The 41,779-nt window shown below is 60.6% G+C and carries 34 protein-coding genes, 2 tRNA genes and 1 pseudogene; 14 read left to right on the forward strand and 23 right to left on the reverse strand.

Going from position 1 to position 41,779, the window contains the following annotated elements; translation table 11 throughout:
* Positions 1-196: 196 nt before the first annotated feature.
* The 3 genes from HMPREF2967_RS04755 to gltX form a co-directional block, all read right to left on the reverse strand.
* A tRNA-Glu gene (locus HMPREF2967_RS04755) sits at positions 197-272 on the reverse strand.
* A gap of 56 nt (positions 273-328) precedes the next feature.
* Positions 329-400, reverse strand: a tRNA-Gln gene (locus HMPREF2967_RS04760).
* Positions 401-573: 173 nt separating this feature from the next.
* Positions 574-2,073: a glutamate--tRNA ligase gene (gltX, locus tag HMPREF2967_RS04765; RefSeq protein WP_083312584.1), complete on the reverse strand. Its 1,500-nt coding sequence runs from the start codon at positions 2,071-2,073 to the stop codon at positions 574-576.
* Positions 2,074-2,235: 162 nt separating this feature from the next.
* Between gltX and HMPREF2967_RS04770 the strand changes: the two genes are divergently transcribed.
* From HMPREF2967_RS04770 to HMPREF2967_RS04805, 8 genes are all read left to right on the forward strand, one after another.
* Positions 2,236-4,578 (forward strand): choice-of-anchor M domain-containing protein, encoded by a 2,343-nt coding sequence (locus HMPREF2967_RS04770; RefSeq protein ID WP_070685212.1) that lies wholly within the window; start codon positions 2,236-2,238, stop codon positions 4,576-4,578.
* A 14-nt stretch (positions 4,579-4,592) separates the two neighbouring features.
* On the forward strand, positions 4,593-5,690 hold the full coding sequence (locus HMPREF2967_RS04775; protein WP_070685213.1) for a choice-of-anchor M domain-containing protein: 1,098 nt from the start codon (positions 4,593-4,595) through the stop codon (positions 5,688-5,690).
* A complete protein-coding gene (locus HMPREF2967_RS04780; protein WP_070685214.1) occupies positions 5,690-7,189 on the forward strand; it encodes an anchored repeat ABC transporter, substrate-binding protein in 1,500 nt (499 codons plus the stop codon). The genes HMPREF2967_RS04775 and HMPREF2967_RS04780 overlap by 1 nt, the downstream gene beginning before the upstream one ends.
* Entirely contained in the window at positions 7,182-8,081 is a 900-nt protein-coding gene (locus HMPREF2967_RS04785) for a choice-of-anchor M domain-containing protein (protein WP_070685215.1), read from the forward strand. Before HMPREF2967_RS04780 ends, HMPREF2967_RS04785 begins: the two co-directional genes overlap by 8 nt.
* On the forward strand, positions 8,074-8,802 hold the full coding sequence (locus HMPREF2967_RS04790; protein WP_070683074.1) for an anchored repeat-type ABC transporter ATP-binding subunit: 729 nt from the start codon (positions 8,074-8,076) through the stop codon (positions 8,800-8,802). Before HMPREF2967_RS04785 ends, HMPREF2967_RS04790 begins: the two co-directional genes overlap by 8 nt.
* Positions 8,799-9,695 (forward strand): anchored repeat-type ABC transporter permease subunit, encoded by an 897-nt coding sequence (locus HMPREF2967_RS04795; protein ID WP_070622866.1) that lies wholly within the window; start codon positions 8,799-8,801, stop codon positions 9,693-9,695. Before HMPREF2967_RS04790 ends, HMPREF2967_RS04795 begins: the two co-directional genes overlap by 4 nt.
* Positions 9,692-11,041, forward strand: coding sequence for a choice-of-anchor M domain-containing protein (locus HMPREF2967_RS04800; RefSeq protein WP_070685217.1), 1,350 nt, complete (start codon positions 9,692-9,694; stop codon positions 11,039-11,041). The genes HMPREF2967_RS04795 and HMPREF2967_RS04800 overlap by 4 nt, the downstream gene beginning before the upstream one ends.
* A 79-nt stretch (positions 11,042-11,120) precedes the next feature.
* The gene (locus HMPREF2967_RS04805) at positions 11,121-12,224 is read left to right on the forward strand and encodes an isochorismate synthase (RefSeq protein WP_070683071.1); all 1,104 of its coding nucleotides are present in this window, start codon (positions 11,121-11,123) and stop codon (positions 12,222-12,224) included.
* Here HMPREF2967_RS04805 and HMPREF2967_RS04810 read toward each other — a convergent pair.
* The 10 genes from HMPREF2967_RS04810 to HMPREF2967_RS04855 all read right to left on the reverse strand — a co-directional run bounded on the left by HMPREF2967_RS04810 (position 12,221) and on the right by HMPREF2967_RS04855 (position 24,721).
* Complete coding sequence (locus tag HMPREF2967_RS04810) at positions 12,221-13,030, reverse strand: fumarylacetoacetate hydrolase family protein (RefSeq protein WP_185963178.1); 810 nt, start codon at positions 13,028-13,030, stop codon at positions 12,221-12,223. The two genes, HMPREF2967_RS04805 and HMPREF2967_RS04810, sit on opposite strands and share 4 nt — an antisense overlap.
* Positions 13,031-13,148: 118 nt before the next feature.
* The gene (locus HMPREF2967_RS04815) at positions 13,149-13,766 is read right to left on the reverse strand and encodes an exonuclease domain-containing protein (RefSeq protein ID WP_070564331.1); all 618 of its coding nucleotides are present in this window, start codon (positions 13,764-13,766) and stop codon (positions 13,149-13,151) included.
* Positions 13,767-15,635: a DUF294 nucleotidyltransferase-like domain-containing protein gene (locus HMPREF2967_RS04820; RefSeq protein WP_070685219.1), complete on the reverse strand. Its 1,869-nt coding sequence runs from the start codon at positions 15,633-15,635 to the stop codon at positions 13,767-13,769.
* 17 nt (positions 15,636-15,652) lie between these two features.
* Positions 15,653-16,672 (reverse strand): 3-isopropylmalate dehydrogenase, encoded by a 1,020-nt coding sequence (locus HMPREF2967_RS04825; RefSeq protein WP_070685221.1) that lies wholly within the window; start codon positions 16,670-16,672, stop codon positions 15,653-15,655.
* Between the two features lie 135 nt (positions 16,673-16,807).
* The gene (gene serA / locus HMPREF2967_RS04830) at positions 16,808-18,394 is read right to left on the reverse strand and encodes a phosphoglycerate dehydrogenase (protein ID WP_070528608.1); all 1,587 of its coding nucleotides are present in this window, start codon (positions 18,392-18,394) and stop codon (positions 16,808-16,810) included.
* Positions 18,395-18,438: 44 nt separating this feature from the next.
* A complete protein-coding gene (locus HMPREF2967_RS04835; RefSeq protein WP_118854827.1) occupies positions 18,439-19,323 on the reverse strand; it encodes a hypothetical protein in 885 nt (294 codons plus the stop codon).
* 28 nt (positions 19,324-19,351) lie between these two features.
* Positions 19,352-21,145: a GmrSD restriction endonuclease domain-containing protein gene (locus HMPREF2967_RS04840; RefSeq protein WP_070685223.1), complete on the reverse strand. Its 1,794-nt coding sequence runs from the start codon at positions 21,143-21,145 to the stop codon at positions 19,352-19,354.
* Between the two features lie 112 nt (positions 21,146-21,257).
* On the reverse strand, positions 21,258-22,271 hold the full coding sequence (ilvC, locus tag HMPREF2967_RS04845) for a ketol-acid reductoisomerase (RefSeq protein ID WP_070685225.1): 1,014 nt from the start codon (positions 22,269-22,271) through the stop codon (positions 21,258-21,260).
* Positions 22,272-22,380: 109 nt separating this feature from the next.
* Positions 22,381-22,896 (reverse strand): acetolactate synthase small subunit, encoded by a 516-nt coding sequence (gene ilvN / locus HMPREF2967_RS04850; RefSeq protein ID WP_070528612.1) that lies wholly within the window; start codon positions 22,894-22,896, stop codon positions 22,381-22,383.
* On the reverse strand, positions 22,889-24,721 hold the full coding sequence (locus tag HMPREF2967_RS04855; RefSeq protein ID WP_070685227.1) for an acetolactate synthase large subunit: 1,833 nt from the start codon (positions 24,719-24,721) through the stop codon (positions 22,889-22,891). Before HMPREF2967_RS04855 ends, ilvN begins: the two co-directional genes overlap by 8 nt.
* 314 nt (positions 24,722-25,035) lie before the next feature.
* Here HMPREF2967_RS04855 and HMPREF2967_RS04860 point away from each other — a divergent pair, with 314 nt between their 5' ends.
* From HMPREF2967_RS04860 to HMPREF2967_RS04870, 3 genes are read left to right on the forward strand one after another with little or no spacing between them, the layout of a single operon-like run.
* The gene (locus tag HMPREF2967_RS04860; protein ID WP_070683065.1) at positions 25,036-25,569 is read left to right on the forward strand and encodes a PH domain-containing protein; all 534 of its coding nucleotides are present in this window, start codon (positions 25,036-25,038) and stop codon (positions 25,567-25,569) included.
* A 2-nt stretch (positions 25,570-25,571) separates the two neighbouring features.
* Entirely contained in the window at positions 25,572-27,425 is a 1,854-nt protein-coding gene (gene ilvD / locus HMPREF2967_RS04865; RefSeq protein ID WP_070685229.1) for a dihydroxy-acid dehydratase, read from the forward strand.
* A gap of 11 nt (positions 27,426-27,436) precedes the next feature.
* Positions 27,437-28,696 (forward strand): glycosyltransferase family 87 protein, encoded by a 1,260-nt coding sequence (locus HMPREF2967_RS04870; RefSeq protein ID WP_070685232.1) that lies wholly within the window; start codon positions 27,437-27,439, stop codon positions 28,694-28,696.
* Between the two features lie 111 nt (positions 28,697-28,807).
* Here HMPREF2967_RS04870 and HMPREF2967_RS04875 read toward each other — a convergent pair whose 3' ends face one another.
* From HMPREF2967_RS04875 to HMPREF2967_RS04890, 4 genes are all read right to left on the reverse strand, one after another.
* Positions 28,808-29,122 (reverse strand): transcriptional regulator, encoded by a 315-nt coding sequence (locus tag HMPREF2967_RS04875; protein ID WP_070683062.1) that lies wholly within the window; start codon positions 29,120-29,122, stop codon positions 28,808-28,810.
* Positions 29,119-29,556, reverse strand: a complete 438-nt coding sequence (locus HMPREF2967_RS04880; RefSeq protein WP_070564297.1) for a hypothetical protein — start codon at positions 29,554-29,556, stop codon at positions 29,119-29,121. The genes HMPREF2967_RS04875 and HMPREF2967_RS04880 overlap by 4 nt, the downstream gene beginning before the upstream one ends.
* A gap of 132 nt (positions 29,557-29,688) precedes the next feature.
* A complete protein-coding gene (locus tag HMPREF2967_RS04885) occupies positions 29,689-30,657 on the reverse strand; it encodes a DoxX family protein (protein ID WP_070685234.1) in 969 nt (322 codons plus the stop codon).
* Positions 30,658-30,685: 28 nt separating this feature from the next.
* Entirely contained in the window at positions 30,686-31,570 is an 885-nt protein-coding gene (locus HMPREF2967_RS04890) for a LysR family transcriptional regulator ArgP (RefSeq protein ID WP_070524444.1), read from the reverse strand.
* A 70-nt stretch (positions 31,571-31,640) separates the two neighbouring features.
* On the opposite strand from HMPREF2967_RS04890, the gene HMPREF2967_RS04895 reads away from it, so the two are divergent.
* A complete protein-coding gene (locus HMPREF2967_RS04895) occupies positions 31,641-32,330 on the forward strand; it encodes a LysE/ArgO family amino acid transporter (RefSeq protein ID WP_070685236.1) in 690 nt (229 codons plus the stop codon).
* Here the strand turns inward: HMPREF2967_RS04895 and HMPREF2967_RS04900 are convergent.
* The 6 genes from HMPREF2967_RS04900 to HMPREF2967_RS04925 form a co-directional block, all read right to left on the reverse strand.
* Entirely contained in the window at positions 32,327-33,751 is a 1,425-nt protein-coding gene (locus HMPREF2967_RS04900; RefSeq protein ID WP_070685238.1) for a YkvI family membrane protein, read from the reverse strand. The genes HMPREF2967_RS04895 and HMPREF2967_RS04900 overlap by 4 nt on opposite strands.
* Positions 33,752-33,936: 185 nt before the next feature.
* Complete coding sequence (locus tag HMPREF2967_RS04905; protein WP_070533057.1) at positions 33,937-34,992, reverse strand: NAD(P)-dependent alcohol dehydrogenase; 1,056 nt, start codon at positions 34,990-34,992, stop codon at positions 33,937-33,939.
* A 55-nt stretch (positions 34,993-35,047) separates the two neighbouring features.
* A complete protein-coding gene (gatB, locus tag HMPREF2967_RS04910) occupies positions 35,048-36,562 on the reverse strand; it encodes an Asp-tRNA(Asn)/Glu-tRNA(Gln) amidotransferase subunit GatB (RefSeq protein ID WP_196189557.1) in 1,515 nt (504 codons plus the stop codon).
* 34 nt (positions 36,563-36,596) lie between these two features.
* Positions 36,597-38,195, reverse strand: a complete 1,599-nt coding sequence (locus tag HMPREF2967_RS04915; RefSeq protein ID WP_070685240.1) for an aspartate:alanine exchanger family transporter — start codon at positions 38,193-38,195, stop codon at positions 36,597-36,599.
* Between the two features lie 39 nt (positions 38,196-38,234).
* A complete protein-coding gene (locus HMPREF2967_RS04920; RefSeq protein ID WP_070524457.1) occupies positions 38,235-39,266 on the reverse strand; it encodes an ATP-dependent 6-phosphofructokinase in 1,032 nt (343 codons plus the stop codon).
* Positions 39,267-39,288: 22 nt separating this feature from the next.
* Positions 39,289-40,665, reverse strand: coding sequence for an MFS transporter (locus HMPREF2967_RS04925; protein WP_070685242.1), 1,377 nt, complete (start codon positions 40,663-40,665; stop codon positions 39,289-39,291).
* A gap of 48 nt (positions 40,666-40,713) precedes the next feature.
* Here HMPREF2967_RS04925 and HMPREF2967_RS04930 point away from each other — a divergent pair, with 48 nt between their 5' ends.
* Both HMPREF2967_RS04930 and HMPREF2967_RS04935 read left to right on the forward strand, forming a co-directional pair.
* Positions 40,714-41,037, forward strand: coding sequence for a hypothetical protein (locus HMPREF2967_RS04930; protein WP_070524461.1), 324 nt, complete (start codon positions 40,714-40,716; stop codon positions 41,035-41,037).
* A gap of 228 nt (positions 41,038-41,265) precedes the next feature.
* Positions 41,266-41,779, forward strand: a pseudogene (locus HMPREF2967_RS04935) (HNH endonuclease); the annotation flags it as partial.

Raw genomic sequence — 41,779 nt, forward strand, 5'->3', positions numbered from 1 at the left:
CGACAACGAATGGAACCCCAGCTTAGGGCTTAAGAAAAGGCTGGGCCGGACGCTCCTAAATCCACACGAAATGTCCCTTAGTGCGACACGCCGCAAATCCACACGAAATGTCCCTTAAGCCCGAGAAACAGGAAAAGCCAGGTCCGAAGACCTGGCTTTCTCCAATAACTTACGTACTAGTATGTGTAAGCACGGATGGTACCCCGTACGGGATTTGAACCCGTGTTACCGGCGTGAGAGGCCGGCGTCCTAGGCCGCTAGACGAACGGGGCATAGAACTGTGACCGCTGACTGCAAAGTGCCGCTGCTCTTTGCGCAGTTATCACTGCTGGCCTACCAGGACTCGAACCTAGAATGACGGTACCAGAAACCGTTGTGTTGCCAATTACACCATAGGCCATTGTCGCTTTGAACTTGCTTGGGGCTTAACCCCTCGCTGCTCGCTGCAACGGTTTATTACTATATCCAGCACCACCGATACACACAAATCGCCAGGCCAGATAGCATTTTCGGGGCATTAAGAACGATTCTTAATGCCCCGAAATTACAAGCCTGTGAGACTAGCGCCTGAGACTACTCAGCGCTCCACGGAGTCACGGCCAGAGCTGCCTTAAGGCGAGCCAGCGTGGACCCCTTGCCCAGCAGCTCCATGGACTCGAACAGCGGCGGGGAAACCTGCTGTCCCGAGACCGCGACGCGCAGGGCGCCGTAGGCCTTGCGGGGCTTGAGACCGAGGTCGTCGATAAGCGCGCCAGAGAGAACCTTTTCAATCTCTTCGGTCTTCCACTCCCCGAGCTCCTCCAACTTCGCAATGGAGACCTCGAGAGACTGAACAGCCTCCTCCTTGAGGTTCTTCTTCGCCGCCTTGGCATCGAGCTCCAGCTCAGCGTCCGGCGTGGTCAGGAAGGACATAAGCCCGTAAGCGTCAGACAGCGTCTTAATGCGGGTCTGCACCAGGTCGGCGGCGAAGGCGAACTTGTCTTCCGGGTAATCCGCAGGGAAGTCGGTGTACTCGGTGAGGTAATCCCGCAGGCGCTGGGCAAAGTCAGCCGGCTCCAGCAAACGAATGTGGTCGGCGTTGATGGCCTCCAGCTTCTTCTGGTCGAAACGGGCGGGGTTGCCCAGGACGTCGTGCACATCGAAGTTGGCAATGAGCTCATCGACGGAGAAGATGTCCTTGTCCGCGGAAAGGGACCAGCCCAGCAGGGACAGGTAGTTGAGCATGCCCTCCGGGATGATGCCCGCATCGCGGTGGTTGAACAGGTTGGACTGCGGATCGCGCTTGGACAGCTTTTTGTTGCCCTCACCCATCACGAACGGCAGGTGGCCGAACTCCGGGGTCTGCTTGGCAATGCCCAACTCAATGAGCGCCTCATAGAGGGCGAGCTGGCGCGGAGTGGATGACAGCAGATCTTCGCCGCGCAACACGTGCGTAACCCCCATGAGCGCGTCATCGACGGGGTTAACCAACGTGTAGAGCGGTGCGCCATTGGAGCGGGCCACCACATAATCCGGCTGGGTCTCCGACTTAAAAGTCAGCTCTCCACGCACCAAGTCATTCCAAGTCCAATCCCTGTCCGGCATGCGGAGGCGCCACACCGGCTTTCGGCCTTCCGCCTCAAAGGCATCGATCTGCTCCTGAGTGAGGTCGCGGTCAAAGTTGTCGTAGCCAAGCTGGGGGTCGCGGCCGGCTGCCTTGTGGCGCGCCTGCACTTCTTCATTGGTGGAATAAGCCGGGTAGACATAGCCGCCATCCTTGAGCTTCTGCAGGACATCAGCATAAATATCCATGCGCTGCGACTGACGGTACGGCTCGTCCGGACCACCCACATTGACGCCTTCATCCCAGCCCAAGCCGAGCCAGTTCAGCGAATCAATGATGGCCTGGAAGGACTCCTCGGAGTCACGAGCGGCATCGGTGTCCTCGATGCGGAAGATGAGCTTGCCGCCGGTGTGGCGGGCATAGGCCCAGTTGAACAGCGCCGTGCGGACCATGCCCACGTGGGGCGTTCCTGTGGGCGACGGGCAAAAACGTACGCGGACGTCGGAAGTTGTTTCAGTCATGTCAACCATCGTAGTTCAGCGCCGAGTTGCTGCACCGCCCGCCCCACTTGGGGGTAATTGAACCCAGTTTCCACTAAGCGTGAACTGGGTTTTCGATCCAGACTAAACGGAATTGATTTCCATTCCCTATAGTGAAACTCTCTCGACAGAACTGAAGAAAGGTTCCACACTGTGGCTCGAACTCGCTCCGTGGCGCTGCTTACCTGCGCCACACTTCTCTTCTCCCCCGCTACCGCCGTAGCCGGCCCTGACGACGGCAAACACGTCGCCACCCAAACGCACATCGATTCCCCCAAAGCATTCTGGGAAGACGATTCTCTTAACCTCAAGAGCCATTCAGCCGAGTCTGACCACGACCTCGCCGACACCGTCACGTGGGTAGGCAAAGGCTGGGACCAAAACGGCACGAACCAATACCAGTTCACCGTGCCTGAAGACCCTGCGCTCTCCTTCCTGGGGAAGCCGGGCGAAACCTATTACATGGCCCCTGCCAGCGTGCAGGGCAGCCTGGACCCGGTATGGATGGGCTTTGGCGCCGACACTGAGCTGCCTGTCGACAGCTTCCGCGATAACATCGCCTCCCTCGACCTGTTAAGCGTCGATGGACCGGGCGAAGTAGAGATGTTTGGCTACTACCCCGGCCCTGGCGGGCTGCAACGATTCTTTGGCACGTCGGAGGGCGCACCTCACTCCGCGTGGCTGACTAGTGGCACGCATACCCACAACTTCACTGTCTTTTCCAAACCCGGGCGCTACCAGTTCACATACCAAACCACCGCGCGAAACAAAGACGGCGAGTTCATTTCCTCCAAGCCGACAACCACGTCCATTCAGGTCGGCGGGCAGCGCCCGTCAGACCACAGCACTCCCTCCCTCAAGGAGCGCTTCGAACAGGTATCCGCAGGGGATGCTAGCCAGAAGGACTATCGCTTGCGCATCGCCCCTGCCAAGTCCCGTGACAAAGATGGAGATGAGCGGCTTTCCTCCATCGACTTCACTGGGGGCAGTAACGGCACGCTCACGCTGCTTATCGACGGCTACTTCCTCACCGATCTAGCCGTGAAAGATGGCAAGGCACACTTTGACGAGTTCCTAGGCCCAGAATCCTCCGAGATTCAGGCGGTGTACACCCCAGAAGATGGCAGCCCGCGGTGGGTATCCGAGCAGCTCAAGTACTCCGAGGGTGCAGAAGTAGCCACCACATCGAAGACGTCCGCGGAGTCCTGGACCGAGACTACAAACCCCCGTCAACTCTTCTCCGGAGAAGAGGTTTCGCTATCTGACACGGGACTGTCCGCGCGCGCCGTTCCGGAGGGCGAAGACGCCACCCGCATCATCCTGGAGGCAGCCGATAAAAACCTGGAAGGCTACGTGCACGGTGGCTTCTTTAGTAAGAGAAGCTCGCTTCCGGACATCGATTTCGACGGCACTATCACCCGCGGCCGCGCGGAATTTGTCGTCGGTGCCGATGCAAACTTCAACGGCAATACCGTGCGCCTCGATATTCTTCCGCACCCAAGCATCACGCAAGACTCCGGCAGCATCACGCTGACCGACAATTTCGCTTTCGGAAAAACGTACGAGCGCGTGGGCAAACTCGGCGCTGGGGCTCAGGCTCCTGCGCCAGCCCCAGATAACACTCCTCAGCCCGAACCCGGCGACAACACCGGTGTCTGCGCCGACAAGGCAGTGCTCGACCACGGACACGTCGATATTTCGGTATCCCGTGACGGCGATAAGTTTCTCACCCGCCTCAAGGATGAAACGGCCATCGTGGATAAGAAGACCGTCGAGCGCCCGCTTGACGACGTCGTCCTCGCAGTACACGACAACGCCCTGCGCTCCCGCCCCGCCGCGCTCAACGGCAAGGAATTCGACTACCTGGGCAAGGAGAAATTCTTCCTCCTCCCCCAAACCCAAGAGCAGAGCATCATCTGGCCGGGATACAACACCCAAGCTCTCAACTATAAGGACTATAAAGACGGCAAGGTCATGCTCAATATTAAGCCCGTCGAGAAGCCTGAAGGCGCAGAAATTGGGCTCTTCACTACTGAAGGATTAGGCAAAGGTTTTACCCCGCTGATCAACTCAGCGGAGGGGGACTTGTCCATCGAGACCACTTTTGCCTCGCATACCCACAGCAATTGGGTCTTTACCAAGCCGGGTATCTACAAACTCGAAGTCAGCTACACGGCCACCACCGCCGATGGCAAAGAAATTTCCTCCGAACCCCAGGTGCTCACCGTCGCGGCCGGAGACGCCGCAATCAAGGACTGCGCAAGCTCCAAGGGAGGAAGCGAAGGCGAAGGCACCGACACACCCGGCGGCAAGAAGCCAGGAAACACGAAGCCCAGTGGAGATAAGGGGACGACGTCCTCTAAGCCCAAGCTCGACAGCCTGTGGGGATTAGTGCTTCCGGTCGTCGTGGCCCTCATTTTCCAACGCCTTTTCAATTTCTACAACGACCACAGAGCCCAGATCGAGGCCCGCTTCAACGGTCTACTTCACCGCTAGAAAGGACACTTCGATTGCATTCCGCACCGCTGAAAACATTCAATGCCGCCGTGTGCGCCATCGCCATGACACTTCTCGTGTCCGTCTTTGGCTTTCCAGCGACTGCCCGCGCCGAAAGCGAGGTTATAGATTCTGGGCACGTGGATGCCTTCTATGTCTCCGCGCCGGATGGTCAGCTGACGCTGTCGATGAAGGAAGACGTAACTGGTAGTGGCGTCATCAGGCCCGGTAACGATGTCACCCTCAAGGTGGCTGAGGAGGCATGGAGCGAGGCGACCGAGCGCATCGATGGCATCGGCACACCGACGTACTACCTCCCCCAGACCCAGGACAGCTCACTCCTGTGGCCGGGTTGGGATACGCAAGCGGCCCAATCTGCTGGATATAAGGACGTGAACTTCGAATTTGTTGAGGTCACCGGGCCCGGCGACATTTTCATCTTCGAAACCGCAGGCTTTGGTGATATTCAACCGGTCACGGACGCCGGCGAGCTCGACTTGGTGTCCGGTGACGTCATCAATCAGGCTTACCCGGCGCACCGCCACGTCAATTGGGCGTTTAGCGAACCTGGTACGTACACCATGACTGTTCAGGCTGAATCCAACGGCGACACGAGTAATCAGGTCACCTATACCTGGGACGTCGGCGACGGCGAAGCCGCTCCCCAGGATTCCGGGGACGAGGAATCCAGCGTCGATGATGGCACTGACGGTGCCGACGATGACCACGGGGCTGCGCAAGGCGCCGCCTCCCCTGAGCAATCTGCTTCCTCCAACTCCGGCTCACGCTCTCACGCTGGAAGCACCGGAGCCGGCAGCTCTGGAGGCGCTGCCCGCAGATCGGCCACCGCTGCCGGTGCCAAAGACACCAAACAACAGGCCCACAACAAGGAGCGTAAAGACCGCACAGCTCGCGGGGAAAGGAAGGAGCGCAAGCCTTCTCACCGATCCGCCGAAACCGCGGACGGGGAGAATGTGGACACGGTGGCTGCGGCCGGCTACTACGACAGCGGGCAAAACCTGTTGCCGTGGGGCATCGGCATCCTCGGCCTGGGAATGCTTGTGCTGGGCCTGGCGCTAGCGCGCCTCGCGCTGCTGAGGGGCCGCGACTGATGTCTCGGAAAGTACGCACTCGGATGGCGTGCACCGCGATTCTTTCCGCCATCTCTCTCGGCGCCTCAGCGCTGAGTGGCTGCGCGAACACTGCCAGCGGAGACGATGCAAAGGTGAAGGTGGTGGCGACGACACCGATACTGGGGGACGTCGCCAAGCATGTGGCCGGACATGACGCCACGGTGACGACCCTGATCCCCGCGGGAAAGGATCCCCATACCTTTGAACCGAGCCTGCGCTCGGTGCGGGACATCGCAAACGCAGACGTACTGTTGTCCAACGGGTTCCTTCTCGAGCCACAGAATCTGCTGAAGTCCATGAAGGAGTCCTCGGATGTGCCCGTCACGGAGGTGGCGGATCAGGCCTCCACGCGTGGAGCGAAGCTGGTCCCGCTGGTGGAGAACATCGCACTCGACGCCGTGTGGCTGGGGTTGCGCGTGCGCAACGCGCCCCTGGGGACCTCAAGCGTCGACCTGCGCCTGATCGACGCAGAAGGCCCGGGCGATGCCGCCGCCTACGTGGTCTCGACATTCGGTACGCCAGAGGTCCTTTTTAACACCGCCGATGGGATAGATCCGCACGAGGATTCCACGACGCTGCCAGCCAACGCCCACACGCACGTGTCCTGGGCTTTTAGCAGGCCCGGTATCTACAGGATGAGCTTTGGCGCTCACGATGGCTCCCCGCAGGAATTCACAGTGGCGGTGGGCGTAAGCGCACCTAAGGGGATGCGCGAAATCGATGCGGGCCACGTGGATATCACCGCTGACATGGCTACAGGAAAACTCGACTTAGAGGACCAAGGCGAGCGTTTTGATCCGAAAACCACGGTGTTGCGCGTCCCTAACTCCGCGCTGCAGGAGATCCCGTCGGATCCCTCCTACCGTTTCTTGGGCCGTCCAGGCGATGAAACCTATCTCCTGCCGCAGGCGGTGTTAGGGAAACACATTCACGGTGAGGTGGACCCGCACCTGTGGCATAACGCCGCCAACGTTGTCAGTTTTACCGAGGTCATCGCTGAACAGCTTGCCCAGGCAGACCCCTCGCACGGCGCGGATTACCGCGCCCGCGCACAGGACTACATCACGCAATTGCGGGAAGCCGATGCCGAAGTAAGACGGCTCATCTCCGCCATCCCGGAGCGCAACCGCCACCTGGTTACGCCGCATCACGGTTATGCCTACTTGGAGCAAGGCTACGGCATTGATATCGCGGGCTTCGTTACTCCGAACCCGGCCATCGAGCCCTCGCCGCGCGATGTCATCGCTCTGCGCCGCACCTTGGAGAACCTCGAGCTTCCCGCCGTATTCGTGGAACCGACGCAACAAGCCAGCGCGGATGTCATCCGGGAAGCCGCCGATTCCCTCGGGGTGGCTGTATGCCCGATTTACGGCGACACGCTTGATGACGCCGTTCCGACGTATATCGACCTCTTGCGCTTCAACGCGCACTCACTCAACCGCTGTCTCAGCAACACAACAAAGGAATCTCATGTCTAAACTCACCATCCGAAACGTCACTATGCCGCTTGCGGCAGCACTTACCGCCGCGGCCTTGGCTTTCGCACCGGCCGCTGCCTTCGCCGGAGATCTCGCCCAGGTGGTCAGCGCTAACGAAGAGGTAGCCGCGCCTGGAACGGCTGCCACCATCGATCACGGCCACGTCGACCTAGGGCTCCTGCTCTCCGAAGGCCAAGCTGAGTTCCTCGCTCGCGATGATTCGGCTGAAACACCCGTGTGGCGCCAGCCCGAGGATGTGGTCTTCCAGGTGGGTGACAACGCCCTGTTGACTCTGCCGGAGGACAAGGCATTCTCCTTCGTTGGCGCAGAACCTGGCTCGCAGGTGTGGGTCGTACCGCAAACGGAGCAGGCTGACGTTCCGTGGTTGGGCTGGAATACCCAAGCTCCCTCATTGGCAGACAATGTTGAGCGAGGAGTGACCATGGAGTTCCTCGGGCACCAAGGCCCGGGTGACTTCTCCCTCTTCCTGCAAAACGGCGGCTTCGAAGAACCTCAGCTGCTGTGGTCTACAGCAACCGGGGACTCAGAAGGCTTCTGGGTGGACTTGGGCACTCATACCCACGCCAATTGGGTGTTCACCGAGCCCGGCATTCACCAGATCCGGGTCCGCATGAGCGGCGAGGGCGCAGGAGAAAGCGCCGGAAAAGAGGTTGCTGCCGAAGCCACCTTGACCTTCGCCGTGGGCGATGACGCCGACGTTGCGCAAGCACAGGCCGTGGAATGGGACCCCAATGCCGAGTCCTCCGCCACATCCGGCTCTATGTCGGCATCGGTGCCGACGTGGATCTGGGTGCTCGCGGGCGTAGGCGTCCTAGTGCTCATCGGTGCCATCATCGCGGTCGTGCGCGCGAAGGGTGGGCGGCGTGGCTAATCCCTTCATTACGGTGAACGATCTGTCCGTATCGCTGTCCGGCCGCCGCGTCATCGACGGGGCAAGCTTTTCTGTTAACCCTGGCGAGTTTATCGGGCTCCTCGGCCCGAACGGCGCTGGCAAAACCACGCTCATGCGCGCTGTCTTAGGCCTCGTGCCCTTTACCGGGACCATCGACGTGACCACCTCGCTTGGCTATGTCCCGCAGCGCCACGACGTGGAGTGGGACTTTCCCATCAGCGTGGCCAAGGCGGTGCTGAGTGGGCGCACTGGACTAGTGGGGTGGTTCCGGCGCCCAGGGCGCCTCGATAAGGAGGCCGCACGGCGCGCCATCGAGCTGACCAACCTGGAAGAATTCGCACGGCGTCCTATAGCCCAACTTTCCGGCGGGCAACGCCAGCGCGTCCTCATCGCCCGCGCCTTAGCCTGCGAACCAGAGGTGCTGCTTCTCGACGAACCTTTCACCGGCCTCGACGCCCCCAATACCGAGGAGCTCTTGCTTCTTTTTGACAAGCTCACTACGGATGGCACCAGCGTTGTCATGTCCACGCACAACCTCTCAGAGGCCGTGCATTCCTGCTCACGGCTTGTGCTCTTCAACCGGGGCATCATCGCTGACGGCCCGGCGGAAACCTTGCGCTTAACCCCGCAGCCCTGGAGCACCACCTTCGGGGTCTCAGCCTCCTCACCCCTGCTCTCCGCGATTGGGGTGGCGGCATGATCGACATCTCGCTAGTTGAGTTCTTCCAAGACCTCACCAACCCGCACTTGGACTTCCTCGCCCGCGCAGTAGGGATCTCCCTTCTCGCCGCAATCGTGTGCGGCGTGGTGGGGTGCTACGTCGTGCTGCGTGGAATGGCCTTCATCGGCGATGCAGTGTCCCACGCTGTGTTCCCGGGTCTGGCCATCGCCTTCGCACTTCACGGGTCAGTACTGCTGGGCGGCGCCGTGGCGGGTTGCGCGGTGGCCGTGCTCATCGCGTGCTTCTCCCAGCGGCGAACTGTGCGCGAAGATTCCGTCATCGGCATCTTCTTTGCCGCTTCCTTTGCGCTCGGCATGGTGATCATCTCACGCGTGGAGGGTTACACTGCTTCGCTCACCAGCTTTCTTTTCGGCTCGCTGACGGGTGTCTCCCACGCTGATCTCTACACCGCGTTCACCGTCTCGGTGCTTATCGTGGCCACAGTATTGCTCCTCGGCCCCCAGCTCACAGCCACCTGCCTAGACAAAGAAACCGCCCGCGCCATGGGGCTTCCCGTCTTTGTTCTAGACATCGTGCTTTACCTCTGCGTCACGGGCGCGGTGGTTATCTCCGTGGGAACCATCGGCAATGTCCTCGTCCTGGCCCTCCTCATCACCCCAGCCGCGACCGCCAGGCTGCTCTGTGACTCGCTGGGGTCAATGATGATCGCCTCCGCGGTGATCGGTTCGCTGGGCAGCTTCTTCGGAATCTACCTTGCATGGGCCATCGATCTTCCCGCCGGCGCAACCATCGTGCTGCTGCTTACCGCCTGCTTCCTTGTGGCGTGGGCACTCTCCCCTCTACTGCATTCCCGCCGCGATGCGGCATCCACCTCGCAATCACACACCTCGAAGGAGACCTTGTCCGCATGAACTCTTTCCATATGACACGTATGAACTTCCGCCCGCTTACCCTGACCGCTGTCGCTGCACTAGCTCTCAGCACACCGCCGTTGGTGGCCGCTGCACCGCCAGCCCTCGCCGAAGAGCACGCGAGCGAGGCCTCCTGCGATGCCGACTCCCTGCACGCCTTTACCCGTGGACACCAAGACCTAGCATTGGTCGGAGATTCCGGAAACCCCTCCTTCTTGGCCCGCGATGACGAGTCAGGCAAGGACTACACCTCCGGCGAGTTTTACGTGGAGGTGGGCAGCAACGCCGCCTTCGAAGAATCCGCAGGCAACGACGTCCCATCGAAAGGCTGGCAGATTCCCCAAACCCAGAACCCGGATATCCCCTGGGTTGGATTCAACACCAGCTACCTCGACGAGGCTGCGGCAGCCGACGCCACCCTTTCCTTAACGCTGCACGCCGCGCCGGACGGCGGGCGCATGGTGGGTTTCCAGAACTCTGTGGGCGCTGAGCCCACCGTGCTCTTTGATTCAGATAACCCGGATATCACTTGGGACTACCCCGATCACTTCCACAGCCACACCGGGATAATCTTCACCGAACCGGGGGCTTACGCCGCTACCTTTACGTTTACGCTCAACGATGGCTCTGAGCACTCCATCGACGTACCGTTCCTGGTCGGCGACGCCGATGCCTCCGACCTCTGCGGATTGGAGTGGGGCTCCAGCGAAGGCGACGATGCTGGCTCGGGCAGCCCGAAGAACCGGCCGCAGCAACTGGCCAAAGACATCAATGACACTTCCAAGTCCGTCGCCCAGCTGGATAAGACTATGGACAAAACACTCAAGGAGGCAGATACCCTCCTCAACGGTGGAAAACCCTCCGAAACAAATCGGGCTCAGGATTCGCGGCACTCCACGCGTCCGAGTGCGCGCAGTAAAGCACAACCGGGAGCATCATCAACGTCTAAAGAGCCCAGTACTGAACGCCCAGCTGATGGCCAGCGCTCAGTGTCGCAGTCCCAGAACTCAGCACAGAACGGTGTAGCCCACACAGCGCAAGGACAGAGAGATTCGGCACACCGTGGGGCGTCGCCAAGCACTGCTTCCTCAGGAGAAAAAGGCTCCACGCGCAACACCGCTGCCAACCGGGAACGCGGCGCAAAGCAGGAAGCACAGCAACAGCGCTCTGCGTCCGACTCCAACGAAGACTATGCTGACGCCGAAAACATCCAGGCCATGAGCTATGGAGCCCCGATGGTCGGCTTCTGGGCAGGCTTTCTCGCAGGCATGGGCTCCCTGGCCCTGCTACTTGGTATCGGGCTGTTTGTTGCCGTGCAGTTCTTCCGCCCGCGCAATCGCGACTAGCACCTCGATACCGGTCATATCACAAAAGCAAGGGATCTGGTTTCGGCGCTAGCAGCGGAAGGAACTAGAGTTATTCCTTATGTGTGAAAACAGACCCTCTACCGCCCCCGACTTCCTCCTGTCCCGCGCGACGGGGTCTGTGCGTACCCAAGGTTCAACCACCACCTTTACTGATGTCGATGACGCAGTGTCCGCACTACACGACGGCAGCGCGCCCATGGTCGTCGGCGCACTTCCCTTTCACAAGGGCGACCCAGCTGCGCTCACCGTGCCGCGCAGCATCATTCGTGAGGACGGGCCTCTTGAGCCCCATGCTTACTACCGCTGCGGCAAGCTCAATGCGCGCGTGACCGGTTTTGATCCGGAGCCGGAAGAGCACCTGCGCCGCATTGAGGCCGCCATCGCTACGATCGAAGCCTCCAAGCTGGACAAGGTGGTTCTTGCTCGCGCCGTTGACATTGAGTTCAATGCTCCGGTGGATCCGCTCCTCGTGGCCGCGCGGTTGATCGATCTATCCTCGAACCGCGATGGCTTCATCGCCGACCTCTCGCCGGCGGGGCGCCCGGGTTCTATGCTCGTGGGCTCCTCCCCGGAAGTGTTGATTAAGAAGCAAGGCTCAACGGTTACGGCCTTCCCCCTAGCTGGCTCGGCGCCCCGCCAGGCCGATAAGGCACACGATATCAAGGCCGGTCAAGACCTCCAGAACTCAGGCAAGGATCTGCGCGAGCATGCCTTCGTCGTGGACCACATCCGCCGGATCCTGCAGCCGCTGTGCAGGACTCTCGATGCCCCCACCACCCCGCAGCTGACCTCCACGAACGAGATGTGGCATCTGGGGACCCCGATTGCGGGAACACTGAAGGATTCGAATTTCACGGCACTCGAACTGGCCGAGCTGATCTACCCCACCCCCGCCATCTGCGGCACCCCCACGGAAGCCGCGCAAGCGCTGATCGAAACCGCCGAAGCCGACCGCGGCTTCTACGCCGGTGCAGTGGGCTGGTGCGATGACTCCGGCGATGGCGAGTACATGGTGGCCATCCGCTGCGCCGAGGTGGCCGGCGATGGGCTCTCCGCCCGCGCGTGGGCGGGCGGCGGAATCGTCGTGGATTCCGACCCGACGGCCGAGCTTCAGGAAACCACGGCGAAGTTGCGCACCATTCTCAAAGCACTCGGCCTTTAGGCGCGCTCAATCGGGTTGGTCAGGCTGCCCACGCCGGGGATCTCAATTTCGATGGTATCGCCCGGCACCATCGGCGCCGTACCAGCCGGGGAACCTGTGGTGATGACATCGCCGGGCAGCAGCGTGTAAGACTGCGAGATCTCCGCGATGATGCCGCCCATCTTCACGATCATCTGGTCGGTGTTGGAATCCTGCTTTTGCTCGCGCTTGCCATCGTGGGTCAGGTAAGCGTTGATCTTCTGGTCATCGAGGTCGATGCAGTCCAGGTCCGTCTCGATCCACGGGCCCAGCGGGCAGAAGGTGTCAATGCCCTTCGCACGTGCCCACTGGCCATCCTGGAACTGCAGGTCGCGCGAAGAGACATCGTTGCAGATGGTGTAGCCAACGACGTGATCACGCCACTTTTCCGGATCAATATTCTTCGAGACCTTAGAGATCACGACCGCGAGCTCTCCCTCGAACTCCACGTTGGTGGCGAACTCCGGGATCTTGATGGGGGCACCGGGGCCAATGACTGCGGTGGAGGGCTTAATAAAGATCGTCGGCGGGAGGTGCTCCGCGGATTCCTTGAAGACCTCAGCCACGTGGTCGGCGTAGTTGCGGCCAAGCGCCACGACCTTGGTGGGCAGGGTCGGCGCCAGCAAGCGCACCTCACTCAGCGGCCACTCGCGGCCAGTTGGCTCCGGCGGGGTAAACGGGGTGCCGGAGATTTCCTTGGCCACCAACTGGTCAAGTGGGGCGTCGGCGGGGCCATCAATGATGGCGAAACAAATACCTTCGGTGTGAGCAATTCGTCCTAAACGCATGACGGCCATACTACTCGCAAGGGTTTTTCACTCGCGTTCAGGGGCTAGGTGTAAAGCTTGCAAAGAGTGCGATAATAACGCAGGCGTCCAACCTATGGAACAGAGCCCGCTCGGCCGCCTAGCGCTTGGCGACGTCCCCCAAGGTCACCGCCCGCGTGCTCCCCCGCTGCGCCAGATATAGCTCAGCGCAGGCCAAAGCATCACTCAGCGCGTTGTGATTGCCATAGCGCGGCAAACCGTATCTTGCGCGTACTCGGGGAAGCCGCAGGTCCTCGCCGCGAGGATAAGTGCCCATACGTTCCATGTGGCGCCGCTCGATAGCAAAGGTATCAACCACGCTCAGCCGAGGGACCTGACCAAATATCTCTTTGGAAGCCGCTTCTATAAAACCCACCTCCACAGGTGCGAAGTGAGCGAGTAGCGCTCGGCCGTTCAGGGCCTTTCGCAACTGTTTCATTGCCACTTCGCGTTCCTCGCCGGCATCAATAACCTCCTGCGTCAGCAGGTGGACATGTGCATCTTCGGCCACCTTCGCGCCGCGCACCACGGTATAGCCGGCGCCAGATAGGTCGATAACACCGCCGTTCACCGGTACCCACCCGATAGAAACAATCTTTCCTGTGCGCGGATCAAGACTCGTGGTCTCCATATCTACGGCGAGCAATCCCAGCTCGTCGAGCGGGGTGCTTCGTGCAGGCGCGCCCCAATCCGCGCGGCGGCTCCACCGGCTCCACATCTAGATACTCCTCACCGGGTACTTGGTGGCAAGCGCGTTCTGCATGGATTTGATCGCACGGAAAGCATCGCGCAGGTGCTCGCGGTCCATCCGCCCCAAGCTCTTGGGGTCAATGTGGTAGTCCGGCTTGTGCCCTTCCCGCAACTGTCGGGCTTGGTGCTCGAAGGAAAGAGATCGGAGGTAGTCGAAGGCGTCGAGAAGCTCCTGTGCACCGCGGCGGCTCACCGCGTTCCCGGCGGCTTCGCTCAGGCGCTGGCGGGTGTCCACAACCGTGGAGCCGGATGCTAAGGCGAAGAGCCGGGCCATCTGGACAATACCCGCGGTACCTCCCTTTTTAATGTCGAGGGTATGTGCATAATCGCCATCGCGCTCCACCACGAGTCCGCGAAAGAGCGTCAGCGGCGGCTCGCGGCGCGCGGCCAGGCTAGCCAGGTGAGCGTGCAGGCGCGTCGCACCCTTGCCCATCTCCACGGCGGCAGTGTGAACCTCGCGGGCCAGCTCCTCGCTTCCGTAGAGCACGCGGAAGTCGAAGAAAATCTGCGCGTTGAGCAGCGCCTCCGGTTGGGGGTCCCGGATCCATCTGCGGAAGGTGTCGATCCATTGGGAGCGCGTCATCCGCCACTCGGCGTTCATGGCCATCATGTCACCAGGGCACAGAGCCTGACCGGCGGCGGCAAGGCCCTGGCACACGAAGGTACTAAGCCGAGCGAAATACTCGCCGTGCGCGTTGGCATCATAATCATCCGCGAGGACAAGCGCATTGTCCTGATCCGAGGCCAGCGCCATTTCGCGCCGCCCCTGCGAGCCCACGGCCACGAAGGCATACTCCACAGGCGGAGGACCAAGTTCCTCCTCCGCGAGCGTGCACAGGCGCCGTGCCACAGCATCGGCGGCAAGCGTGACCAAGCTCGAGGCTTCCGCCGGTGTCGAGCCGCGTTCCACGAAGCGCCCGGCCAGGCGCGTGGCCTCGTTGAAGGCACCATTCAGCTCCGCAACACTGGAGCGCCGTGAAAGATCCGCCGCAAGGTAGACCGGATCATTGTGCAGCAGCCGGGTAACGTCCGACTGCGTAACAATCCCCTGCAGGGTGCCTTCTTTAACCACCGGCAGGTGGTGGATTCCGCGCTCCGCCATGTGCAGCAGAGCCTCCATAGCGGGGGCATCTACCGATACCGTGAGGGGCTGAGGCGTCATGATCTCCTCCACCGATTCAGCAGGGTCACGCTCCGCGGCGAGCACGCGGGTGCGCAGATCACGGTCGGTCACAATGCCGGCAAGACGCTTGGCTGAACCTGAACCCGGTGTAACAACGAGCAGTGAGGACACGCCGCGGTCCGTCATCAGCATCGCGGCTTCACGGATGGTGGTGGCAGCCGGCGCAGTCAATATGTCGGTACGAGTGAGCTCTCGCAGCGGCGTGCGTAAAACGTCGGTCGAAGTTGATTCAGAAAGTTCGCGTGCTGCGGCGCGGATCCGGCGAGACTGCGCTGAAAAGAAACGCGCAATGTCGGGGTTGCGGCGGGACAACTCGGTGAAGTCCTCCTGCGCCAGGGTGAAGACGAGGCTGTCCTCTACCGCGACCATCTCATAAGCGGAGTGCGGCTCCCCCTGCAGCGTGGAATAACCGAAGGTGAGCCCGGATTCGCGGCGGTCTAGCAGCATGCTGTCCTCCCCCAGCACATCAATCGCCCCGGTGCGGATGATGTGGAGGTTGACATTTTCTTGCCCCAGCTTGATTGGGATATCCCCTCGGCGCAGGTAGATCATGCTCAACTGTGAGGACAGCGCGTTAAGCTCTTCCTCCAGCAGGTGGGAGAAAGGCTCATTCTTGGCCAGGAAGCTGGTGACCTCGTCTATTTCGACGCTCATGCGCCAACCATACAGGGCTAGGCGCTGAGCGCGGAGGCGATTCGATCACCAATTTCGGTGGTGCCCGCCTGTGCGTCGCCGCGGGAGGAGACGTCGGCAGCCACGGCCTCCTCGATGCGCACGGCGTTCTCCTCATCCCCGAGGTGGCGCAACAGCATGGCTGCCGACAGGATCGCCGCAGTGGGATCCGCGATGCCCTTGCCTGCGATATCCGGGGCGGAGCCGTGGACCGGCTCGAACATGGAGGGGTTAGCGCCGGAGGCATCGATGTTGCCGGAGGCAGCCAGACCAATACCGCCGGTAACTGCACCCGCCAAGTCGGTCAGGATGTCGCCGAAGAGGTTGTCTGTCACGATGACGTCATAGCGCGCTGGGTCGGTGACCATGTAGATCGTTGCGGCATCGATGTGGTTGTAATCTACGGTGACCTCGGGGAATTCCTTCGCAACCTCGTCCACCGTGCGCTGCCAGAGGCCACCGGCATTAACAAGGACATTGGTCTTGTGCACCAAAGTCACGTGCTTGCGGCGGCCCATCGCACGCTGAAAGGCATCACGCACCACGCGTTCAACGCCGAAGCGCGTGTTCTGGGAGACCTCCGAGGCCACCTCGTGTTCAGTACCTTCGCGCAGCGTGCCGCCGTTTCCGCAATACAGACCTTCGGTGCCCTCACGGACGACGACAAAGTCGATATCGCCCGGGTTTGCCAGCGGAGAGGTGGACGTCGGGTACAACTTGGAGGGGCGCAAGTTGACGTGATGGTCCAGGGCGAAACGCATCTTCAGCAGCAACCCGCGCTCAAGCACACCGGGCGGGACCTCACCGGGCGCACCAATGGCGCCGAGCAGGATGGCGTCGTGTTCGCGCAGGGATGCCAGGTCGGCGTCAGTAAGCAGCTCCCCGTTGCGCAGGTAGCGTCGTGCACCAAGGTCATAGTCCGTAACCTCAACGTCCTGGCGTACCGCGCGCAGGACCTTGAGTGCTTCCGCGGTTACCTCGGGACCGATTCCATCGCCGCCAATCACTGCCAGTTTCATTTTGTGGGATTCCTTTCTCACATATTGGATATATGTGAGAGTACCACCCCCTCTGCCTTGAGGGCGGCGAAACCCCCGCAAAGAACCGTTCTCGGTCCTTCACGGGGGCTGGGATGAAAGGTTCAGCTGTCCAGACTAGGCATCCAAATCAAGCTGGCGGCAGGTAGCACCCAGCGCCGCGTTGATTTCCTCGACAAGCTCCTCCGGCACCTCGCGCTCAACTCGCAAGATAAGGACTGCATCGGAGACATCCTTGCCCTGGGTCAATGCAGCCGCCACGATGTTGATGCCGGCAGCGCCAAGCTTCGTACCCACAGTGCCCAAGGCACCCGGGGCATCCTTGTAGGAGAAGAAGAGGTTGCGGCCCGTAGCGCGCATGTCGACGCCACGGCCATTGATGCGGATGATCTTCTCGACGCCGTCGATGCCAGTCAGGGCACCAGTGAGCTGCGATACCAAGCCGTCGGGGCCGATAACCTTGACCCTCACGGAGGAGCGGTGTCCCTTCGATTCCACGTTGGTCTTGACGTCCACGCTCACGCCGCGGCTTTCAGCAATCTGCATCGCGTTCACAAAAGTAACGGTCTCCGAGACCACGCCAGAAAACAGCCCGCGAACAGCGGACAATCCAAGAGCCGAAACATCCTCGTTGGCCAGCTCGCCGCAAGCCTCCACCTCGACGGCAACCGGCGCAGCGTCCAACAGGTTGCCTGCAACGAGGCCCAGCTTGCGTGTCAGATCCAACCAGCCGGCAACCTCTTCGCCGACTCGGCCGCCTTCGACGTTGACGGCATCGGCAACGAATTCGCCGGCCAGTGCCTTGAGCACGGAGGCAGCCACATCGGTACCCGCACGATCCTGAGCCTCGACCGTAGACGCGCCAAGGTGCGGGGAGACGGTAACTTGCGGAAGCTCGAAGAGCGGGGAATCTGTGCACGGCTCGGAGGCATAGACATCGAAGCCAGCGCCGCGGTGGTGACCGGATTTGATCGAAGCAGCCAAGGCTGCCTCATCGACCAAGCCGCCGCGGGCGGCGTTAATGATGATCTGCCCCTTCTTGGCCTTCGCTAGGAGCTCGGCGTCAAACATGCCGGCGGTCTCCGGGGTCTTGGGCAGGTGAATGGTCACGAAGTCAGCGCGAGACATGAGCTCCTCAAGGGGCACCAATTCCACGCCCAGCGCTGCCGCACGGGCCGGGTTGGCATAAGGGTCGTGCGCGATGACGGTGGTCTCAAATGCCAGCAAGCGCTGGGCAAAGAGCTGGCCGATGTGACCGAAACCCACGATGCCGATGGTCTTGCCGTATACCTCAACCCCCTTGAAGGAGGAACGCTTCCACTCACCTTGGCGCAGGGACTGATCCGCCGCCGGAACCTGGCGTGCGGTGGCGAGAAGCAGCGCGATCGCCTGCTCGCAGGCGGAGTGGATGTTGGAGGTCGGCGCGTTGACAACCATGACGCCACGCTCGGTGGCAGCGGGGATATCAACGTTGTCCAAGCCGACGCCGGCACGCCCCACAATCTTCAGGTTCTTCGCTGCGGTCAACACCTCCGCGTCCACGGTCGTAGCGGAGCGGACGAGGAGGGCGTCTGCCTCCGGCACCGCGGCAAGCAGCTCCGCGCGGTTGGGACCGTCAACCCAGCGGACTTCAACTGTGTCCCCGAGAGCATCGACGGTGGATTCTGCAAGCTTATCGGCGATAAGTACGACCGGCTTCGACATAACTTCCTTCACTAGTCTGAAATGTGGATGCCGAGAAGTGTAGTTTATTCTTTCCAGCCCTGAGCGATTTTATGCGTGAATTCTGTCACTGAACCGAATTCCGGCCCGAGGGCCACGATCGGGCCATCCGCCAACCCCGCAGTAATCGCCGCGCCGGCTTTCGTTGCCGTCGGATCCGGTTGCGCCATCACGAACACCGTACCGCCATACGCGGTGGCGTTCACCACGTTTGCTAAAGGGCTGTCCTTCGTCGCAACGATCACCGGTGCCATCTGCGCATCACGGCGCGCCTGGGCAGGAATCGCTGGCATCTTTTCCTTCGTAAGGTGCTGCGACAGGGGTTCCCACGCGGCCTTCAACTCCGTCTTGGTTGAGGAATCTAGGCGGGTGATGCTGTCCACCATGCGCTCGCGATTCACCACCACCTTGGATTCAAAGCGGAATGCGGTGTACTCCCCCAGCGCCTTGGTGTTTCCCGGATCATGCACCACTTCGCGTTCGCCATTGTGGCTAGCCCATGGGACATCCCCGATGACGAGGATCTGGTCAACGTCAAGGTCGGTAAGCAGCTGCGAGATCTGCGGGCGAATCGAGGAATCGTAGGTCACCATTGGCACGCGCTGCGATACGCTCAGCGTCGCGGCCCGCAGGGCAGCGGCATCTGAGTCTTCGGCCAAGATCAGCGTATTGCTTTCCTTGAAGAACAAACGCGCGGAGTCAATTCCCCAGCGGTCCTCAACCACCGTAACCTCGTTGGCGAATTGCGGGTCAATAAGCCGCAGACGGTTTTCTTCGCTCGCGCGGGCTAGGTCAATCTCCGCCTCAGGGCGGGCGGCAATGTCCTGCGTCAGGATTGGCTCACCGCGCCCCAACGAGGAGCAGCCCACGGCCGCAAGCGCGCTCATGCCCAGCAGCAGCGCTACAGGCACGACACGCAGTGCACCCAGCAACGACACCTTAACGTGCAAAGGCCTGCGGGCCCTCTTCGCCGCCGGAAAGGTTCGCCTCATCCACGTCGCGCACAACCTTCTTGTTGAGCGCGTACTCAACGATGCCCACGAAACGCTCGCGGCGATCGGCAAAGAACTGATGCGCAGTCTTCGCAGTCAGCAGCTCCGGCTCTAAGTCATGGGAGGCCAGCACGCTGTCGAACTCGGCGTCTTCCATGATTGACTTCGACTGCACGCGCGGCAGGTAGCGTTCCGGCGAGTGCCCGTCGAGGACAACTTCTGTGCGCTTGCCCATCGGCGTGCGGTTGAGCACGGAGTTGGCGAGCACACCGCTGACGCCGTGGCGCTCACACCAACGAAGCGGGAAGACCGGGAAGAAGCCTGGTTGCAGCTCCTCGAAGCTGTGGCGGTTGAACGGGCGGCCGGTACGCCAGTCCTTCGCGCCGCGTGCCATGAGCAGAGCATAGAGGCCGTGCCATACCCCGTCGTGCTCCCCCACAGACAACAAGCGGGACTCGCGGAAGGAGGCATCGCGCACAGTCTTCGGGACATCCTCGGTCTCACCCGCGACCCACGCCGTGACCTCATCGACATCACGCGCGGCGCGCAGCCTCACTGCAGAAGAGCCATAAAGCTCACCAAAGACGCCGCTCCAGAACCACTGGTTGAGGCGGTCCCATGCGTCCTGGCTGGACAGCACGCCCTTCTTTTCTGCCAGGCGCGCAAGGATGACAGCCAGCGGAATGATCTGCTCGGAATAAGGCACCTGCTCAAGGGAAAGAATGCAGCGCTCGGCCAAGAACTCAGCGACCTCACGGAAAGTAATCACCAGGGTTTGCGAGGCCTTGCGGTACTCATTCAGTGACAGCTGCAAGATATCTTCGCGCTGGCCGCCAGCGTTCCCCTTCTCCCCGGACACCAGCAGCGAAACTGCCGAAAGGAACTCGTTGCGGCCGATGCCGTCGAGCGCGGGGAAGGCACGCAGCTGCTTCTCGACGCCTGCCCAATCCTCCGCCAGGTGAAAGTCCGGATCTTCAGAAGCAAAGACAGCCGTCAGGAGATCGAAGACGTCCATCTGCAAACCGGCCGAGTTAGCCTGAGCGAAAATGGAGCCAATTCCCGAGCTCGCCGTCTCGCGGGAGAGGCGAATCATCGGAACCGTGTAGCCGGACAGGGGCCGTAGAATCCGGTTATTGAAGGCAGCGACGACGTCACGGGTGGCGCCATCGTTGGCAGCGGCGAGCTCGAAGAGCATGCTGGTGCCTTCCTCACTCAGCAACGCCGAAACCGGGATGCAGCACGCCTGCACTGCGGCCTCGCGACTATCCAAGGTGCCCTCGATGTTCGGCGCGAAGTGGGAGCGCAGTTCGCCGTGCTGGTTGATGGCGAAGACAGCTTCATCCGGCATGATGTCCTCGGAGGTAGCTTTGCGCAGGTCCACGAAGTACTTGCGGGAGACTTTCTTGGAGCGGAAATCGGTGGTATCCACAAAGCCCTCACCGCGGAAGCAGTGATACAGGGTGGTGAGCCTCTGTTGCCCATCGAGCAGGAGCAGGCCGGGGTTCACCCCCGTGTTAGGCGCGCCCGCGAGAGGCCGTGGCCGAAAGCGCATGGCTTCATTGCGGGTATCCAAGGCCATGAATGCACCGAGCGGGTAGCCGCGCAGGACGGTGACGATCAGCGATCGAATTCGGTCTTCATCCCAGGCATAGGAGCGCTGGAAATCGGGCAGCTGAATATCACCGCGATCGATGCGAGCGAAAAGGTCATTAAGGTCATAGCTTGGCGTAGAGAAACCCATGGCCCCGAGCCTACAACTAAATGTGGGAACATGCCCGTTTATGTGCGAACATCACATCAAAAGGAAATCCCGCTGACCAGTGGCCAACGGGATTCTTTAGTCGAAGCGCAGTTTAGGCAGTTGCATCCAACGGATTCTTGACCCAGCTCATGAGGTCACGCAGCTGGGAGCCGGTCTGCTCAATCGGGTGGGAGTTCACCTTGGCGCGCAGCTCCTCCAACTCCTTATTACCGCCTTCAACGTTGGCGACGAGGCGCTTGACGAAGGTGCCGTCCTGGATATCAGTGAGGACATCCTTCATGCGCTCCTTCACGGAAGCGTCGATGACGCGCGGGCCGGAGAGGTAGCCACCGAACTCAGCGGTGTCGGAACAGGAGTAGTTCATGTTCTTGATGCCGCCCTCAACGATGAGGTCAACGATGAGCTTCAGCTCGTGGCAGACCTCGAAATAAGCCATCTCAGGCTCATGGCCAGCTTCTGTCAGGACCTCGAAGCCGTTCATGATCAGGTACTCCACGCCACCGCACAGGACCGCCTGCTCACCGAAGAGATCGGTCTCGGTCTCATCCTTGAAGGTGGTTGGGATAACGCCGGCGCGGGCACCGCCGATGGCCGCAGCATAGGACAGGGTCAGCTCGCGCCCCTCACCCTTCGGATCCTGCTCGGTTGCGATCAGGCAGGGAACGCCCTTGCCGTCAACGAACTGGCGGCGAACCAGGTGGCCCGGGCCCTTCGGAGCAACCATGCCGATGGTGATATTCTCCGCCGGCTTGATCAGGCCAAAGTGGATGTTGAGGCCGTGACCGAAGAACAGCGCGTTGCCGTCCTCCAGGTTCGGTTCGATATCCTCTGTAAAGATCGCCGCCTGGGAGGTATCCGGTGCCAGCAGCATGATGACATCAGCCCACTTGGCGGCCTCAGCGTTGCTGAAAACCTTGAAGCCAGCCTCTTCAGCCTTATCGCGGGACTTCGAGCCTTCGCGCAGGCCGATGGCGACCTCAACGCCGGAATCACGCAGGTTCATAGCGTGGGCGTGGCCCTGGGAGCCATAGCCGATGATGGCGACCTTGCGGCCCTGGATGATGGTCAGGTCTGCATCAGATTCGTACAGAGTCTCAATAGCCATGTTTGATGTTCCTTTTCTCTTTGGGTTCGTTCGCACTACGCATCCAGTAGTGACTCGGTCTATTGAATTTGTATCACACTTTGGGACGGTTTGCCCACCTTGTGAGATTTTATTTCGTCGGTGCCATTGCCTTCGGGCCGCGTCCCAGTGCGACGTTGCCAGATTGCACCAGCTCGCGGATACCGAAGGGCTCGAGGACGTCGAGAAGCGCCTGCAGCTTGCCCGGGGTACCGGTGGCCTCAACCACCACGGACTCCGGCGATACGTCCACGATGCGCGCGCGGAAGATGTTCACTGCATCGACCACCTGGGGGCGGTTAGAGTTATCCGCGGCTACCTTCACCAGCATGATGGAGCGGGCAATCGTGTTCTCTTCCTCGAGCTCAACCACCTTGAGCACCGGGACGATTTTGTTGAGCTGCTTCGTCACCTGCTCGATGATGACCTCGGAGGCATCCACGACGATGGTCAGGCGGTTAATACCCTCCGTCTCGGTCCGGGCAGACACCAATGAGATGAGGTTGTAGCCGCGGCGGGTGAACATACCGGTCACACGGGAGATGATGCCCTCAATATCCTGAACCCGAACGGAGAGGATGTGTCGGGTGATGTCGTCTTTAGCCATTGTTTTCGGCCTCCTCGAGAGATTCGTGGATGTCGGCCGGTTCCTCGGCCGCGGACTCATTGTCATCAAACAGCGGGCGCAGGCCCAGGGCGTACTGGATTTCCTCGTTAGAAGCCCCGCCGCCAATCATCGGCCACACCTGGGCATCCTGGCCCACGATGAAGTCAATGACCACTGGACGGTCATTAATTGAGCGCGCTCGTTCAATCGCCGGGCCAATCTCTTCCGCCGTGGTGACGCGAATGGACTCGCAGCCAAGAGCTTCGCTGAGCTTGACAAAGTCCGGCACATACTCGTCGTGCTCGCGCAGCTTGGTGTGGGAGTACTTGTTGTCATAGAAGAGCGTCTGCCACTGGCGCACCATGCCCAGGTTGCCGTTATTGATCACGGCAACCTTGATGGGAAAGCCTTCCACGGCCGCGGTGGTCAGCTCCTGGTTCGTCATCTGGAAGCAGCCATCGCCATCGATAGCCCAGACCTCTCGCTCCGGGCAGGCAGCCTTTGCGCCCAGCGCCGCGGGCACGGCGTAGCCCATCGTGCCGGCACCACCGGAGTTGATCCAGCTGCGGGGGTGCTCGAAGTCGAGGAACTGCGCCGACCACATCTGGTGCTGACCCACGCCCGCACAGTAGATAGCCTCCGGGCCAACGATGGAGCTGAGTTTTTGGATCACCTCTTGCGGGTTGAGCAGGCCATCTGACGTCGGCTCAAAGCCGCGCGGGAAGCGGCGCTGCATGTTCCCCAAATACTCCATCCACGGACCAATTCGCGGGGCATCCAACTCCGCATCATTGGCATAAGCCTTGGTCAGTCGCAAAAGCACCTCGCGGGCATCGCCCACGATGGGAACAGCCACCTCGCGGATTTTGCCGATCTCCGCCGGGTCAATGTCGGCATGGATCACCTCGGCGTGGGGAGCAAAGGTGTCCGTATCACCGGTCACGCGGTCGTCGAAGCGTGCGCCCACGGCGATGATAAGGTCCGCCCGCTGCAGGGCCGCGACCGCCGGCACCGTGCCGTGCATGCCGGGCATACCCATGTGCTGCGGGTGATTATCCGGGAAGGCACCGAGAGCCATAAGCGTGGTCACCACAGGGATTCCGGTCAGCTCCGCGAACTCGCGCAGCTCGCGGGAGGCTTCGGCCTTGATGACGCCGCCGCCAACGTAGAGCACCGGACGCTCGGCGCGCGCAATGCGCTGAACAGCCTGGGTAATCTGGCGCGGGTGCGGAGTAGTCGTGGGCTTGTACCCCGGTAGTTCCGGCATCCTTGGGCCCGAATATTCCATATAAGCGTTCTGCACGTCCTTCGGAATATCCACGAGCACAGGCCCTGGGCGCCCAGTGGCGGCCAAATGGAAGGCTGCCGCGATCGCCCCGGGGATATCTTCTGCCTTGGTGACGATGAAGTTGTGCTTCGTAATTGGCATCGTCACGCCACGGATATCAGCCTCTTGGAAGGCATCGGTGCCCAGCAGGGAGCTGCCCACCTGGCCCGTGATTGCCACGACGGGAATCGAGTCCAGGTTAGCGTCAGCCAGCGGGGTCACCAGGTTGGTCGCACCCGGGCCGGAGGTAGCAATCATGACGCCGACCTTTCCGGATGCTTGGGCGTAGCCTTCGGCTGCATGGCCGGCCCCCTGCTCGTGGCGGGTGAGCACGTGGCGCAGCTTCGTGGATTCAAAGAGGGCGTCGTACAGCGGAAGCACGGCGCCACCCGGAATGCCGAAGACAAGCTCGGTGCCGAGATCTTCGAGGGTGCGGACAATGGCGTGTGCGCCCGTGATGCGCTCGGGCGCCCGCTGTGGCGGTGTGGAAGCTGTCACGGTTGATGTGCTCCTTCAGTGGGGTGGGTGGTGAAGAGATCATCCAACGACTAACGCCCCCGTCTTTCCTTCCTGGGTGTGAAGGTAACGGGGGCGCTTGCTGGTCGACGTCACTTGTGGACTCGCTACGGCTCGCGCCGCCCGGGTACTACTACGAGGTGAAGTCGAATAATGATCATGGGCTAAACTGTACACTGATAGAAACACCACCGCTGGCATTTACCCCCATTTTTGGGATCTTTTTCTCATTTTGCGAGATTGCACAGGTGGGGCGGTTCGCCACCGCGCCGCACAGTCAATTACGATGACCCACTATGACGTCCTCACACCCGCAGAACGCATCAACTCGTGCCGAACACCCCACGGCCGAAACGTTCAAGCCCACCCGCGAACATCTCCTCGGCATTGGCATCCTCGCCGCCATTGCATTTCTCAGCATTGGCTGGGCTCCGAAGTACCTCTTTTGGGTCCTCATCTTCCCGGTGCTGGCCATCTGGTGGGTTCTACGCGCACGCACCACCGTTGACGGCAAGGGCATCCACATCACCTATGGCTTCCGCGGCCCCAAGAACATCGCGTGGGGCGACTTCAAGGGAATCGGCTTCCAGCGCTCGCGGGCCTACGCCCGCACCACAAGCGGCAACAACTTCAACCTGCCGGGAGTGACCTTCAACTCCCTCCCCCGCCTTGCCGCCGCTTCCAATGGGCGCATCCCCGACGCATTGACTGCAGGCCGTGATGCTGCCGACGACAAGGTCATCATCGTCCACCGAGATGGCCAGCAAGTCCTCCTCACCAAGGAGGAATACGCCGAGTACCTCAAGAAACACCCCGAATTAAAGGAATAACCATGTACCCGCTCCGCTCCAAAGTCACGACTGTTGGCCGCCAGGCATCCGGTGCGCGCGCACTATGGCGCGCTACCGGCTCCAAGGAGAGTGACTTTGGCAAGCCAATCGTCGCTATTGCCAACTCCTTTACCCAGTTCGTCCCCGGCCACGTCCACCTCAAGAACGTCGGTGACATCGTGGCCGATGCCGTGCGCGAAGCCGGCGGTGTGCCCAAGGAATTCAACACCATTGCCGTCGACGATGGCATCGCCATGGGCCACGGCGGCATGCTGTACTCCCTTCCTTCGCGTGAGATCATCTCCGATTCCATCGAGTACATGGTCAACGCCCACACTGCCGACGCCCTAGTGTGCATCTCCAACTGCGACAAGATCACCCCGGGTATGTTGAACGCCGCGCTGCGCCTCAACATCCCCACCATCTTCGTCTCCGGCGGCCCGATGGAGGCCGGCAAGGCCGTTGTTGTCGATGGCGTGGCGCACGCGCCGACAGATCTGATTACGGCAATCACGGCGTCGGCCAGCGACGCCGTCTCCGACGAGGGCCTAACCCGCGTGGAGGAATCCGCCTGCCCCACCTGTGGTTCCTGCTCCGGCATGTTCACCGCCAACTCCATGAACTGCCTCACCGAAGCGCTCGGACTCGCACTGCCAGGCAACGGCACCACGCTAGCCACCCACAGCGCGCGCCGCGCTCTCTTTGAACAAGCAGGCCGCACCATCGTCGAGATGTGCCAGCGCTACTACGGCGAAGAAGACGACGCCGTTCTCCCGCGCTCCATCGCCACCAAGGAAGCTTTCACCAATGCCATGGCGCTGGACATGGCTATGGGTGGTTCCACCAACACCATCCTCCACACGCTGGCCGCCGCGCAGGAGGGCGAGGTGGACTTCACCCTCGAGGACATCAACGAGATCTCCTACCGCGTGCCTTGCCTGTCCAAGGTGGCGCCCAACGGCACCTACCACATCGAGGATGTGCACCGCGCCGGCGGCATCCCTGCCATCTTGGGCGAACTGCGCCGCGCCGGCCACTTGAACCTCAAGGTCCATACCGCCCTCTACGACAACGCTGAGGAGTGGCTCGACGAGTGGGATATCCGCGGCGGCAAGGCTACCGACGCTGCCCGCGAGCTCTTCTTCGCCGCCCCCGGCGGCGTGCGCACCACCGAGCCTTTCAGCCAGTCCAACCGCTGGGATGAGCTGGATACTGACGCTTCCAACGGCTGCATCCACGACGCCGAGCATGCCTTCTCCTCCGACGGCGGCCTCGTTGTCCTGCGCGGCAACCTCGCCCCCAACGGGGCCATCGTCAAGGCTGCCGGCGTTGACGAGGAACTGTGGACCTTTACCGGCCCAGCCCGCGTGGTGGAATCCCAGGAGGAGGCCGTATCCATCATCCTGAAAAAGGAGGTCCAGCCTGGCGATGTCATCGTCATCCGCTACGAGGGCCCCGCGGGCGGTCCCGGCATGCAGGAGATGCTGCACCCGACTTCCTTCCTCAAGGGTTCTGGCTTGGGCAAGGCCTGCGCCTTGATTACCGATGGCCGCTTCTCCGGCGGTACCTCCGGCCTGTCCATCGGCCACATCTCCCCCGAAGCTGCCCACGGCGGCCTCATTGGCTTAGTGGAAAACGGTGACCCCATCACCATCAACATCCGCGAGCGCCAGCTCACTCTCGATGTGGACGAAGAAGTCTTGGAACGCCGCCGCGACACCGAGGAGCAGCGCGAGAAGCCCTGGACGCCGAAAGAGCGAAACCGGCCAGTCACCAAGGCACTGCGCGCCTACGCCAACATGGCCACCTCCGCTGACCGTGGTGCGGTGCGCGTGGTGGATGGCTACGTCAATTAGAGTATGGGGCGATGAATTTCGCCACTAACGCCGCAAGGCGCACACTCCTGACCGCCGCCGGGCTCATCATTGGCCTGGTGGGCGTCATCCGCCACGTCCTCCACACGGACTACCCTGTGGACATGATCATTTACCGTGAGGGCGTGCGCGCCTTCATGGAGGGCCGCTCGGTCTACTCGGAGCCCATGTACGCCGGGGATTTGGCGCTCCCCTTTATCTACCCGCCCTTCGGGGCACTGGTCATGGTGCCGCTGACAGCCTTTGATTGGATGAGTGACGCCCTGGCGGGCGATATCATGATCGTCCTCTCGGATGCGCTGATCTTCGCCTGCCTCTACGCGATCTTCCGTGCACTCAAGGTGCCTCACCTGTGGCCCACCGTGGCGATCGCGTGGGCCGCGGCGATGTTCTTTGAACCCATCCGCCTCAACAACGGTTTTGCGCAGATCAACATCGTCATCATGGCGTTGGTCATCTTCGATCTCGTCCCCCGCAAACGCAAGCTCCCGCAAGGCTGGCTGATAGGCCTCGCGGCAGCCATCAAGATCACCCCGTTGGCCATGCTGCTCTACTTCCTGCTGCGCCGCGAGTGGAAGCCAATCCTCACGGCCTTCGCCTCCACTGTCGTGGCTACGCTGTTGGCCGCGGCCTACCGCTGGGAGGCCTTTGTCGAATTCTTCAGCTCGAAGCTTCTCGATATGGGCAAGGGCGCAGACTTCGGCGTGGCTACGGACTATCAGTCCAATTCCTCGCTCAAGGGTGTCATCCAGCGACTCTTCACCTCCCAAGAGGCCATGGATAACAACGGTATGCTCATCAACGTGCTGTGGCTCGTGGCTGCGCTCACGGTCATCGGCCTCGGCTCCGCACTCATCCTGGCTCAGATGCGGCGCGGCCTGCTTGTCGACGCCCACCTCACCACCGCCACCATCATGTTGCTCATCTCCCCCGTCTCGTGGTCACACCACTGGGTGTGGCTGTCGCTCATCGTGCCGGTTCTGGTCTACCGCGCATGGTCCTGGCGGAATTCCACCTGGGTCGCTGGCAGCTTGCTGGCTGTTCTCGCGGCTTGGGCAGGCATGCTGCTGACCGTTCCGCCGAAGTGGTGGTTCGGCGATAGCATCGATGTCCACGCGATGCCGCTGTACCAGAAGTTCTTGGTCGATGACTTCGTGTGGCTGGCACTACTCAGCTGGATTCTCTACGCCATCTGCCTCAAGGTCCAAGCAGGCAAGCCACAAACCGAACTCGCTGCGGCCCAAACCAACTAAGCCCCGAAACGCAAAACTGCCCGTTCTGACAAAGTTGTGCGCCGCCACTGCAGCGCGAGGGAAAACTTTGGCAACATTGGCACCTCAGCGACGCCATACCATGCGCCCAACTCAGCCCTCAGCTAAATCCTTGAGTGCTGCCAAGTGACCGTCGAAGGCAATCTTGCCGTGCTCAGTCAATGCGACCCACACCGAGTCCTTAGCACGGCTGGTGCCATATTCGCGGAAGCGAGTCACGTAGCCGGCTTGTTCTAACGCTCCGAGCTGCTTGGACAGGGAGGCGTCGGAAAGCTCCGTGCGATCGCGCAACATAGCGAATTTCATCTCACGGTTGACGTCCCCACCCTGTGTGGCGCCAAAGGCATTGAGCGTGGCGCAAATCTTAAAGCGGTTGAGCGGGTGGATTATCGGATCGAGCTCACTCATCGCGGCATCCTATTCAGCGCACCGGTGTGCAACGTCCAAAAGACCGACAAACTGCACAGCACACCTGCGATGCACGAGGCAATAACGTGCCCTTCAACAAAGGGATTGAACAGTGCCGGCAGCATCATAAACCCCAATCCTGCGTAGAAGCGCCAGGTCACATTCCTGGAGGCGTGCGGATCAACCTTCTGACGCATCGAATCCCGCACCCCCGTGCGGTAAAAGAAGGCAAGACTCACCAAGAGCCCGAGTACAAGAAGCAGTCCACCAACAAGAACGAGAGGATGGACGTCATCCTTGATCCACATGTAGGCAAACCACGCGCCGTAAGCAGCCGATGCGAGCAAGCTCAGCCAGATAGGCGGCCGCTTCGCCGCGGCTAGCTGTTGTTGCTCCTCAAATGCGAGTGCTTCTCGAACATCCTGATCGGACAAAACTAAAGCTCCCCTCCTGCGGCACCAAAGTCATTGTTTTCCATTACGGAAACCAACTTACTTTACGCAATGGAAAACAACAACAGTTGGTGTATAACTGCAGGCTGGGAGCTTAAGTAGGCGCTAAAACTCTTAGCTCAACGGGTTGACGCCAGCTCCAAACCACCAGATGGCCACGAGCGCGGCAACGCCAATGACGACAAAGACCCACGAGGTTGCCAGTGGGCGACGGGTCCAGGAGCGATTGAAGTCAAGGGAGATGAATCCCGGACCGGTGAACTGCAGGGCCACAGCGATAACAAAGAGCACCAGACCCAGCCAGACGCTCTCATTCCAGGCAAAGACATCCAACCCAGCACCGGAGGCGTTGAGGCCGTGAATAGCGGAGAAGCCTGTGACGATAAGGCCGAACATGGCCGCCAGCGGTGTAACTAGACCCAGAAGCAGGAAGGCACCGGCAATGAGCTGAACGGTGGGCACGCCGATGGCCAAGGCCGCCGCCATGGTGTACTCACTGAACTCGTTCTCCAAGCCTGACAGCCCCTCGTTGCCGCCGAGCTTGAAGAAGGTCGAAGCACCCGCCACGAGCAGGTAAACGCTGAGCGCCAGGCGCACGAAAAGCAGACCAAAGTCAATGGTGCCTCGGCGAGCCGACGAGTGTTTTTCTTCTACAGCCTCCGCCTCGGTTGCGGTGACTGGCTCAGCCGCAGGGTCAGCCACGGCAACGGCGCTGGGCTCTTCATCAGCCTCAGCCACTGGCATTGCAGTCGTTTCCGTTTCGGTTCCTGCCGTCGCCTTCGCGCGTGGGAAAGCAGTAGTTTCAGCATCAGCGGCAGAGCTGTCGAAAGACAGGGATTCCTTGGAGGCGCTATCAAAGGTTTCGGTCTTCGCCTCGGGTTCGGCCTCAACGGCGGGCTCTTCAGTCTTCTTTGGCTTGATCACCTGCGGCTCGGCGCGCCCCGGGCGCTGGAAGAGGCTGCTCTTCTTCGGCTTTTCGGCCGCAGCTTCCGCGGGGGTGCTGTCCTTCACGGAGTCTTTGCCCGTGTAAGTCGGGATATCGTCATCAAAGTTGGTGGCTTTATCAGGAGTTTTATCGCTCATACCTCCAACTTAAGGCAGCGCAGCACCCTTATGGTGCATCTTTACCGGCGCGGCGCGAAGCTAAAACCGCATGGCCAGCGTTTAAGACGTCTTCGGTGAGGTCGGCAAGCAACTCCGACTCCAGCCGCCAGCGTTGCCAGTAGAGGTCGATGTCGAGCGGGAAGTCGTCGAGAAGCACCAGCTCCCCGGACTCCAGCAATGGCTGGGCCTGCAGGCGTGGCACCAAGCCCCAGCCCAAACCGTAGCGCACCGCCTCCACATAACTCTCCGAGGAGGGAATCTGAGATACCCGTGCGCGCAGGACGTGGGAGTCGATGAAGCGCTCACGCATGGCGTCATCCAACGTGGCGTCGTTCGGCCCGAAGCCCACGATCGGCAGCGTCTCCCAGTCCTCAAAGGTCTCCGCCAGCTCCGGCGCGGCGACGGCAAAATAGCGCATGGTGCCGAGATACGTGGATTCGCAGCCAGAGACTGGCGTTTGCTCGCGAGTCACAGCTCCCAGAACGTCGCCGCGGCGCAGCATTGCGAGCGTGCGGGCCTCATCTTCGATGCGGATACGCAGCGCCGCCGCACCGCGCTCGGCGGTGCGCTGGATTACAGGACGAAACCACGTGGCCAGGGAATCCGAGTTGATGGCAACGGTCAGTGGCACGCGGGACAACCGCTCAGTAAGCCGCGCATCCGCTTCCGCCTGGACCAGCGCCATGCGCCGCGCGGCTTGGGCGACGATCTCCCCCGCCTCAGTCACGGTGACAGGGGTCCCGCGGCGCAGGAGTATGCGGCCCGTCGATACCTCCAGTGCCTTGATGCGCTGGCTCACGGCCGAGGGAGTGATTCCCAACACAGCCGCGGCACCCTCGAAGGAACCTTCATCGATGATGGCCAGCAGTGTTTCGGTATGCAGCGGGTTCATGAAGCAATATTAAACCAGATGTAGAACATTTAACTGGACTTCATATGTCGTTATACGCACACTAGAAGCCATGTCAGTATTGCTCGCAGGATTTGCGCTGGGCCTGTCCCTCATCATCGCCATCGGACCGCAGAATGCCTACATCATCAAGATGGGTATTAAACGCGACCATGTCGGACCCATCCTGCTGGCATGCTTGCTTTCCGACGTCATCCTGATCACCGGCGGCACCGCAGGTGTCGGCGTCCTTGTGGAGCGCTTCCCCACCGCGCTCGTCGTAGTGAAGTACCTCGGCGCGGCCTACCTCATCTACTTCGGCTTCACGTGCTTCCGCGATGCCTTCAAGAAGGAACAGGAAGCGCTTGTCATTGAGGAAACCGCACCAGTGGCCCAAGTAGTTGATGATAACGCGGGCAATACGGGCGCACCGAGCACCTCCGTGCTCACCAAAATTCGCCCCCGCATGCGCTCGAATTCCTGGGTCAAGCCCGTCCTTGGGGCATTGGCGCTGACGTGGCTCAACCCCTTGGCCTACGTCGACGCGCTGGTCATGCTGGGCTCCATCGCAAACCAGTATGGCGACCAGCGCTGGGTGTTCGCAGCCGGCGCCATCATGGCCAGCGCAGTGTGGTTCCCCTCCTTGGGCTTTGGCGCCTACAAGCTCTCCCACGTGCTGGCCAAGCCGACGACGTGGCGCGTCGTCAACATCGTCATCGGCTGTGTCATGTTTGCACTAACAGCGAAGCTCTTGCTCCACTAATTTTTCTGTGAGTCCTCGGGGAGGTCTTCATCCTCAGCGGGGTCTCCCACCGCGCCGGTTTCTTCCACCCAGGCCTTGATCTCTTCGTCGCTGCGGTCCTGCTCCACGGCGTCGCGCTCGGTGTAATAGGAGTGATCGTTGCGGTTTTCTTCCCACTCTTCCTTGTCGAAGTCGAGCTCCTCGTCCGCATCCAGCTCATCGACCACATCGGAGACGAGATCCTCAAAGAGGGCTTCATCATCCATGTTGGAATCGGCGATCTGCTGACCAATCTCATCGTCGTAACGCGCTGCGTCATATTCCGAATCGGGGTGCAGCTTCAGGTGAAGCAGGGCGCGGATGCGCTCGCGGCGCAAGCCTTCATCCTTGATCTTGCCCAGGGAGCGCAGCCATCCAACCACCAGGATGACGACGAGGACGATGCCCATGTAGCCCAGAACCGGGTACACATACTGCATGAGCGCCTTGAAGCCGGCGAAGGAAACCGCGAAACCTGCAAGGCAGCCGGCGATAAAGATAATGCGGTACTTGGACTCGTTGCCGGAGGACAAACGCTTACCCAGCGCATAGAACATGCCGATGGCCGTGTTGAAGATCATCAGGTAGATGATGACTGCCATGATAACGCCAAGGACTGGGTGAACGTTGTCCACTAGGGTCAGCATCGGAATATCTGAATCTCCCACATTCTCCGCGTTCATCAGCAAGGAGAAACCAGCGATACCCATGAGCACCGCGTACACCGCGCCGCCTACGATGCCACCAACGCCGGCCTCGCGCGGGCTGATGTTATCGCCACCGATCACCAAGGACATCGATACAGCCAGAATGAGGGCGAGGCCGTTGTAGTTCAGCGCGGAGACCAACCAATTCGAGATCGGGGACTCAATCGCTTCAGAGGCGCTAATCGCCGCATCAACGCTCTCCGGCATGTGCAGCAAGGTATAGGTGCCCACGAAAAGAACGGCGATGATGATGGTCGGGGTCAAAAGGCCGATAACTTGGGAGACCTTGTCTACGTCGAACATACCCGTAACCATGACAAGCACGAGCATGAGCAACGAACCTACCCAGGCAGGCCAACCGAACTGCTGCTCCATGTTGGAGCCAGCACCTGCCAGCATGACAAAGCCCACCGCAAACAGCGTGAGAATCACCGCAACATCAAGAATGCGCGAGATGATCGGGTGAGTAATGTTACGGAAGACTTGGTTGTGTTCGCTGGCGTGGAAGTAGCTTCCTAGTTGAAGAAAGACTGTACCGGCAAGGGTCATGACCAAACCGGCAACCAGGATTCCCCACATGCCGGGAATACCGAAGGACGTAAAGTACTGGACAACTTCCTGTCCCGTGGCAAAGCCCGCACCCACGAGCAAGCCAATGAAGGACAAAGCGATGCCTACGACGTTTTTATAAGACACGTTTTCCTATCTGTTTTCTAGTTTCTTCTCTTTATGCTTAATGGCTAGCGCATAAAAACGCGCCATACCTTTGATGGAGTACGGCGGCACACTACTACCACGGTACTCCATCCTGACAGGAAAACAGGTGTGCGGCCGTGGAGAGCTTGCTCCAATGGCCGCTAAAGCATGAGGCGGCTCACCTCTTAATGCTCGGCAAACGTAGCGGTATCAATGACGAATCGGAACTTCACATCACCCGCAACGACGCGCTCATAGGCGGCATCGACGTCATCGACGCCGACCTTCTCAATGACCGCTCCCAGGCCGTGCTCGGCACAAAAGTCCAGCATTTCCTGGGTTTCGGCGATGCCGCCGATGTTGTTGCCGGTGAGCACCTTGCCGCCGCCTACCAGGCGGTTGAGGCGCAATGGAAGGGCCTCCGGCGGCAGCCCCACGACAGACATGATGCCGCGCGGCTTGAGCATCCGCAGGTAGTCCTCGAGGCTGTACTCGGCGGAAATCGTGGAGAGGATGAAGTCGAACTCCCCGCGGTGTTTTTTGAAAAAGTCCTCTTCTTCGGTGGTGGCGAGCGTACGGTTCGCGCCCAGCTTCGCGGCCTCCTCAGCCTTGCGCGAGGTGCGCGAGATGACAGTGACATCCGCGCCCTTGGCAGCGGCAATCTGCACGCCCATGTGCCCCAAACCGCCGAGGCCCACGACGGCCACCTTCTGCCCTTCCTTGACGTCCCAGCGAGCCAGCGGAGAGTAGGTGGTAATGCCGGCACACAGCAAGGGCGCGGCGACATCGAAGTCAAGGGCATCCGGAATACGCAGGACGAAATCCTGGTTCACCACGACCTTCTCCGCATAACCACCTTGGGTGATCGTGCCGTCGACGTCGGTGGAATTATAGGTGCCCACACCACCATTAAGGCAGTTCTGCTCCATTCCAGCTTGGCACTGCTCGCACTCGCCGCAAGAATTCACCAGGCAGCCCACGCCGACGCGGTCCCCCACCTGGAACTTGGTGACGTCCTCCCCCACGGCGGAAACCACGCCCGCGATCTCGTGGCCCACGGTCAGCGGGAAGTGCGCCTCACCCCACTCATTGCGAATGGTGTGGATATCCGAGTGGCAGATGCCCGCAGCCTTGATGTCAATGACGACGTCATCGGCGCGCGGGTCACGGCGCTGGATGGTCACAACCTTAAAAGGTTCGTTTGGGCCTGTCTTTTGGAGTGCTTTAGTAGAAATAGTCATGGCGACCACGGTACCCCGCAGCCGCCTGACCTCGCCTAATGGAAATTTATACCAATTAAGAGAGCTTCTTCGCAATCAGCTTGTTGACCTGTCCCGGGTCAGCCTTACCCTGGGTGGCCTTCATGACCGCACCAACGATGGCGCCGGTGACCTTCTTGTTGCCGGCCTTGTACTTCTCCACGATGTCCGGGTTGGCTGCCAGGGCATCATCAACGGCCTTCTCGATTGCGCCGTCATCGCGCACGACCTCGAGCCCGCGCTTGGCGACGACCTCGTCGACATCCCCCTCGCCTTCGAGGACACCGTCGACCGCCTTACGAGCAAGCTTGGTGGTCAGCTTGCCTTCCTTGACCAGTTCGACCACGCGCGCGACCTGAGCCGGGGTGATATCGAGGGCGCTCAGCTCAACGCCCGCCTCATTAGCCTTACCGGTCAGGTAAGAAACCCACCAAGAGCGGGCCTCATCCGGGCTGGTGCCGGCATCCACGGTTTCGATAATGAGATCGAGCGCGCCAGCGTTGACCAGATCGCGCATCTCCTCGTCCTTCAGGCCCCATTCCTCTTGGATGCGGGCGCGGCGAATCCACGGCATCTCCGGCAGGGTTTGGCGGATCTCCTCAACCCACTCGCGGGAGACAATCACCGGCGGCAGATCCGGGTCGTTGAAGTAGCGGTAGTCCTCCGCGGTCTCCTTCGGGCGGCCCTTCGAGGTCGAGCCATCCGTTTCCTGGTAGTGGCGGGTTTCCTGGACGATCTCGCCACCGTCGACAAGCACCTGCGCCTGGCGCTGCATCTCAAAACGCACCGCCTGCTCGACCGAGCGCAGGGAGTTGATGTTCTTGGTTTCGGTACGCGTGCCGAACTCTTCCTGGCCCACCGGGCGCAGTGACACGTTGGAATCCACGCGCATCGAACCCTGATCCATGCGGGCATCGGAGACCCCCAGCGCCGCGACGAGCTCGCGCAGTGCGGACACATAGGCGCGGGCAACCTCGGGGGCACGCTCACCGGCGCCAATAATCGGCTTGGTCACAATCTCGATGAGCGGAATGCCCGCGCGGTTGCAATCCACCAGCGAGGAGGTCGCGCCATGGATGCGGCCGTCCGCGCCACCCAAGTGGGTGAGCTTTCCGGTGTCCTCTTCCATGTGGGCGCGCTCAATCTCTACGCGCCACTCGGTGCCGTCATCGAGAACGACGTCAAGGTAGCCGTCGTATGCAATCGGCTCATCATACTGAGAGATCTGATAGTTCTTCGGCTGATCCGGGTAGAAGTAATTCTTGCGGGCAAAGCGCGACGATTCCGCAATCTTGCAGTTCAGCGCCAGACCGATCTTGATGGCGCCTTCCACGCCCTTTGAATTCACCACCGGCAATGCTCCGGGCAGACCCAGCGAAACCGGGTCCACGTTGGAATTGGGGGCTGCGTTGAAGTTCGTGGGCGAGGTGGAGAACATCTTGGTTTCCGTATTGAGCTCCACGTGAACTTCCATGCCCATTACGGGTTCGAACTTTTCCAGGACCTCGTCGTAGTCCATCAGGTCATACATCGCAGCAGTCATGCGTGCCATCTTAGTATGTTAACGCGACACCGTGCGCAACCGCCTAACCCAACAAGGTGATGCCGTGCGTAATAAGAATTTTGGCAATCATGGCCGCTGGATACACCATGGCATAGCCCAAGGACACACGCTGATCAGTGCTCGTCCGATTATTCACAAAAGCGAGAACTGCCGGTTGAGTCTGAGCTCCGGCCATAGCACCCGCCGTCTTTGTAGCGCCGACGCGCAGGAATCGGCGCATCACAAAGGCAAACCCGAATGCGACCAGCGTTGTGATGATGATGCCAAGGAGAAGAATCTTCCACCACGCGCCGCCTGTAAAGGCACCGGCGATCTCCCCGCCCGCATTCGTTCCGGCTTGGGCCAAGAAGAGCAACAGTCCGAGCTCGGAAAGAATCGTGTTGGCTGAGTGCGGCAATGCGGTCACTGTATTGCCGATTCGCCCAATCCGCGCCATGACCAACGCGACGATGAGAACGCCGGCGGCAGTACCGAGGTTGAAGGAAGATCCGCCCGGAAGCGGGATATCGATATGCCCTACAAAGATGCCAAGGGCCAAGCCGAGGCCGAGGGATACGGGGTTGATATCGGTTAGGCCTTGCGAAGAATCCCCAAGAAAGTTTGAGATCTCGCGCAGCGACTTCTTTGAGCCCACGACGCGCACGCGATCTCCCAGCTCCACGATGTGTTCGGGGATAGCAACCTGATCGTTGTCCGCACGGCGAACGCGCGAAATGCGCGCGCCCCACCGGTCAGACAGCTGGTTGTTCAGCTCCGCAATAGTCAGGCCAGCCAAGCTGTGCTCGGAGATAGTAATGCGACGAAAGTCTAGCTCGTGGCGGTCATCGTTGAGGATCTGCGGGGATTCACGGCCAGCGCGCTCAATGATATTGTCCAGATCTTCCGGGGCACCGACGAGCGTGACCACATCACCTGGGTGCAACACATCGAAAAACTTCGGCAGGACGATATCATTGCTGCCGACGCGCCGCAGGCGGGTCACTTGCACTTCCCCGTTGCCGATGTCTGCAATCTCTGCCACCGCGATTTCTCTCAAAATCTGCATGTGCTGGCGCGTGACGGGTGACAGGGTGTCGTCGTCATTCCCGGCGTCGCGAAGCACGAGCACCGTGGCCGCGAGCATGCCGATGACGCCGAATAAGTAAGAAACCGCGTAGCCCACGGTTGCTGCGCCGGGATCACCCGTAGCTTCCGACGCCGCCGCCAACGCGGGGGTATTCGTCACAGCGCCGGCAAAAGTACCCGCGATGGTGGCATTCGATAGCCCAAAGACATAAGTGCCCAACCCCCACGCGGCAAGCGCCGCGACGATGAAGACTCCAATCATCGACAGCACTGGGCCCGTCGCGGTTTTCAGCGACTTAAAGAAGGACACCCCAGAATTATTGCCAATGCCAAAGGCAAAGAGCACCAACCCGAGCATTCCCAGAATGGGAGGTACGGAGGCCTCCACACCAATGGCGGAGGCGGCGGCCGAAAAAGCAATACCAAGGAAGAGAACGGCGGCCGCCCCTAAGCTAATTCCCCGGGTTTTGATGCCGCCGAGCGCCATGCCGATGCCAATCAGCAAAAACACCAACAGGACCGGCTGCTCAGCAAGGAAAGCTAATACGCTTGTCATCGAAACCTTTATTAACTATGGGCGACCTTGTCACGGCGTTTAACCAAAGAGGGCTTGCGCGTTGGCATAACGCTTTGCCGGAACCACCTTCAGCTTGCCCACGGCATCCTCGAGCGGGACGAGATCGATGTTTTCACCGTGGAGGGCGACGCACATTCCGGACTGACCATTGTGCGCAGCACGGGCGGCGTGGGTGCCGTAACGGGTTGCCAGGACGCGGTCATACGCCGTCGGCGTGCCGCCGCGCTGGATGTGGCCGAGGACCGTCGTGCGCACGTCGTAACCAGTGCGCTTCTTGATCTCATCGCCGATGACCTGACCAATTCCGTTGAAGGTCTGGTGACCAAACTGATCGACACCGCCCGCTTCGAAGTCCATGGTGCCTTCCTTGGGAAGTGCTCCTTCGGCGACGCAGATGATGCCATACTTCTCACCCATCTGGAAGCGGCGTTCCATCGCCTTGGTGATATCTGCGATATCGAATGGAACCTCAGGGATGACCGTGTAGTGCGCGCCGCCGGCCATGCCTGCATGCAGCGCAATCCACCCAACGTGGCGGCCCATGACCTCCACGATGAGGATGCGGTTGTGGGACTCAGCAGTGGTGTGGAGGCGGTCAATCGCATCGGTGGCCACGGACACGGCCGTGTCGAAACCGAAGGTGTAGTCCGTTGCATTGACGTCGTTATCGATGGTCTTTGGCACGCCGACAACTGGGATACCGTTGTCAGAAAGCCACTTAGCACCCTTGAGAGTTCCCTCGCCGCCAATGGCGACGAGCGCATCAACCTCAGCATCGGCCATATTGGCCTTGATGGTGTCCAGCCCAGCCTTGAACTTATCTGGGTGGAGGCGGCCAGTACCAAGGATGGTTCCGCCGCGAAGGAGGATGCGGTCAATTTCAGCGTCGTCATAAAGGTCACGGCGTCGGTCTTCCATCAGACCAACCCAGCCGTCCTCGTAGCCGACGACCGTATCGCCGAACTCGTTGGATGCGGTGCGAACGACCGCGCGGATAACAGCATTCAGACCGGGGCAATCACCACCGGATGTCAGTACAGCAAGACGCATGACATCCAATCTACTCGCTTCCCTATTGGCTCGCAGTCTCCACATCAGCGTGCAGGGTATCCCGGAAGAAGAGCGAAGCAATACACCCGACGAAAAGGATCGCAACGATAGCGACCAGAGAGTCCGCCGCGCCGGCGACCTGCATGACTGCTGATACGCCGGCCACACCAATCACCGAGCCCACCTGTCGCGATGTGTTATAGACACCGGAAGCAGCTCCCATGAGATGTGCATCAATATCGCGCATCGTCGTCGCGGCATTGGATCCCCAAATAAAGGACTGTCCCGCCCCCAAGGCCGCACATGGCAGGCTCAGCCACCACCCCGAAACACCCGCATGCATGAGGAACCACAGCACGGCGAAAGTGGCAATCAAGATGCCGAATCCCGTGAGCGCTAGTAGTCGCGGATGCAGCCTATCTGCCAAAATGCCCGCTAGTGGTGACACGCACAAAGAAACCAGAGCCATCGGCGTAACGATCATTCCGGCATCTCCCGCCGATATCCCCTCCTCGACCTGCAACCACATCATGATCGGAATCATCATCGACGCAGCCATAAAGCCCATGGACACGATGGCCACCGTGCCCACGGAGTAGTTACGGTCCTTAAACAACCCAAGCGGAACGAGCGCTGCCGCCCCACGGGATGATTGCAGGCGCACGAAGATAGCCATGCCGACAATTCCGGCGACGAGGAGGGTCCAAATCCACCACGGCCAGCCAGTCTCTGGCCCTTGTTGCACCGCAAAGACGAAGCAGGTCAACGCGACAAACGACGCCCCTACCGACACGAAATCAATCCTTCCGGTCGCCGTCGGCAAGGCAGGCACCCACAGGCCGGAAAGGACAATCGCTGCAATGACAATGGGAATGTGGATCCAAAAGACCGCCTGCCACCCAAACGCGGCTACGACGAAGCCTCCCACAAGCGGTCCAGCAAGAGTGGCCAGCGAACCCACCACGCCCCAGGCACCCAGCGCACGGCCGCGCCGCTCACGAGGGAAAACACGGTTGATCACCGCCATGGTCTGCGGCATCTGAATGGAGGCACCTAGACCTTGTAGCGACCGCGCGGCGATGAGAAACTCTACGGATGGCGCCAGCGCACAAAGCAGTGCACCAAGGCCAAAGAGTCCGTTGCCGAGCTGAAACATTCGCTTCTGCCCGTAAATATCCCCTAGCCTTCCAGTAAACAGGAGGGGCACGACCACGGCGAGCAAATAGATGGCGGAGACCCACAGCACCTGATTGACGTCGGCGTTGAACTCACGACGGACGTCGGGAAGCGCAACGGCAATCATGGATTGGTCGAGCAACGACATGAAAAAGCCGAGTGACAGCGCCGCCATGGCGAGCCAAGCTTGCTTTTCTGACGTGGGCGTTGCTGCGTGATTCATGGAGGGAAGTCTAGCCACCGCCCATGCAGGCGGCCTAAACTGAAGCGCATGGGAATGATTGACATCAAGAAACCACAGGACGTATCGACGGCCGCGACCGTCTCTCTGGGTCTCATTGGCGGTTGGCTCACAGCTCGGGAAACTGGAATCCGCCCGCTTGGCGGCGTAGTGCTCGCCGCCGCTGGCGTCTGGGCCGGACGCAGCTGGTGGGCTAAGACGAACCCAGCCACTACGGCCGGCCTGGCTGCTCTATACACCGGCGCGTTTGGCCTCTCTCACCCGCTGGCTAAGAAGATTGGCTCCTGGCCGGCAGTCCTGGCCGTCACCGCCGCAAGCGCTGGCGCTGCCTACGCGCTTTCCGACGCCCAGTAGATCCCCACGCCCCACGTGCCGCCAACAACGCGCGTGGGGATTTGATTGTTTTCTCCCCCCCCTACTACGCCCTATCGAACCTCCTGGCTAACATGGTGCCGCTACCCCCGTTTATAGTAACGACTTGACATTAATTTACCACTGCCCATGGCCATACAGGTCATGTGGTACTAGAATTACTATTAGAACACAGCTTCTAAAATAGAATCAGTCTCGGGGGAGACTTCCATGACCACCACTGTCACACGCCCACCTACCTTTTTCTTCTCAATAACGAATCCGAATAATCCACACGCTATAGCCCGTGCGGCAGCCCGCCGCGCTATCTACAACACCTGGGTTGCAGCTATGCCCAGCCTGCAGGCTGATATCAACACCACCGCTTTAAGCTTGGTGGCTGCCTGGTCACTGCCAGAAGGTCACATCAAAGCAGGTCTGCGTGCTATCCACCGCCTTGATAGCCTGCCGAAAGTCAAAGCCATACAAGACACCTTGTGCCTGCTCGACATCGAGTCCTTGATTGCTATTGATCAGCCCATGTCAGCCCTGACAGCCCTGACGGATGAAACCCTGGATTTTATCGACACCATCCTGGCCGACTTCTTCACCCCCACCAAGGCGAATCAGGCTTTTCCTACCCGCAGCCAAATCAGACGCAAAGTCCGCGACATCTGTAAAACCCTGGATGACTCCATCGCCTACCGTGATACCCGCCCCAAAGACACCTACCGCTTTTCTTCCA

The organism is Corynebacterium sp. HMSC059E07 (assembly GCF_001814395.1).
In the GTDB taxonomy this organism is placed as follows: Bacteria; Actinomycetota; Actinomycetes; order Mycobacteriales; family Mycobacteriaceae; genus Corynebacterium; species Corynebacterium hesseae.

Excerpts from the sequence above, each read along its gene's own strand:
- gatB (WP_196189557.1), bottom strand. The coding sequence starts at position 36,562 with ATGGCACGCATGACTGCTGCGATGTATGACCTGATGGACTACGACGAG.
- HMPREF2967_RS04930 (WP_070524461.1), top strand. The coding sequence starts at position 40,714 with ATGGGAATGATTGACATCAAGAAACCACAGGACGTATCGACGGCCGCG.
- HMPREF2967_RS04795 (WP_070622866.1), top strand. The coding sequence starts at position 8,799 with ATGATCGACATCTCGCTAGTTGAGTTCTTCCAAGACCTCACCAACCCG.
- HMPREF2967_RS04800 (WP_070685217.1), top strand. The coding sequence starts at position 9,692 with ATGAACTCTTTCCATATGACACGTATGAACTTCCGCCCGCTTACCCTG.
- HMPREF2967_RS04890 (WP_070524444.1), bottom strand. The coding sequence starts at position 31,570 with ATGAACCCGCTGCATACCGAAACACTGCTGGCCATCATCGATGAAGGT.
- HMPREF2967_RS04885 (WP_070685234.1), bottom strand. The coding sequence starts at position 30,657 with ATGAGCGATAAAACTCCTGATAAAGCCACCAACTTTGATGACGATATC.
- HMPREF2967_RS04810 (WP_185963178.1), bottom strand. The coding sequence starts at position 13,030 with ATGCGTTTAGGACGAATTGCTCACACCGAAGGTATTTGTTTCGCCATC.
- ilvC (WP_070685225.1), bottom strand. The coding sequence starts at position 22,271 with ATGGCTATTGAGACTCTGTACGAATCTGATGCAGACCTGACCATCATC.
- HMPREF2967_RS04895 (WP_070685236.1), top strand. The coding sequence starts at position 31,641 with ATGTCAGTATTGCTCGCAGGATTTGCGCTGGGCCTGTCCCTCATCATC.
- ilvD (WP_070685229.1), top strand. The coding sequence starts at position 25,572 with ATGTACCCGCTCCGCTCCAAAGTCACGACTGTTGGCCGCCAGGCATCC.
- HMPREF2967_RS04870 (WP_070685232.1), top strand. The coding sequence starts at position 27,437 with ATGAATTTCGCCACTAACGCCGCAAGGCGCACACTCCTGACCGCCGCC.
- HMPREF2967_RS04780 (WP_070685214.1), top strand. The coding sequence starts at position 5,690 with ATGTCTCGGAAAGTACGCACTCGGATGGCGTGCACCGCGATTCTTTCC.
- HMPREF2967_RS04925 (WP_070685242.1), bottom strand. The coding sequence starts at position 40,665 with ATGAATCACGCAGCAACGCCCACGTCAGAAAAGCAAGCTTGGCTCGCC.
- HMPREF2967_RS04905 (WP_070533057.1), bottom strand. The coding sequence starts at position 34,992 with ATGACTATTTCTACTAAAGCACTCCAAAAGACAGGCCCAAACGAACCT.
- HMPREF2967_RS04805 (WP_070683071.1), top strand. The coding sequence starts at position 11,121 with ATGTGTGAAAACAGACCCTCTACCGCCCCCGACTTCCTCCTGTCCCGC.
- gltX (WP_083312584.1), bottom strand. The coding sequence starts at position 2,073 with ATGGTTGACATGACTGAAACAACTTCCGACGTCCGCGTACGTTTTTGC.
- serA (WP_070528608.1), bottom strand. The coding sequence starts at position 18,394 with ATGTCGAAGCCGGTCGTACTTATCGCCGATAAGCTTGCAGAATCCACC.
- HMPREF2967_RS04820 (WP_070685219.1), bottom strand. The coding sequence starts at position 15,635 with ATGAGCGTCGAAATAGACGAGGTCACCAGCTTCCTGGCCAAGAATGAG.
- HMPREF2967_RS04840 (WP_070685223.1), bottom strand. The coding sequence starts at position 21,145 with ATGGGTTTCTCTACGCCAAGCTATGACCTTAATGACCTTTTCGCTCGC.
- ilvN (WP_070528612.1), bottom strand. The coding sequence starts at position 22,896 with ATGGCTAAAGACGACATCACCCGACACATCCTCTCCGTTCGGGTTCAG.
- HMPREF2967_RS04785 (WP_070685215.1), top strand. The coding sequence starts at position 7,182 with ATGTCTAAACTCACCATCCGAAACGTCACTATGCCGCTTGCGGCAGCA.
- HMPREF2967_RS04875 (WP_070683062.1), bottom strand. The coding sequence starts at position 29,122 with ATGAGTGAGCTCGATCCGATAATCCACCCGCTCAACCGCTTTAAGATT.
- HMPREF2967_RS04860 (WP_070683065.1), top strand. The coding sequence starts at position 25,036 with ATGACGTCCTCACACCCGCAGAACGCATCAACTCGTGCCGAACACCCC.
- HMPREF2967_RS04825 (WP_070685221.1), bottom strand. The coding sequence starts at position 16,672 with ATGAAACTGGCAGTGATTGGCGGCGATGGAATCGGTCCCGAGGTAACC.
- HMPREF2967_RS04815 (WP_070564331.1), bottom strand. The coding sequence starts at position 13,766 with ATGTGGAGCCGGTGGAGCCGCCGCGCGGATTGGGGCGCGCCTGCACGA.
- HMPREF2967_RS04920 (WP_070524457.1), bottom strand. The coding sequence starts at position 39,266 with ATGCGTCTTGCTGTACTGACATCCGGTGGTGATTGCCCCGGTCTGAAT.
- HMPREF2967_RS04915 (WP_070685240.1), bottom strand. The coding sequence starts at position 38,195 with ATGACAAGCGTATTAGCTTTCCTTGCTGAGCAGCCGGTCCTGTTGGTG.